This is a genomic window from Bradyrhizobium niftali (genome assembly GCF_004571025.1).
In the GTDB taxonomy this organism is placed as follows: domain Bacteria; phylum Pseudomonadota; class Alphaproteobacteria; order Rhizobiales; family Xanthobacteraceae; genus Bradyrhizobium; species Bradyrhizobium niftali.
In genome coordinates, this window is record NZ_SPQT01000007.1 from 1 (window position 1) to 55,798 (window position 55,798).

Consider the following 55,798-nt stretch of genomic DNA (forward strand, 5'->3'; position numbering starts at 1 on the left):
CGGGACGACAACGGAGCAAGAACCTCGCGCTAACGCCCAACAACAGATCCCCTACCCGAACTTCACACCGATCCGCTTTTCCTTGCGCCAGACCACGGTGCACGCCAGCTGCTTTCCGTCGGCCTGGATCAGCAGGGTGAAGTGTTCGGGAATGCCGACCGGGCTGGTGACGTCGAGGGCTGCGCCGGTGTCCGAGAAATTGCGGACGGTGCAGTCGATCGCGCCGCCGCCGAACTCGATCGTTCCGGCCTTCAGCACGCGATGTCTGGCTTTGTTGCGTCGCTCGTCCATGGGATGAATCTATACCCAAAGTTGAATCAGACGTTAAGCCATCGCTCTGCTCGCGACAATTCCATGGCCTCGCGCGGCCGCTTCATACCGTGGCCCGGCGCTTCACAGCGCCGGCTGGAACGTCTCCGCCCGCGCCATCCGCCAGGCGTCTCGGAAGCGCGGGTCTTCCGTGCCTTCGAGCAATTCGCCCGGACGCAGCGCCGGATAGAGCTGCGCAAATGATTGCACCTGGGTCGTCGACGTCCGTTGGCTGAAATGGATCGGGCGCAGCTGCTGGGGATGTTCGAGACCGGCCGCGGCGATCAGCTCGGTCAGCGAGTGCAGCGTCGCATGGTGGTAATTGTGCACGCGGTCGATCTTGAGCGGCACGTAGAGCGCGCGCGCCCGCGTCGGATCCTGCGTCGCGACGCCGGTCGGGCAACGGTCGGTATGGCAGCTCAGCGACTGGATGCAGCCGAGCGAGAACATGAAGCCGCGCGCCGAATTGCACCAGTCGGCGCCGATCGCCATTGCCCGCGCCATGTCGAAGGCGGTGGCGATCTTGCCGGAAGCGCCGAGCTTGATGCGGTCGCGCGCATTGATGCCAATCAGCGCATTGTGCACGAAGTTGACGCCCTCGCGCATCGGCATGCCCAGATGGTCCATGAACTCCAGCGGCGCGGCGCCGGTGCCGCCCTCGTTGCCGTCGACGACGATGAAATCGGGATAGATGCCGGTCTCCAGCATCGCCTTGCAGATCGCCAGGAATTCCCAGGGATGACCGATGCACAGCTTGAATCCGGCCGGCTTGCCGCCGGAGAGGCGTCGCATCTCCGCGATGAACTGCATCATGCCTGTCGGCGTCGAGAACGCGCGGTGCGAGGCCGGCGAGATGCAGTCCTCGCCCATGGACACGCCGCGGATCTTGGAGATCTCCTCCGAGACCTTCGCCGCCGGCAGCACGCCGCCATGGCCGGGCTTGGCACCCTGGCTGATCTTGAGCTCGACCATCTTGATCTGGTCTTCGCTGGCGACCCGCGCGAACGCCTTGGGATCGAACGTGCCGTCGAGGTGACGGCAGCCGAAATAGCCCGAGCCGATTTCCCAGATGATGTCGCCGCCCATCTCGCGGTGATAGGGGCTGAAGCCGCCCTCGCCGGTGTCATGCGCGAAGCCGCCCTTCTTCGCGCCGGCATTGAGCGCACGCACCGCGTTCGGGCTGAGCGCACCGAAGCTCATCGCCGAGATGTTGAACACCGATGCCGAATATGGCTTTGCGCAATCGGGGCCGCCGATGGTGACGCGAAACTTCTCCTCGGCATGCGTCTTCGGCGACACCGAATGATGCATCCACTCGTAGCCCTCGCGGTAGACGTCCTCCTGGGTTCCGAACGGACGCTTGTCGAGCTGCATCTTGGCGCGCTGATAGACCACCGCGCGGATGTCGCGCGAGAACGGCATGCCGTCCTTCTCGCTCTCGAAGAAATACTGCCGCATCTCGGGGCGGATTTCTTCCAGCAGGAAGCGGATATGCGCCGAGATCGGGTAGTTGCGCAGAACCGCATGGCCCTTCTGCATGAGGTCGCGGACACCGAGCAGCGTCAGGGCGCCGAAGATCAGGATCGGTATCAGCAGGATGTCGAAGATCTTGCGGTCGGCGATGCCGAAGCCGATCAGGAGCGCGGTGACGACCGCGCAGATCGTCAGCACGATAAAGCGCGGCGAGAACGGAATCAGCAGGGTTTCCATGGCCCCCTCTTCCAGGGGCCCACGCTTCGATTTTGGCGCTTTGCTATTTTCGTCGGCCACGATTCCCATCCTCTCGCCAGCTTGAGGCGGTACGATACGTCCGCGCCTGTCATACGGATATGACGCGGCGCTTGTTTCAGGCTAGCGAATTCGGCCGCGGCAAATCAATCCGCCGAGAGGTTAGGCTTTTGCAGTGCAGCAGAAGAGGCGGGGATGGGAGGAGGCCGCAGTGGCCACAAACCGAGCTGTCATCCCGGGCAAGCGTCAGCGCAGACCCGGGATCCATAACCACAGGATTTCGTGACTGAGAAAGCTGTCACCGCGAGTCTTCGCCAAACCACGCCCTGTGGCTATGGATCCCGGATCGGCGCTCCGCTTCGCTGCGCGTGTCCGGGACGACGAGTTGAATGGGAGACGAGATCGCGCCACCCATTCAAGAGGACTCAGCGCTCGACGAACGCCTTCTCGATCACGAAATGGCCGGGCCTGTTGCCGCTGCCTTCGACGAAGTCGCGGCCTTCGAACATCACCTTCAGCTCTTCCAGCATCGCCGGGCTGCCGCACATCATGATGCGGTCGGTCGCGATGTCGAGCGGGCCCTGTCCGATGTCGTTGAAGATCTGCTCGGAGCTGATGAGGTCGGTGATGCGGCCACGATTGCGGAACGGCTCGCGGGTCACGGTCGGGTAGTAGACGAGCTTGTCAGCGAGCAGCTCCCCGAACAGCTCGTCCTCGCGCAGATTGGCGACGAGCTTCTCGCCATAGGCGAGCTCGGAGACCTGGCGGCAGCCATGCACCAGCACGATGCTCTCGAACTGTTCGTAGACGTCGGGGTCCTTGATCAGGCTCGCGAACGGCGCGAGGCCCGTCCCGGTCGAGAGCAGCATCAGCCGCTTGCCCGGGATGAGGTTGTCGGTGATCAGCGTGCCGGTCGCCTTGCGGCCGACCAGGATGGTGTCGCCTTCCTTGATCTTCTGGAGGCGCGAGGTCAGCGGGCCGTCCTGAACCTTGATCGAGAAGAACTCGAGCTCTTCCTCGTGGTTGGCGCTCGCCATGCTGTAGGCGCGCAGCAGCGGACGGCCGTCGACCTCGAGGCCGATCATCGCGAACTGCCCGTTCTGGAAACGGAAGCCGGTATCGCGCGTGGCGCGAAAGCTGAACAGCGTGTCGGTCCAGTGCTGGACGGAAAGAACCTTCTCTCGGTAAAACGCGCTCATGATTTTCGATATTCCGAATAATTGCGGTTTTAGGGCAAAAGCATTGCCCGGCCCTGAAAGCGGGCGGACACCATTGCCATGGCGGAGGATTTCGCGTGTGTGATCTACGCCATTGAGACCAATAATCAACCTCGTTTCGGGTGCAATTGATGCCGATCAAACCGGCATTTGCGAAGGAATTGGCCGCGCCATTAACGAATCTGCTGCGTGGCGCGCGCACAGGGCAATTTCTTTTCCCTTTCGGGCTCGACGGCAGCACTTAATTTCCGTCGCGCTCGCGAGAATTTCATTAAGAATAGCTCTGATTTTCACCCCGGCCTGGCGCCGAACCCCGCATTTTTGCGGCTTTTGGCGACAGGAGTGACTGAGACCCATGGCCAGCAGCGAACGCATCTTCGTCCAGGCGATCCGGCGCTATTGCGCCCGCCATGGCATTGCCGTCGACATCCGCTCCGGCGGCTGGCTGATCGCGATGCGCCGGGGCGAGGCGCGCCACTTCGCCTTCGGCTACGACATCGGCCTCAACAGCGCCATCGCGCATCGCCTCGCCAACGACAAATCGGCGACGGCCGAGGCGCTGACGCTCGAGGGCGTGCCCTGCATTCCTCATCATCTCTTCCTCAACCCGAGGCTGGGCAAGAATGTCGTTGGCGCCACCTGGCGAGAGGCAATGCTCATGCTGCTTCACGACCATCCGCAAGGTGTGGTGGTGAAGCCGAACGAGGGGACATCGGGGCGATCGGTGTTCAAGGTGACGACGGAGGCGGAACTCGACCACGCGGTTGGCGAAGTCTTTTCGATGAGCACGGGGCTCGTGATCTCACCCTATGTCGCGATCGAGCAGGAGATCCGCGTGGTGCTGCTCGATGACGTGCCACTTGTCGTCTACAGCAAGCAGCGTGGATCGGATTGGCGGCACAATCTCGACGCCGGCGCACGGCCGGTGCTGATGGAGGACGGCGAGGTTCGCGCGGCCTGCGTCAAGCTCGCCGCCGACGCCGCCAAGGCTATCGGCATTGCCTTCGCATCGATCGACGTGGTCCGCGTCGACGGCTCCTGGCGCGTGCTCGAGATCAATTCCGGCGTGATGATGGAAGCGCTGGCGAAGCTGCATCCGGAGCTGGTGCAGGCGTCGTATGACGCGGCGCTGGACCGGGTGTTTGGCACAAATTAGCAGCCACCCACTGCACCCTCTCCCCTTGTGGGAGAGGGTGGCTCGCAGCCTTGGCGGCGAGACGAGTGAGGGGTCTCTCTACGCGAGCACACCTCTCGCAGCAGCATTCGAGGATAGAACCAAAGTAAGCGCTAGTTATTCGCGCTCGCCGAATCGTCCATCGCCTTGAAGGCTTCCTCGAGTTGCAGCGAGATCGGCACGTTGAGCCGTTCGCCGGTCGGAAGCCTGGCGGTGAACCATTTGTTGTAGAGCGGGACGAGGTCGCGGTTGGAGCCGAGCTTGCGGAAGGTGCGCTCGACCACGGCCGACAATTGCGGCTCACCCTTCCTGAACATGATGCCGTAGGGGTCATAGGACAGGTAATCGCCGGTAACGCGGAACTTGTCCTGCGCCTTGTGGCGCGCGATCAAGCCGGAGAGCAGGATGTCGTCGGTCGCAAACGCATCGGCCTTGCCGTCGACGAGCATCTGATACGACTGCTCGTGATCCGGCGAGGCGACGATGTTCAACCCGAGCGAGGACTTCTTGTCGGCCGCCTGGATCGCCTGCTCGTTGGTGGTGCCTTTGGTCACCACCACGGTCTTGCCCTTCAGATCGGTCAACGACTGGACCTTTGACGCCTTCGGCACCATCAGCTTGGTGCCGGCGACGAATATCAGCGGGGAGAAGGCGACGCGCTTGCCACGCTCGGCATTGGCGGTGGTCGAGCCGCATTCCAGGTCGATCTTGTTCTGGAGCACGGCGTCGATGCGGTCGTCCGAGGTGACCTTGACGTAGTCGATCCTGAGATTGGGATCGTCGACCTCGACGCCGATCTCCTCGACGATCGCCTCGCAGAGTTCGAGGCTGTAGCCGATCGGGCGGCCCGACTGGTCGAGGAAGGAGAACGGCGGCGAGCTCTCGCGATAGCCGAGCCGCACGACATGCGCTTTCTTGATGGCCGACAGCGTCGGGCTGAGCCCTTCGTTGCTGGTCTGGGCGAATGCTGTGGTCGCGAGCAACGATGCCGCGAGCCACAGACAGCCGCCGATCACTGACCTCGTCAGTGTCTGGCCCATGATGCGCTCCTAACCATGGCCGGCCATGGCGGGCACTTCGCCGGGCACCATGTCGCCGGGCACGGCGTCGCCTGGTCCCATCTCATGCTCGGGCCCAAGCTCGCCTTCCCACTTCGCCACGACCGAGGTCGCGAGCGTATTGCCGATCACGTTGGTGGCGCTGCGGCCCATGTCGAGGAAGGTGTCGATGCCCATGATCATGAGCAGGCCGGCCTCGGGAATGTTGAACTGCGCCAGCGTCGAGGCGATCACGACGAGGGAGGCGCGCGGCACGCCGGCGACGCCCTTGGAGGTGATCATCAGCGTCGCCAGCATCGCGAGCTGCGTGCCGAGCGCCATGTCGATGTGGTAGCTCTGCGCGATGAAGACGGCCGCGAAGGTGCAGTACATCATCGTGCCGTCGAGGTTGAAGGAATAGCCGAGCGGCAGCACGAAGCTCGAGATCCGCGACGAGGCGCCGAAGCGGTTGAGCGCCTCCAGCGTCTTCGGATAGGCCGCCTCCGAGCTCGCGGTGGAGAACGCGATCATCAGCGGCTCGCGGACCAGCTTCAGCAGATGGCTGTAGCGCGGCCCGATCACGATGAAGCCCACGATCACTAGGATCGTCCACAGGATCGCCAGCGAGAGATAGAAGCCGCCCATGAAGACGACAAGCTTCCAGAGCACCAGCAGGCCGTTCTTGGCCACCGTCGCCGTGATGGCGGCCCACACCGCGAGCGGCGCGAACAGCATCACATAGCTCGTCACCTTGAGCATGATGTGGCCGATATCGTCGATCAGCGCCAGGATCGGCTTGGAGCGCTCGGGCATCGCGCCCATCGCCACCGAGAAGAACACGGCGAAGATCACGATCTGGAGGATCTCGTTCTGCGCCATCGCATCCGCGATCGAGGTCGGGATCAGGTGGGTCAGGAACTTCTCGATCGAGAAGGCCGAGACCGGCAGGCCGGTCGATTGGCCTGCCGCAGGCAGCGTGCCGGGGAAGTTGGCGCCGGGCTGGAGCAGGTTGACCATCACGAGGCCGAGCAGCAGCGAGACGAAGGAGGCGCTGATGAACCAGCCCATGGTCTTGGCGAAGATGCGGCCGAGCTTGGAGCCCGAGCCCATATGGGCGATGCCGCCGACCAGGGTCGCGAACACCAGCGGCGCGATGATCATCTTGATCAGGCGCAGGAACATCATGGCGATCAGGTTGATGGACGAGGCCCAGTCGGCGCGCGTATCGGGCAGAAAGTTGTAGATCGCCGAGCCCATGATGATGCCCAGCACCATCGCGCCCAAGATGTATTGCGTAAACCTGTTCGACATTGCTTACCCCCACGTACACCGGCGCTTCATGATGTCGCAGATATGACGGCTACGCAACACGCTTGGCGGGTGGCCGCGTTGGCCGGATGTTCCCGTTGTGAAACTGCCCCCCGCGATCTAGCCTTCATGCAGCGCACAACGAATGCGGCCTGCACGTTTTCTTTGCGGCGGCTGCATCAATAATCGTCAAGCAAACGAAGAGGGAAACGCCATGAGCGGCAACATCAATCGCCAGATTCTTCTGGTGGAAAAGCCGAGCGGCAAGCTCGGCCCCGAACATTTCAAGATGGTCGACGGCGCGATGCCGGAGCCGAAGGACGGCGAGGCTTTGCTGCGCGTGCGTTACATCTCGCTCGACGCCGCCAACCGCGCCTGGATGCATGGCGCGACCTATCGTTCAGCCGTCGAAGCCAACAGCGTGATGGCCGGCGGCGGCATCGCCGAGGTCGTCAGCTCGAAGGCGCCGGGCTTGGCTGCCGGCGACATCGTGTTCGGCGACACCGGCTGGCAGGAGTTTGCCGCGGTACCGGCAAAGCACCTCACCAAGATGCCGAAGCTGGAACCGATGACGCATCTGCTCAGCGTGTTCGGCATCGCCGGCCTCACCGCCTATTTCGGCCTGCTGGAGGTCGGCAAGCCCAAGGAGGGCGAGACCGTCGTGGTCTCCGCCGCGGCCGGCTCGGTCGGCTCGATCGTCGGGCAGATCGCCAAGATCAAGGGATGTCGCGTGATCGGCATCGCCGGCGGCGCCGACAAGTGCAACTGGCTGACCTCCGAGCTCGGCTTTGATGCCGCCGTCGACTACAAGGACGGCGCCGTGTTCAAGGCCCTGCGCGCGGCCGCGCCGAAGGGCATCGACGTCTATTTCGACAATGTCGGCGGCGACATTCTGGAAGCCTGCCTGCCGCAGATGAACAATTACGGCCGCATCGCCTGCTGCGGCGCGATCTCGCAATATGACGGCGCGCCATCGGCGCACGGTCCGCGCGGCGTGCCCGGCCTGATCGTGGTGAAGCGGCTGGTCATGCAGGGCTTCATCGTGATGGACTACATGAAGGACAGCCAGCGCGCGCTCGCCGATCTCCAGGCCTGGGTCAAATCCGGCAAGCTGAAGGTGCAGGAGGACATCATCGACGGATTGGAGAACACGCCGAAAGCGCTGATCGGATTGCTCGCGGGCGAGAACCGCGGCAAGCGCATGGTCAAGCTCTGACGACGTATTGTTTGAGCATGATGTCCGCGCAAACGCGTTCCGCGTTTGTCGCAAGGGAAAACCGCTGCACACTTTGCGCTAACGCGGCCCCTCGGGTCCGGATCATGCTCTAGTTTCGTCGCAATTGCGCCGGCATTATCTACTTGCGGTAGAGGCCAAAGCATCCAAAGATACCGCGCGCGAGGCATCACTCGCGGCGATTGCGCTTGCATTACATTTGAAAACCGTCGGCGTTACCGACAGGGCAGGAAATCACCCAGATGTTCAACACGTTGAAACATGCATCAACGCGCACGGCGCTGCTCGCCGCCGCGCTCTTCGCAACTGCAACAGGCGCCTTCGCGCAAGCACCGACCGACGCGCAAAAGAGCGCCATGCGGTCCGCATGCCGTTCGGACTTCATGGCGCACTGCGCGAGCGTCACGCCCGGCGGCGTGGAAGCGTATCAATGTCTGGCGAAAAACATGTCCAGCCTGTCACCTGGATGCCAGACCGCGGTTCGCGCGGTGGAGCCCGCTGCGGCTCCGAAGACCGAAGCCGCGCCGGCCGCGCCAAAGACCGAAGCTGCGCCCAAGACCGAAGCGGCGCCTGCGGCGCCGAAGGCTGAAGCGGCCCCCGCTGAAAAGCCCGCCGCCGCACCTGCGCCAAAGGCAGCTGCCGCCAAGCAGCCGAGCAGCGCGCAGGTTGCTGCGGTCAAGAGCGCGTGCCGCGCCGACTATCCCAAGGTTTGCGCCGGCGTGCCGCCCGGTGGCGCCCCCGCGCTCGAATGCCTGGAGAAGAACAAGGCCAAGGTTTCGCCCGCCTGCGAGAAAGCCCTGAACGCCGCGGCCGGCGGCGGCGCGGCAACAACGGCAGCGCCCGCGGGCGCGGCTCCTGCACCGGCGGCCGCGCCAGCCGTGATCGTTCTGCGCCCGCTGCGGCCGCGCGAAGAGCTGCTCATCGTCCGATCGGCCTGCGGCGCCGACATCCGCACGCTGTGCGCCGGAGTGGCGCCCGGCGGCGGCCGCATCGTGCAATGCATCTCGAGCAATGCCGCGTCGCTGTCGCCTGCCTGCAAGGAGGTACTCGCCCCGTTCGCAGCGCGATAAGGCAGCGCACGCCGAAGGCGCACGATACTGATCGGCGGCGTGCGCGAATGGATTTTCGCACGCCTGCCGCGACAAGCTTTTGCGGATATCGATTTCGATCACGACAAGACAGGGAGTACAACATGCGTTCATTGCTGCTCGTTGCTTCTGCACTCCTCGCCTTCGCGGCGACCATGACGTTCGAGGTCACCGACGCCAACGCGGTGGTGTGCGCGCGCGGCGTCTATCGCGCCGGTTGCGCCGGGCCGAACGCCGCCGTCGTGGTCCGCAAGCCGGTTCCGGTGGTCCGCTGTACTAGGGTGGTGGTGAACGGGGTCTACGTGAAGCGTTGCGTCTGATCCCCGGGTGGCCAAGCCGACGCGCTTTGGCTATGGTTCGCGCCTGACGGCTTCGGACACGCGCAAGACGGGGTCCGGAAGCGAGCTTTGGCGCGCCGCGCTTGGCCGATAATTCTGCTGGCGCGGGACGCCGGAGCACATTAGTCTACCCCTAGATAGTAAGTATACTGTCAATTAGGGAGGCAGACGTTGCGGATCGCCGTGATTGGCGGGGGGCCCGGCGGGCTCTACTTCGCCCATCTCTGGAAGAAGCGTCACCCTGAGGATCAAGTCGACCTGTTCGAACAGAACCCGGCCGATGCGACCTGGGGCTTTGGCGTCGTGTTCTCCGACCAGGCGCTGGAGTTCCTGCGTACCGACGACCCCGAGACGGTCGACGCGATCGCGCCGCATATGGAGAGCTGGGAGAACATCACGCTGAACGTCCATGGCGACAGCGTCGCCATCGACGGCGTCGGCTTCTCCTCGATTGGCCGGCTCGAGCTCTTGCAGTTCCTGCAGCAGCGCGCGCTCGATGCCGGCGTCACGCCGCGCTTCGACACGCAAATTCTCGGTATCGACCAACTCAACGGCCACGACCTGATCGTCGCCGCCGACGGCTTGAACTCGCTGGTGCGCCGCGCCTTCGAGGGCGATTTCGGCACCTCGCTGTCCTACTCCTCCAACAAGTTCGTCTGGTACGGCACCTCGAAGCGGTTCGACACGCTGTCGCAGACCTTCGTCAAGACCGACCGCGGTGCCTTCAACGCCCATCACTACCGCTATTCGCCGACCATGAGCACCTTCCTGGTCGAGTGCGATCACGCCACCTGGCAGGCTTACGGGTTCGCCTACAAGGACGTCGAGCAGTCCAAGGGCGTCTGCGAGGAGGTGTTTGCGGATACGCTCGGCGGCCACTGCCTCGTCTCCAACAAATCGGTATGGCGCAATTTCCCCTGGGTCTGGAACGAGCACTGGTCGTTCAAGAACATGGTGCTGATCGGCGACGCCCTGCACTCGGCGCATTTCTCGATCGGCTCCGGCACGCGGCTCGCGATCGAGGACGCGATCGCGCTTGTCAAGGCGCTGGAATCCGATGCGCATCTGAACACCGCATTGCTTCGCTACCAGGCCGAGCGAAAACCGGTGGTGCAGAAACTCGTCAACGCTGCGCGCACCTCGGCCTGCTGGTACGAGCACTTTGCCGAACACATGCAGCTCGATTTGATGGACTTTGCCTACAGCTACATCACCCGCTCCGGGCGCATCGACGATTCCCGCCTGCGCACGATGTCGCCGGCCTTCATGGCGCGTTATGAGGCCGCCAAGAACGGCGGGGACGAGGCATGAACAACGAGATTCGCGACCAGGTGCCCGCGGACAGCGCGGGCGCACGCGAGATCGGCTTTGCCGTTCCGCAAATCTACAACGCCAGCCGCGTGCTGTTCGACAATCTCGGCAAGGGATATGGCGACAAGCTCGCGCTGATCGGTGCGGCGGGCACGCGCACATATTCCGAGCTCTGCGCGGAGGCTTGCCGCTGGGGCAACGGCTTCATCTCACTCGGGCTGAAACGCGGCGACCGCGTGCTGTTGTTCCTCGACGATACGCCGGCCTATCCCGCCGCCTTCTTCGGCGCGGTGCGCGCCGGCTTCGTGCCGCTCCTGATCAACACGCTGACGCCGCCCGATCTCCTGCAATTCTATCTCGCCGATTCCGGCGCGACCGTCGCGGTGGCCGAGTCCGAATTCTGCGCACGCTTCAATGCGGAGGCGTGCAAGGACACGAACCTGCGCACGCTGATCGTCGTCAATGGCGAAACGGGCGAGCATGCTGCGCCTGCGGCGGTCGCGGCAGCAGGCTGGCTTGCGCAATTCCCGGCCGAGCTGGCGGAGGCGGACACAAATCGCAACGAGATGGCGTTCTGGATGTACTCCTCCGGCTCGACCGGCCGGCCCAAGGGCATCGTGCATCTCCAGCACGACATGGCCTATAGCGAGATGGCCTTCGCCCAGAACGTGCTGAAGCTGACGCCCGACGACATCTGCTTCTCGGTGCCGAAGATCTTCTTCGCTTACGGCTTCGGCAACTCCGTCACCTTCCCGTTCTCGGTCGGCGCGACGACGCTGCTGCTGCCGGGCCAGCCGAAGCCGGCAACGATCTTCGCGGCGGTCGAGCAGTACAGGCCGACGGTCTTCTTCGGCCTGCCGACGCTCTACACCTCGCTGACCAAGGCCGAGGGCGCGCGACAGACGGACTTCTCGTCGCTGCGCATGGCGCTCTCCGCGGCCGAAGTGCTCTCGGCCGACGTCTTCAACGGCTGGAAGACTCTCACCGGCCTCGAAATCGTCGAAGGCCTCGGCTCGACCGAGGTGCTGCACATCTATCTCTCCAACCGCCCCGAGCAGAAAAAGCTCGGCGCCGCGGGCCTGCGCGTGCCCGGCTACGAGGTCGCACTGCGCGACAAGGACGGAAGCGAGGTCGGCGACGACGAGGAAGGCATCTTGTGGGTCCGCGGCGATTCCAACACGCCGCTGTACTGGAACCGGCCGGACAAGTCCGCCGAGACCATCCGCGAGGGCGGCTGGATCTACACCGGCGACCGCTTCGTGCGCGATGCCGACGGCTTCCACTTCTTCCGCGGCCGCGCCGACGATCTCATCAAGATCTCCGGCCAATGGGTCTATCCGCTCGAGGTCGAGCTGTGCCTCGCCGACCACCCCGACATCCGCGAATGCGCGGTGTTCGCCGCTGAATTGCCCGACCGTCGCATGACGCTGAAGGCGGTGGTGGTGATGAACAGCCGTGCCACCGACCAGAGCGAAGCGACGCGACGGCTACAGGATTACGTCAAGGGCAAGCTCTTGCCGTACAAATATCCGCGCGAGGTGATCTTCATCGACGAACTGCCGAAGACGGGCACGGGGAAGATCGATCGGCAGGCGTTGCTGCGGATGTGAGGCCGACGGCGCTGCCACACATTCGCTGTCGTCCCGGCGCAGGCCGGGACCCATACGCCGCAGCAGTCGTGTGGCGCGAGATGGTCGTTGCCTGTCTTCGCCAAATCCAGTTTTGTGGTTATGGGTCGCGGCCTTCGCCGGGACGAGATTGAGTGTTGGGCCAGCACCACGCCAAACCCTCCCCTCACCCGCCCTTCCCCAGATGCTCCAGCGCGTCCTCGGCCCGCAGCGGCACGCGCGAGACTTCGTTGTTGAGATCGACGAGCTGCACCAGAAGCCCCATCAGCGTCTTGCGCTCAGTGGGCTTCAGCGGCTCCAGCATGCGCGCCTGGGCGCGTTCGACGGCGGGGATGATCTCGCGCAGGATCGCAGCGCCCGGCTTGGTCAGATAGAGCAGCTTGATCCGCTTGTCCTCGGGCGCGGGCTTGCGCTCGATATAGTCCTTGGCCTGGAGCCGCTCGATCACGCTGCCGAGGGTGGAGCGGTCGAACGCGATCACCGCCGACAGCCGCGTCGCATCGATGCCGGGATGGGTGTGGATCGCGATCAGCGCCCCATATTGCACCGGCGTGAGATCGAACGCCTTGCACTCCTCCATGAAGATCGAGACCGCAATCTGCTGCATGCGCCGGAACAGATAGCCCGGCGCGGCATAGACCGCATCCATCGTGATCGGAGGAGGAGGCTTACTCGGCATCGGGCTGCTTCTCCGGTGCCGCATTGGCGAACGCCGGCAACGCCTTGGCGGCGGCTTCTGCCTTGAGAAGGCGCGGATAGGCCGAGACATCGACGCCGAAGCGGCGCGCATTGGCAAGCTGCGGCACGAGACAGAGATCGGCCAGCGTCGGCGCATCGCCGAAGCAGAACGGGCCCGGCTCGTCCCTGATCAGGGTTTCGCAGGCCGACAGGCCCTCGCGGTTGACCCACGCCGCCCATTCCTGGACCTTCTCCTCGGCAAGCCCCAGCTCGCGCAGCCGCGCCAGCACCTTCAGGTTCTGCACCGGATGGGTGTCGCAGGCGATCGCCAAGGCGAGCGCCCTCACCTTGGCGCGGCGCAGCGGATCCTTCGGCAGCAGCGGCGGATTGGGGTGCGTCTCGTCGAGCCATTCGATGATCGCGACCGATTGGGTCAGCACGGCGCCGCCATCGCTTTCCAGCGCCGGCACCAGGCCTTGCGGATTGATGGCGAGATAGGCGGGCGCGCATTGCTCGCCCTTGCGAAGATGATGCGGCAGATGCTCGGCGCCGAGCCCCTTCAGATTCAGCGCGATCCGCACGCGATAGGCGGCACTGGAGCGGAAATAGCCGTGCAGCTTCATCGAAACCCTCCCTCTTGGTTTCTTGCCCGTCCGAGACCTTCCACGTTGACGCTACAAAGATTGTCAGTATGCTGTCAATCTCAACGAGAACCACAGGAGGCGCGCCATGGAAGCCGTGACCAAGACGCCGGAACGCGAGGCGTTCTACAAGAAGATCGACGGCGAAAATCTCACCGCGCTGTGGACGGTGATGAGCGATTTGATCACGCCGGAGCCGAAAAGCGCCTGCCGGCCACACCTCTGGAAGTTCGAAATCATCCGCGACTACATGACGGAAGCCGGCAAGCTGATCACGGCCAAGGAAGCCGAACGGCGCGTGCTGGTGCTGGAGAACCCGGGCCTGCGCGGCCAGTCCAAGATCACGACCTCGCTCTATGCCGGCGTGCAGATGGTGGTGCCCGGCGACGTCGCCCCCGCCCACCGGCACAGCCAGTCGGCGCTGCGCTTCGTGCTCGAAGGCAAGGGCGCCCACACCGCCGTCGACGGGGAGCGCACGGCGATGGAGCCCGGCGATTTCATCATCACGCCGTCGATGACCTGGCACGACCACTCCAACGAGACTGACGAGCCGATGTTCTGGCTCGACGGCCTCGATATCCCGCTGGTGCAGTTCTTCGACTGCTCCTTTGCGGAAGGCTCAACGGAGGACCAGCAGAGGATCACGAAGCCCGCCGGCGACAGCTTTGCGCGCTACGGCCACAATCTGCTGCCGGTTGACGTGAAGCGGAGTTCGAAGACCTCGCCGATCTTCAGCTATCCCTATGCCTACACCCGCGAGGCGCTGGAGAAGGCTCGCGCGAGCCAGGAATGGGACGCCTGCCACGGGCTGAAGCTGAAGTTCAGCAATCCCGAGACCGGCGATTTCGCGATGCCCACCATCGGCACCTTCATCCAGTTGCTGCCGAAGGGTTTCAAGACGGCGCGCTATCGTTCGACGGACGCGACCGTGTTCTGTCCGATCGAAGGCAAGGGCCGCACCCGCATCGGCGATGCCGTATTCGAATGGGGCCCGCGCGACCTGTTCGTGGTGCCGAGCTGGCAATGGGTGACGCACGAGGCCGATGACGATGCCGTGCTGTTCAGCTTCTCGGACCGCCCGGTGCAGCAGAAGCTGGATTTGTTCCGGGAAGATCGCGGGAATGCATGAGGCGGGGCTCTATCCTCCGTCATGGCCGGGCTTGACCCGGCCATCCACGTGCCGCCGCGCCTGAGGAAAGACGTGGATGCCCGGGACAAGCCCGGGCATGACGACCTGGATTGTGGAGCGCACCTACCTCCACATCGTCATTGCGAGCGCAGCGAAGCAATCCAGAGTCTTTCCACGGAGGCAGTCTGGATTGCTTCGCTGCGCTCGCAATGACGGAGTATGCCTACCGCCAGTGCAACAGCCGCGTCTCCAGCAGATTGATCACCTTCCCCACCGCCAATCCAAACACCGACAGGATCACCACGCCCGCGAGCAGCTGGTCCGTCTGCATCAGATTGCCGGCCTGGAGCACGAACGCGCCGATGCCGTATTGCGCGCCGATCATCTCGGCGCTGACGACGAGCAGCAGCGCGACGGAGGCGGTGATGCGGAAGCCGGCGAGGATTGCGGGCAGCGCGCCCGGCCAGATCACCTTGCGCACGATGGTGGCGAAGGGGACGTTGAAGCTCTGCGCCATGCGGATGAGGTTGCGCGGCACCGCGTCGACGCCGCTATAGACCGAGATCGCGGTCGAGAAGAACACGCCGAGCGCAATGGTCGCGATCTTCGGCTCTTCGCCGATGCCGAGCCAGAGGATCAACAGCGGCAGCAGCGCGATCTTCGGAATCGGGAACAGCGCCGAGATGAAGGTGATGCCGACGCTGCGCGCGAGCCGCGACAGGCCGATGGCGAAGCCGACGGCGATACCGGCCGCCGTGCCCAGCAGCCAGCCGACGCCGATGCGCAGCAGCGAGGCCGAGAGGTGCTGCCAGAGCGCGCCTGACATCGCGAGCTCGTAGATCGCACGCACGATCGCCGACGGTGCCGGCAGGAACAGCGGATTGACGAGACCGACGCTGCCGGCAGCCTGCCAGAGCGCGATGACGAGGGCCAGCGCGATCCAGCCGCCGAACCGGCTCGATGCGGGCACGAAGCCGGCGCCGCGGAAGCGAACGCGCCGGGTCGCCTCGCTCTTTACAGGTGTGTCCGTCGAGGGTGCGCGATCAAGCATGCTGGACCTCGCGCTCGGCATCGATCGCCTCGTGGCGGATCAGCGACCAGATCTGGTTCTGGAGCGCCAGCAGCTTTTCACGCGCCGCGGTTTCGCCGCGCTCGGTGCGCGTCATCGGCACGGTGACGACCTCGCGGATGCGCCCGGGCCGGCGCGACAGCACCACGATGCGGTCGGCGAGCCGCGCCGCCTCTTCGAGATTGTGCGTGACGTAGACCGCGCCCATGCCGCCATCGGCGAGCAGGCGGACGAAATCCTCCATCAGCAGTTCGCGCGTCTGCGAATCCAGCGCCGAGAGCGGCTCGTCCATCAGCAGGATGGCGGGCCTGACCGCCAGCGCGCGCGAAATGCCGACGCGCTGGCGCATGCCGCCGGAGAGCTGCTTTGGATAGGTCTGGCGAAAATCGGTCAGGCCGGTGCGGCGCAGCGCATCCTCGACCAGCACGCGGCGCTGCGCCGCCGAGAGCTGGGCGTGCAGCAGCGGGAATTCGACGTTCTCCTCGACCGTCGCCCAGGGCAGCAACGCAAAATCCTGGAATACGAAGGTCAGCGGATTGAGACTGTCCGCCGGCGGCGCCCCGCGCAGCTCGGGCGCGCCCGATGTCGGCTGCAACAGCCCGCCCAGGATCGACAGCAGCGTGCTCTTGCCGCAGCCGGAGGGCCCGACGATCGCCACCACCTCGCCGGCACCGACGGTGAAGGAGACGTCGTCGAGCACGGCGAGATCGCCGAAGCGGTGGGTGATGTGGTTGGCGATCAGGTCCATTCTGTCTCGTCTATCCTCTGCCCCGTCGTTCCGGGATGATCCGAAGGATCAGACCACAGGTGCGCAATTGCGCACCGGGGAACCTCGAGATTCCGGGGTCTCGCTTCGCGAGCCCCGGAATGACGAAAGGTCAGTCCGCCTTCACATAGTCCTTGGCGATGATCGTATTGGCATCAAAGCCCTTGTCGGCAAAGCCCTGCTCCTGGAGCCATTTGATCTGGTTGTCGACGTTCTTGACGTCGAGCTTGCCGTCGGGATCGATGTAAGCACAGTTGCCGACCACCTGCTCGACCGGCAGATTGGTGTACTTCGCGATGATCTCCAGCAGCGGCTTGGTCTGTTCGTTGATGGGCGCCACGCCGTCCTTCATCGCGGCGAGGATGACGTCGTGATACTCGCGGTCGGCCTTTGCCAGGGCGCCGAGCAGCTTGGTCACCAGCACCTTGTTGGTCAGCGTCTTCGGCGCGGCGAACACCGCGCCCAGCTGCCACGGCGTCTCGTCGCCGACCCAGCCCAAGAACTTCGCACCGCCCTCGTCCATCAGCTTGCGCGCGGTGGAGATCGGCAGCAGCGCCGCATCGACGGTCTCGCCCTTGAGCGCCGCCGCCGCGTTCGACAGCGATTGCAGCGGCACGATCTTCACGTCCGCGAGCTTGAAGCCGTATTTGTCGGCGAGCAGGCCGAGCGAATAATGAAAGGACGATCCGACCTGCGTCATTGCCACGCGCTTGCCCGCGAGGTCCTTCGGCGTCTTCAGGCCGGCGGCATAGGCGTTGTTGCTGGCGAAATAGCCGATCAGGGGATAGCCGGCCTTCTCGCGGCTCATGCCGCCGATCACCTTCAGCACGCCCTTGCCGGCGAGATTGTAGAGACCTGCGGTGAAGGCGGTGACGCCGAAATCAACATCTCCCGAGGTGGTGGCGACCGCGATCGGCTGCGCCGCGTCGAAGAACTTCAGCTCGACGTCGAGTCCCGCCTCGCGAAAATAGCCCTTGTCCTGCGCGATGAAGACCGGCGCGGAGGAGGACAGGCGGAGCACGCCGATCCTGGCCTTCAGCGCGTCCTCAGCCTGCGCCGCGCCCATCGCCATGATCGCCAAAAGGTTCGCAAGCGCGAGCCGCGCAATCCCGATCATCCCGTTTCCTCCGTCGTTGTCTTGCAGCCCGTCAAAGCCCTTCGGGTACGGGCTGGTCCCGCCCGATGAAGGCGCCCTGTTGTTTCAACGTTTCCTGCAATTTTTCAATGGGGATGTCACGCGGGATCCGGTTTCCGGAGAGCGCCAGCGCGGCGGCGGAACCGGCAGCCTCCCCCATCACGAAACAGGCACCGGAGACGCGCGCGGCCGACTGGCCCTCATGGGTCATCGAGGCGCAACGGCCGGCGACCAGCAGATTGTCGACGCCTTCGGGCACCAGCATCCGGTAGGGCAGCTCGTTGTAGCCGCGGGATTCCGGGATCGGCGGGAAGGTGAAGACGACGTCGCCGGGAACGTGGGCCTCGATCGGCCAGCCGTTGACGCCGATGGAATCCTCGAACGAGGCACAGCCGAGCACGTCCTCGCCGCTGAGCTGGTAGCCGCCCTTGATCCGGCGGGTCTCGCGGATGCCGAGCTGCGGCGGCAAATCGACGATGTAGGACTTTTCAAAGCCCGGCACGGTGCGCAGGAATTCGAACGCGGCGAGCGCCTGCTTGCGGCCCTCGATCTCACCGCGGGTGAGATCGTCGGGCTCGATGCCGTTGATGGCGTGGCCATCCTCGCGGGCAACTTGCGTGAAATTCACCCGCCATTCGATGCCGGATTTCTGCGGCCGCACGATGGCGCTCTTGCGCGGGAATTTGTGGGTGCCGGCGGCGAGCGCCTTTTCCATCAATTGCGGAATGGTGCGCCAGGCCTCGCCCGCCCTCTCGGGATCGATGCCGTTGAGGCGGAGCATCATCGAGGGATACAGCGGATGGCCGTGTTCATCGCCGATTTCGAACGGCGCGCCGGCCCACACAGCGAGATCGCCGTCGCCGGAGCAGTCGATGAAGATCTCTGAGCGCACCGCCTGCCGGCCACCCTTGGTCTCGACCATCAGCGCGTCGATGCGGCTGTTGTCGCCCATCACCACGCCGGCGCCGAGCGCGTGGAAGAGGATGTGCACCTTGTGGCTGGCAAGGAGTTCGTCGGCCGCGATCTTGTAGGCCGCGGTGTCGTAGGCCTGGGCAAAGACCTTGCCGAGGATCAGATGCGGGGTGTTCAGGCCGTTGAGCAGGTCGATCCGCGCCAGGAGCTCGGACGCCATGCCCTGCACCAGCCGGTGGGCCTTGCCGTAGACGTTGCCATGCAGGCCGCAGAAATTGGTGACGCCGGCCGCCGTGCCCATGCCGCCGAGGAAGCCGTAGCGCTCGATCAGCAGCGTCTTCCGCCCCGCCCGCGCTGCGGACGCCGCTGCGATAATGCCGGCCGGGCCGCCGCCAAGCACGACGACTTCATATTCGCCGTAGAGCGGCACCTGGCGCGCTGGTTCTTCGATCGTCGTGGCCCGCATGGCGCGTCCTATCCCTGAAAATCCTTGCTTGGGACCGACTATGAATTAACGCGAGGCGGGCTACAATCCACCAAATTACGCGATCAGCTTTCTCGAATCGCGAAAGGTTAGAGATGGACATTCTGGTGAACCTTCAGGCGTTCCTCGCCACCGCCGATGCAGCCGGCTTCTCCGCCGCTGCGCGAAAGCTCGATGTCTCGACCTCGGTCGTGGCCAAGCGCGTCACGCAGCTGGAGGCGCGGATCGGCACGCCGCTGTTTCACCGCTCAACCCGGCAATTGCGCCTGACCGACGCCGGCCAGCGCTATGTGCATCGCGCGCGCGGCGTCGTCACTGATGCCACCGACCTGCTCTCGCGCATGGGCGAGAAGGGCCACGATCTGGTCGATCACCTCCGCATCAAGGCCCCGACCTCGCTGACAGTGGCGCGCCTTGCCGACGCCTTCAGCGCCTTCCAGACCCAGAACCCCAGGCTGAAGCTCGAGATCGTGCTGATCGATCGCCCGGTCGATCCTGTCACAGAGGGCTTTGATATCGCCATCGGCGCCTTCCCGCACTCCTTCGGCGGCGTGGTCGACGAGCCGCTGTGCGCGCTGAAGCGGCTGCTCTGCGCTTCGCCCGCCTATTTGAAGAAGCACGGCACGCCAAAGCATCCGCGCGACCTCGTCGAGCATCGCTGCCTCAGCTTTCTGCCGACCGGCCCCGAATGGATCTTTGACGGGCCGCGCGGCCGCATCAGCATCCAGGTCAGCCCGCTGCTCTCCTCCAACGAAGGACATGTGCTGGCGCGCAGCGCGATCGCCGGCAACGGCATCGCGCTGATATCGCAATATCTCGTCGCGGATGCCTTGCGCGAGGGCACGCTCAAGCCGGTGCTGCGCGACTTTCCGATTCCGGAATTGTGGGTCAAAGCCGCGATCCCCGAGCGGCGGCGCAATGCGGCTGCGGTGCAGGCATTGCTGACACTGCTAAAAAAGTCACTCGCGCCGTCGCTGTAGGCCGTGTCGCGCGGCTGTCGCAAGATCGCGGTTGCTCTTGATTGTCTGACCTGAGAGAAGTGCCGCCAAGCGCGCGGCGGCCGTAGCCCGCTTGAGCGAAGCGATATGCGGGTGACGGTGGTCCCGGATATCGCTTCGCTCATCCGGGCTACGCGCCCGCGTCATGTCAACGAATGGATTCGACGCTCTTGAAATTCGCCCTGCCCGCCCTGACCGCTCTCGCGATCTCAACCACCGCCGCCTCGGCCGTGGAGCAGAACTGCCGCTTCATTCAGGCCAAGCCGATCGCGAAGCCTGCTACAAGCGGCAGGAGGAAGAGCTGGCATCCAAGCGCAAGCCCGCCGCTCCGGTTAACGAGAGCAAGCTCGAAACGCTGCGGCAGATGCGGCAGGACGACGACGCGGTCTATCGCAGCATCGACAACATCTGCCGCGGCTGCTGAGCGGAGAACGCTTAGCCTGTCCCGCCACCCCACTTCGCCGCCCGCTTCTCGGCAAACGACGCCAGCCCCTCCGCGGCCTCCGCGCTCTGGCGCTTGACCGAATGCAAGTGCACGAGCCGCGCGTATGCCGCATCGTCCACGCCCATCCCGCCGAACGAGCTCTCCAGCGCGAGACGCTTGGTCTCGGCCATCGCCTCCGGTCCGTTGGCGAGCAATTGCTCGACCACCTTGGCGCCGGCGGCCTCCAGCTCGGCGAGCGGCACCACCTCGTGCACGAGGCCGATACGGCGGGCGTCTTCGGCGCCGAAGCGTTCGCCGGTCAGCGCGTAGCGGCGGACCTGCCGCACGCCGATGGCGTCGCAGAGCTGCGGGATGATGATCGCGGCCGTCAGGCCCCAGCGCACCTCCGTGATCGAGAACAGGGCATTGTCCGCCGCAATCACGACGTCGCAGGCCGCGATCACGCCGGTGCCGCCGCCAAAGCAGCCGCCCTGTACCAGCGCGACCGTCGGGATCGGCAGCGTGTTGAGCCGCTGCACGGCCTCGAACGTCGCCCGGGACGCCGCCTCGTTGGCCTCGGTCGATTGCGGCCGCACGCCGTTGATCCATTTGAGGTCGGCGCCGGCCTGGAAATGCTTGCCGTTGCCCTTGAGGACCACGACCCGCAGATTGGGTTTCTTGCCGAGATCGTCCATGGCCGCGAGCACGCCGGCGATCAGCGCGCCGTCATAGGCGTTGTTGACCTCAGGCCGGTTCAACGTGACGGTCGCAACCCCACGCGCATCAAGGGTCCACAGGACGGGGCTGGCAGTCATCGGCGATCCTCCGGTCGTTTGCTTGGCGCACACTATGGCCGAGGCAGCGCATCCCGATCCATATGTTTCCGGCGTAGGGCGGCCGCGTCCATCGCATGGCGGCTTGTGTCATGCTGTCGCCTGACGGCACCAAGGGATCAGGAACGGGACATCTATGCGCATCTGCATTTTCGGCGCGGGCGCCGTCGGCAGCCACATCGCGGTCAGGCTGGCACGCGCCGGCCATGAGGTGTCATGCGTGATGCGGGGGGCGCATCTGGAGGCGGCGCGCGCGGGCGGCCTGAAGCTGCGCGTCGGTGATTCCGAGGTCACCGCCAAGGTGAACGCATCAGGGGATCCCGCCCAGCTCGGCCCGCAGGACGTGGTGATCAGCACGCTGAAGGCCACCGCGCTTCAGGGACTGGTCTCCAGCATCAAACCGCTGCTGCAAGACGACACCGCGATCGTGTTCGCGCAGAACGGCATTCCCTGGTGGTACGGCATCGGCCTGCCGCCGCGGCATCCCACCCCGCCGGACATCTCCTTCCTCGATCCGGGCGGCCGTCTGCGCGCCTGCATCCCGAAGGAGCGGATCATCGGCGGCGTGGTCTTCTCCTCCAACGAGGTGATCGCGCCCGGCGTGGTGCAGAACCTCACACCGGACCGCAACCGCCTGCTGATCGGCGAATGCGACGACCGCAATTGCGAGCGCATCACGAAACTCCGCGGCGTCCTCAACGATGCGCGACTGGAATCGCCGCCGGTGGCCGAGATCCGCGAGGCGATCTGGTCAAAGCTGCTGACCAACATGTCGTTGTCGGTGCTGTGCCTGCTGACCGGCCAGACCGCGCGCGGCGTGCGCGACGACCCTGCGTTCGCCGAAGTCATCCCGCGCATGCTGAACGAGGCCAACGACATCGCCCAACACTTCATTCCCGAGGTGAAGCGCGTGACGCGCAGCGGCCCCGCCCCCAACCACAAACCGTCGCTGCTCCAGGATTACGAGCTCGGCCGCGCCATGGAGATCGACGTGCTGGTGAAGGCACCCGCCGCCTTCGCGCGCACCGGCGGCCTGTCGACGCCGACGCTCGACCTGATCGCCGCGTTGGCGATCCAGAAGGCGCGCGACAAGGGGCTTTATTCCGCCTGAGCTTCAGGCGACCCCGTCGATCCAGGCTGCGAGCGCGTCGAGCACCTCGGTAAGCGCCTCGTCGTTGGTCCGGCCGGACTTTTTCAGCACCGCGAAGGAGTGATCGCCGCCTTCGACCTCGTGCAGCGTTGCCTTCGGACCGAGCGCATCGATCACGGGCTTGAGGAGGCCGAGATCGGCAAGCCCGTCGCGCGTGCCTTGCAGGAACAGCATGGGGATTGCGATGGCAGCGAGGTGCTCGGCGCGCTCCGTCGACGGCTTTTTGTCGGCGTGCAGGGGAAAGCCGAGGAAGGCGAGCCCTTTGACATCCGGCAATGGAGCCTTGGACTGCGCCTGCGACGTCATCCGCCCGCCGAAGGACTTGCCACCGGCGACGAGCGTCACGCCGGGGCACAGCCGCGCCGCCTCCACGACCGCTGCGCGGATGGCGGCGTGCGCGACCGCCGGCTGGTCGGGACGTCCCAGCTTCTTTTCCATGTAGGGAAAATTGAAGCGGAAGGTCGCGATGCCACGGTTCGCGAGGCCCTCAGCGACCTTCTCCATGAAGGAATGCCGCATGTCGGCACCGGCGCCGTGTGCCAGCACATAACAGGCGCGGGCATTGGCCGGCTGCGTCAGGATCGCCGAGACCGTGCCGATGCGTTCGATGTCGAGCTTGAGCTCTTGAGTTTTGGTCGCCACAATCAGCCATCCCGACAGACGCTACTCCGGCCGCCTTGGTAGCGTCACCGGCGCAGCCTGAAAACACAATAATTGTCGCCGCCGGCCAACCTACCAAGCCGGAATACCGCATCAACCGAGGTAACCATGTCCTACCGCTCCTCCTGGATGACCGAAGAGCTCGACGTCTTTCGCGACCAGTTCCGGAAGTATCTTGCCAAGGACCTGGCGCCGCATGCCGAAAAATGGCGCGAGCAGAAGATGGTCGACCGCTTCGCCTGGCGCGGGCTCGGCGAGATGGGTGCGCTGCTGGCGAGCGTGCCGGAGGAATATGGCGGCCTGGGCGCAACCTTCGCCTATGACGCCGCCGTGCTGGATGATCTCGAGAGCACCGTGCCGGAGTTGACGACCGGCGTCTCCGTGCACAGCGCCATCGTCGCCCACTACATCCTCAACTACGGCTCGGAGGAGCAGAAGAAGCGCTGGCTGCCGAAGATGGCGAGCGGCGAGATGGTCGGCGCCATCGCCATGACCGAGCCCGGCACCGGCTCGGACCTCCAGGCCGTCAAGACCACCGCGAAGAAGCAGGGCAATTCCTACGTCATCAACGGCCAGAAGACTTTCATCACCAACGGCCAGGCCGCCGATCTCGTCATCGTCGTCGCGCGCACCGGCGAACAAGGGGCCAAGGGCATTTCGCTGATCGTGGTCGAGACGTCAGGCGCGGACGGTTACAAGCGCGGGCGCAACCTCGACAAGATCGGCCTGCATGCCTCCGATACGTCAGAGCTATTCTTCGACAATGTGCAGGTAGCCCCAGAAAACCTGCTCGGCAAGGAGGAAGGCCAGGGCTTCGTCCAGCTGATGCAGCAATTGCCGCAGGAGCGTCTCGCGCTCGCGGTCGGCGCCGTCGCCTCGATGGAGCGCGCCGTCAAGCTCACCACCGAGTACACCAAGGAACGGAAGGCCTTCGGCAAGCCGCTGATGGATTTCCAGAACACCGCCTTCACGCTCGCCGAGCGCAAGACCGAGGCGATGATCGCGCGCGTCTTCGTCGACTGGTGCATCGAGCGCCTGGTCGACAAAGACCTCGACACGGTGACGGCCTCGATGGCGAAATATTGGTGCTCGGACAAGCAGGTCCAGACCGCCGACGAATGCCTCCAGCTGTTCGGCGGCTACGGCTACATGCAGGAATACCCGATCTCGCGCATCTTCATCGATGCCCGCATCCAGAAGATCTACGGCGGCACCAACGAGATCATGAAGCTGCTGATCGCAAGGTCGCTGTAGCGCTGCTCAGCCCGCGCGCCAGTCGCGCGGCCGGCAGCCGAAGCGCTGCTTGAAGCGCCGGGTGAAGTGGGAGAGGTCCGAGAAGCCCCAGTCGAACGCAATGGCGCCGATCGCGCGGCCGCAGAGCGCCGGATCCTTCAGGTCGGCCGCCGCGCCGACGAGGCGGCGATCCATCACATAGTCCGAGAACGTCGTGCCGGAGCGCTCGAACAGCTTGTGCACGTAGCGCTCGCTGATGCCGACCGCGCCGGCGACCGCCGCGACCGTCAATCCCGGCTCGCGCAGCCGCTCGTGAATGGCGCGGCGCAGCGCCAGCACGGTGGCGTCCGCAAAACTTGCGGCTTCCGCCGTCTGCGCCCGCGAGCGGCGCGACAGGCTGAGCGCAACGAGATCGAGCAGCACGTCGAACAGCCGAACGCTGTCCTCTTCCGTCATCCGCAATGCGCCGGCGTTCAGGGAGCGCGCGGTCTCGACGATGAGGTGACCGACATGGGGATCGTCGGACACGCGCTCGGCCCTGAAATCGAATGACGGCGGCAGCCGGTCGCGCAAGGCACGCGACGGCACCCAGAACGAAGCGACCTCCAGCGTCGGGCCGCGATCGTGCAACAGCGTCACCTCGCGGTCGCTGTCGACGATGCCGACCTGGCCGCGCGACAAGCTGACCCTGCAGCATGCGGCAACGTCCGGCGAGCTTGAAGTTGAGATAGAAACAGCTGTCGCGCGATGCCGCGATATCGGCACGCGAACGATTCACGGTGTGCTCGGGAAACATCACCCGGTTGATCGCGCCGGCGCCGAGCCCGATCGTCTCCACCTTGGCCGGGAAGCGCGACGTCGTCGCCGATTCCGGCGTCAGGTTCATGAAGGCCTGGCAGATCGCCTCGCGGTAGTAGGAAAACTGCTCGTCCGGCCGGGTCTCCGCGGTGTTCCAGATCGCGTGCCGCGGCCGGCTCATAGAATTGACCTGCTCCATCAGTTCGCTCCGAGACCAATCCGGTTCAGCGCCAGACAAGCGCGCGGCATCCCGGCCGGTTCAATATGGCGGCAACAACGACAAAGACCGGCGTTCAGCCGGCAAGGCCATCGCCCCGCCAATCTAACCAGCCTTCCGAGGGAGCTACAATATGTCGACCTACGTTCTCGTTCACGGCGCCTGGCACACCGGTGCCGAGCTCGAACCGGTCGCAGCGCCGATCCGGGCCGCCGGCCATCAGGTCCACCTCCCGACCATCAAGGGCAACCGCCCGGGCGATGCCAAGACGACGGGGCTGAAGGAGGCGATCCAGTCGATTGCCGACTACCTCGCCGAAAACAACCTGACGGACGTGATCCTGCTCGGCCACTCCTATGGCGGCATGGTCATCACCGGCGTTGCCGACCTCGTGCCGGAGCGCATCCGCCGCCTCGTCTACTGGAACGCCTTCGTGCCCAACAATGGCGAGTCGCTCAACGACATGGTGCCGCCGCACTATATCGGGCTGTTCGACATGATCGCGGCCGAGCGCGGCGACGGCTCGGTGGTGCTCCCGTTCCCGATCTGGCGCGAGGCCTTCATCAACGACGCCGATCTCGAACTGGCGCAGCGCGCCTACGACATTCTCAATCCGCATCCGCTGAAGACCTTCAGCGACAAGATTGCGCTGAAGACCAATCCGGCGGAGATGCCGCTGGCAAAATCCTACATCAACTGCACCGAAGACACCGCGCTGCCGCACGGCTATCCCTGGCATCCACGGCTGTCGGAGAAGCTCGGCCTGTTCCGCCTCGTGCAGGTGCCGGGGAGCCACGAACTGTGCTTCTCCGATCCGGCACGCCTTGCCAGGGCGATCATGGAGGCAGGACGCGACTGACTGGCCGTTCCAGGCGTTTGATCCCGCTGTCGCTGTAGCCGCTCACCTCATCCGCTTGTCGGCGGCGACGAAGTCGATGAAGGTCCTCACCTTCGCGGAGAGGTATTTGCGGCTCGGATAGACCGCGAACAGGCGCCCGTCGAAGATGATGTCGTCGGGCAGGATGTGCACGAGCCGACCGGCGGCGATGTCGTCGGTGACAAGCCATTTCGGCAGGAAGGCGAAGCCCATGCCTTCCAGCGCGGCCACGTGCAGCAGCGTCTCGTTGCCGCTGCGCAGGACCGGGTTGAGCTTGACGGTCTCGACCGTGCCGTTCCTGTTCAGGGAAAAGCTCTCGCCCGGATAGAGCGCGTAGTGCAGCAGCGCCTGGCCGGCAAGATCGGCGAACTTCGCCGGGCGTCCGGCGCGCTTGAGGAACGCAGGGGCTGCAACCAACAAGAACGGGACCTTGGTGATGGGACGCGCGATCAGCGCCTCGTCCGGCGTGCCGGTCGCGCGCAACGCGAGATCGAATCCCTCCTCGACCAGATTGACCAGCCGCCCGCTGAGATCGACGTCGAGGCACACCTCCGGATAGCGGGCCTGGTAATCCGCCAGCACGCCCGCGAAGATCGCATTCGCCATCCACACCGGCGCGGTCAGCCGCAACGTGCCGCGCGGAACGACCGTCGCCTTGCTGACGGCGGCCTCGACCTCGTCGAGCGAATCCAGCATCTGCCGCGCCTGCTCGAAATAGAGCGCGCCGCTCTCGCTCAGGCTGACCCGCCGGCTGGTGCGGTTGAGCAGCCGCGTGCCCAGCCGCTTCTCGAGCTGCATCACGTGCTTGCTCGCCATGGCGGGAGAAATGCGCAGGCGCTGCGCCGCGGTCGCAAAGCTCTTCAGCTCCGCGACCAGGCAGAACACCCTCATACTGACCAGCGAATCCATAAAATCATCAACACCCAGGAAATGAATCAATCCTGGAACGCATAATGATCAAATAATGCGAAACCATCAAATGGTGGCAATCCTCACATCCTGGAGACCCCACCATGTCCGCCACCACCTTCGAGACCCCCACCCCGGGCCGCGCCCTTCGTATCGGCCTCTGGGCCGCACAGGGCCTGATCTTCTTCGTGTTCACCTCGGCCGGGCTGGTCAAGCTGCTCACGCCTATCCCTCAGCTGGCCGCGATGATGCCGTGGGCCGGGCAGTATTCCGAAACCTTCGTCCGAATCATCGGGCTGATCGACCTCGCCGGCGGGATCGGCATCCTGCTTCCGGCCCTGACGCGGATCCTGCCGCGGCTGACGGTGCTGGCCGCGCTGGGCTGCACGGTGTTGCAGGTGTTCGCGCTCGCCTTCCACCTCTCGCGCGGCGAGGCCGATGTCACGCTGCTCAATGTCGTCCTGCTTACGCTCAGCCTGTTCGTGTTGTGGGGACGCGGCCGCAAGGCGCCGATCGCGCCGCGTCAGTTCTGAGCGGCAGGAACACCGCCGCCATGATCTCAGCCAATGGATGGTCCCGGAGGGGCCTGCTCGCAGGCACCGCGATCCTCACCGCGGGCGGCGCCTCCGCCAGGGAGAACCGTCTCGCCGACGGCGTCGTGATCCTGATCGACAGCAACGAGCCCTATGTCATGGGACATGCGATCAGCTACTCGGCGAACCTCGCAAAGCACTTCGCCGACAAGGGCGCGCGATTGCTGATCGAGGTCGTCGCCAACGGCAAGGGCATCGACGTCTTCCGGGCCGACAAGACCCCGCTGGTCGAGCCGCTCGCGACGCTGCGGCAGTCGGTGCCCAATCTCACCTACAGCATGTGCGCGTCGTCAAAGGCGATCGCGGAAGCCAAGGAGCAGGTCTCGATTCCGCTGATCGCGGGCGCGAGTCTTGTCCCGTTCGGTATCGGGCGCGTGGTCGATCTGCAACTGACGGGCTGGGCCTATATCCATGCGTGAGAAGCCCCGCGCGCGAGGCGCGATACTATCGAGGCGCGCGCTGCTGATGGCCGCGCCTGCGATCCTTGCCCCTCCGCGCGCAAGCCGCGCGCAGGGCGGCGATCCCGCCTGGCCGCCGGTGTTCGAGGCCGGCCGCAGCCAGTTTACCGTCGTGCGGCCTCGCGCAACGATGCCACAGCTCAGGCTCCAGGACGTGCAGGGAAAAGACGTTGTGCTGACAGCACGGCCGGGCCGGATCACGCTCGTCAATTTCTGGGCGACGTGGTGCGCGGCCTGCCGGCTCGATCTGCCTGTACTCGCAAGCCTCGCGGGATCGCGGCCGGACCGGCTCGACGTCGTCGCGATCTGCACCGACACGAAGGACCTGCGCAAGATCCGCGCGTTCCTCGGCGGTCTCGCCGTGCAAAACCTCGCCTGCTACGTCGATGCGTATGCCACGGCGGCGGAAGCCTCAGCCTCGGTCTTCCCGCTCGTCGGCATGCCCGTGACCTATCTGGTCGGCGCGAGCAATCACGTCGAGGGTTACATCACCGGCGCACCCGACTGGCTCTCGCCGGCGGGCGCGCGGTTACTGCAATTCTATCGCGAGCAAGCCTGATCCGCTCAATTCGGATGCCACCAGCGGCCGCCGATGACCACGCCTTCGGACGCGATCTTGCTGTTACCGATCAGGTGCTCGCCGACGACGTCCTCATAGTCGAACTGGCCCTGCCTGATCGAGATCAGCGTGGCGTCGCCGACGCAGCCCGGCTTGAGGCTGCCGAGCTCGGGGCGCCGCAGCGCCATCGCCGCGTTCACCGTCGAGGCGGCGACCACATCGGACAGCTCCATGCCCATGCACAAGAACTTCGACATGGTCGTCACCTGGTCGAAGGCCGGGCCATCGATGCAGAGCTGATGGATGTCGGAGGAGATGGTGTCCGGATAGAAGCCGTTGGCGAGCATTGCGCGCGCGGTCTTGAAGGCGAACGAGCCCTTGCCGTGGCCGATATCGAACAGCACGCCGCGCTCGCGTGCATCCAGCACCGCCTTCTTCACCGTGCCTTGCGCCGTCGCCGGCGTGTTGGGGAAGGGACGGAACGCATGGGTCAGCACGTCGCCTGGACGGAGGCGCGCCAGCACCTCCTCATAGCTCGGGGGCGGATGGTCGATATGCGCCATCAGGGGCATGCCGACCTCGTTCGCGACCTCGAGCGCGATGTCGAGCGGCACGACCCCTGAGGTACCCGAGGAATGCAAGCCGACGCGCACCTTGATGCCGACGATGAGGTCGCGGTTGGCATCGGCGACCTTGGCCGCCTCGATCGGATTCATCAGCCGCAACTCCTCACTCTCGCCGACCATGATCCGGTGCGAGAAGCCGAAGATGCCGGCATGCGAGACGTGCAGATAAGCGAGGATGCGGACCTGGCTCGGCTCGATCACATGCTTGCGAAAGCCAGCGAAATTGCCGGGCCCCGCGCTGCCGGTGTCCACCGCCGTGGTGACGCCGGAGAGGCGGCAGAATTCCTCGGCGTCGATGCCGAGCGAGGTGCCGCCCCAATAGACATGGGTGTGCAGATCGATCAGCCCCGGGGTCACGATGAGCTGCGAGACGTCGCGCACCTCCGTAGCAGGATCGGCCTTCAGCCCGCTGCCGATCGCCGCGACCTTGCCGCCGGCAAAGGCGACATCGGTCACGGCGTCGAGCTTCTGGGACGGGTCGACCACACGGCCGCCGCGCAGGATCAAGTCGAAAGGCATCATGGTCTCCGGATAGGGCAGTAAGGCGCGGCCGACATGTCGGCGAGGCCAGGAGGGAAGTCTGTTGCCTGTAGCAAGTTTTGCGCCGAAGAGCCCGCCAAATAGCGGCCATTGCCCATGACAAAATGGCGATCCCGGGAAGACTCGAACTTCCGACCTACGGTTTAGGAAACCGTCGCTCTATCCGGCTGAGCTACGGGACCGCGGAACCCGCAGGTGCGGGTTCGGCCCCCTCATACCAGAGCAGGATACGGTTCGCCAGCCGCAAGGCGGGCCGGATCATCGTCAAGCTGAACAAGGCGGCTGTACAATCGCGCCCAGGTCCCTCTCGGCGGAGCAGCTCACATGATCGAAAGCATCAGCGCCATCACGCTCGGCACGCATGACATGGGGCGCGCCGTGCACTTCTACCGTTCGCTGGGGTTCGAGCTCCTGTATGGCGGCGAAGCCGCTGCATTCACCAGCTTTCGCGCCGGCACCGGCTATCTCAACCTGACGGCGCAGCCGGACGACAAGCGCTGGTCTTGGTGGGGCCGCATCATCTTCTACGTCGACAACGTCGACGGGACCTACGAGCGCGCACGCGCAGCCGGATGCCAGCCTTCGACCGCGCCGCGCGATGCAGAATGGGGTGAGCGCTACTTCCATCTCACCGACCCCGACGGCCATGAGCTCAGTTTCGCGCGGCCGTTGTCCCGACCGAATTAGTCACATCCGCTGACGTTCCCAACGCGCAAGTAGCGCTATCTCAGCCGCCGTGGCAAGCTCAGTGCGGTTGCCTCAAGCGAGAATTGTATCTGGGTTCTAACCAGGGAGGACGACCATGGTAACCTATGTCGTGCTGGGAAGCTTCACTGATCAGGGAGTCCGCAACGTCAAGGACTCGCCGAAGCGGGCCGACGCCTTCAAGGAGATGGCCAAAACGTTCGGCGTGACGGTGAAAGAGATCGTCTGGACGCAGGGACGATATGACGTTGTAACCGTTCTCGAGGCTCCAGATGAGGCTGCCGCGATGTCGCTGAGCCTTAGTCTCAGCGCGCTCGGCAACGTCCGCACCGAAACGCTGCGCGCGTTTTCGGCGGCAGATATGACAAAGATCGTCGGCAAGATGCTCTGACGCTCAAGCCAGCGCGAGCGCAATGGACCCGGGATGCCAATCCCGGGAAGAGATTTCTTAGGCCTTGGCCGCGCGGGGAAACTGTCGCTCTATCCGGCTGAGCTGAAGGACCGCGGAATCCGCGAGGCAGGTTCGATCCCCCCTCGCAACGGAGCGTGATGCGGACCGCCATGCGGCGAAACGAGCCATCCGGTACGTGGCCCGAGGAGATGGCAAACGAAATCAACAGTGATTCCAGTGGCATCCGCTGCCCCTTCTCCGCAGCTCCGGCGGGAGAAGGACGCTTGCCTCGCGCAATGGTCAAGGGCATGCTCGGGCTCCGTCGTGCCGGAGATCGAGACCCCTTGAGGTGAGCTATGAATCTTCCGCGAGAACCAGATCTTCTGATTGAGAAGGATGCGGACGGGGTTATTCGTGAGCTGCGCCATCTGCAAACGCCGGCGGTGGCCGACCCTGACGTGTCAGCGAAGCGAGCAGCGTTCGAGTATCTGAGGCTGGCGTCCCACACCGACCCGCCTTTGCTGCCGCTCAGCGACGACGATTTGGACCACCTTGACCACACGACCGACTCCAACGAACCAGGGCGATCCAGCAAATCAAGATTTCGATGGTCGCAGCCGCGCGAACTGAAGCGCAATGGCGGGATCGAGACGACGGTCGTTTGGTGTCAGCAAACAATTCCGATCAAGGTCGGGGGTACTGACTTCATCCCCGATGTTCGGGGTGGCAGCATACGTCTCGTCGCACACTACGGGCGGCAGACCGGCCGATGGCAAATCACCAGTGCCCGATCAACGTTACTTATGCATGCCAATCTGTCGATCAAACCGGGCTTCGTGGAAAGGGCGTTTCGCCGTTTCGATCCGGAGTGGGCCGACAGCCTTCCCGCGGAACTGATTTCGGACTGGCTCGGCCCTGTTCTGGGCTTTGTGTCGCCGGACGCAATCGCAGATGGACAGCTCGTTGCGTATCATCGAAGCGGGCCCAGCATCGCGTACGAGGATGGCGGGCTTGGCTTGGCGGCTGCCGCCACCGTTTTCATGCCGATGGCGAGCGGCGACTCCATTGCGCACCAGGTCCTCTTTGATCCTCTCGAAGCCAGGCTTATCCGCAAGGCCCCGATCGCGTCGGCTTGCGCTGGATATGCCTTCCTCAGTGACCCTGCCAGCAAGACAGGCGGCTTCAAGCTGCGCCCCGACAGCGTCGCCGACTTGCTCGATCACGAGCGCGATCCAGTCGGATTGCTAGATCTCGATCACGCCGGTGGCGGGCGTCGGAAGCTGTCGGGGCCGCGCGTGAGGGTGCTCACGCCGGCGGCGCTGGGTGCTGACTATGATCCGCCGGTGCAGCGGCCTCCCTTCGCCTTCACGGCTCGAACCAACGAGTTCGCCGCGGTCAGCGCCTACTGTCATTGCGATTCAATGATGCAACTGGTCCAGGGATTCGGGTTTGTTCTGAAGGATTATTTTGGAAAGGTTGCACTACCGTTGACCGTCGAACATCGAGCCAAGATGTTGACGGGCCCGGGAGCCCATGACGGCCGCGGCATCAATGCCTATGTGACCCCGTTCCGCCCCGACCAAACGGCGACAGAGTGGGACGTCAGGATGTTGTTCGGGCTTGCGGATTTCGCGGACACTTGGAAGCACCCTCTTGGGCTTGTCGCCGACGTGCGCTTCGTCTGGCATGAGTTCTGCCACGTCCTGATCCTGGCTGCGACTGGCTCGACCGAATTCGACTTCGCGCACAGCGCCGGTGACGCGCTCGGCGCGATCATGTGTGATCCGGCATCAAAGCTCCCGAAGACGTGGCGAGGCGTGACGTTCCCCTTCATCCAGCTGCCGTTGCGGCGCCACGACCGTGACGTCAAGAAAGGGTGGGGTTGGAACGGCACTCTGTACGAGAAACCCAATCCGACCTACGGGCCGCGCGATCCCGCCGGCTACAACTCCGAGCAGATCCTGTCGACCACCCTGTTCCAGCTCTATCTCGCCGCTGGCGGCGATGCGGTTCGCGCCGACGAGGCGCCGGATGTCGACGCCCGGTCGGCGACTGCATACTACATTGCTTACCTCATCGTACGCGCGATCGCGTCGCTCGGTTCCGTCGCGACGCAGCCGACCCGCGCGGCGAGCCAGTTCGCCACAGCCTTGATGGACGCTGATGTCGGCACACCTTATCTCGACTACGACGGATCGAGGCGGCTGGGCGGAATGCTTCACAAGGTTGTCCGCTGGGCTTTTGAGCAACAAGGTCTTTATCAGACGTCTTCGCCCGGCCAGAACACGCCGGGCAGCGCACCGCCGATTGACATCTACGTCGATGACGGCCGTGGCGGGCAATACAAATACTGCAACCACTGGCACGCACTCCCTGCTGTTTTCTGGGTCCGCAACGCCGCGGACGGCCAGTCGGACGATCAGACGCCGCGCCCGGGCTATGTGAACTATGTCTACGTCAAACTTGGGAATCGCGGCGCCCAGATCGCAACCGCGGCATCGGTGGATGTTTTCACAGCCGTCGGCAACTATGCAGACACTTGGGATGCCCAATCGGGCCAGTGGTCGCCAGTGAACCGAACCAATACGATGGATGTATCACCCGGTGAACCATCCGCGATCTTTGGGCCGTTTGAGTGGACTCCACAGGCAGGAAAGAGAAACGCTTTGCTCGTCCGCGCGATGGTCGAAGGCGACCGCAGCAACATCGATGCGGGGTCCACCCTGCCGTGCGCTACCGGTCCCGTGGTCGTCGCGGACCTTGTCCGCGCCGACAACAATCTCGGTTATCGGGAGTGGACCCTCTCGTAGAGCTTGCGCCGATCTGGACCGGCGTTGCCTCAAGATAGACGGTCATCACCTCTCGCAATGCCACCTAAACCGGAGCGATGGCAGGGGCTATTGCTACTGGTTGGCCCCACTCTTTCTTGGCCTCTTCGAACAGCTCTTTGATCTTGGAGCCGGTAGGCAGGGCCATGATCTTTGCCTTGCACTTTTCGGCAATGAACTTTCCTGCCTCGGTGTCGCTTCGATAGTGCACCCCCGCTCGCTCGCGGTTTAATGCGACTCTTTCAGCAAGCCATTCGAGCTCATACGTGTAGGCAGGCGCTACTTCCTCGAGGAATAGCGACATGAGCCAGCTCTGCAGAGAATGTCCGCTTGGAAACGAGGCGTGCGCCGGCGGGCCGAATTCCGGCAGCAGGCCTGGACACACGAACGATGGCCGCGGTCGCTTGTAGTGGTACTTGTAGAAGGACGCAACGATCTGGCCGATCCGTACCGCAAGATTCATCACCACCAGCGTATGGTGGTGCTCACGATTGTTGACGGCCATTAGACTCACCCAATAGCCGGGCGCGTTGTCATGCTGCGCCAAGATTTCCACCATGTAGCGCTCGCGATCGGTTTGCATAAGCTGCTGGAGCTGGATGATCTCGCCGCTGACAAACTTCTCGAAGTTCGCATAGCTGTTCGGGTCCCAATGGAGCAACTCGGGACGCTGCGCGACAATCTCTGCATCGATCTTGTCCCAATCGGTGCCTCTTATGAACTCCGTGATGTACAGCAGACAGAGGACGTCGGGATCCCACGGTCCGACCCTGTCTTTCCAGCATTCCTTAGGCAGCAATTGGTCCGGGAAACTCGGATCGGCATTCGGCCCAAGGTCGTATTGCAGGGTCAGGGGTCGGAAGCCGAGCTCGGGTGGCGTGGCGCCGAAGGCCATGCCCATGCCCATGCCCATCCCCATACCCATACCCATCCCCATGCCCATGCCCATGCCCATACCCATACCCATACCCATTCCCATGCCCATTCCCATGTGATCCTCCAGAGCTGCCGCTACAGAACCTTTTCGTTGCTGAGAAGCGATCGAGCGCCGTGGCGCAATTCATCACGGACGTTAACGAGGCAGCCCGGCTTCAATTAATCGTTCGCCCAAAAGCGCGAGCCGATCCGGCTGCTTGATCGGGTACCAACTGCAATATTTCTCAACCGAGAACGAGGGATCGATCCTCATATGCGCGGCGCCAACTTCGCGCGCCCGCTCGAGAGAGCCGGCGGCGACGAGGCTCGCGGCAAGAAGCCGCAGATTAGCGGCAAACTGCGGAGCCGCCGCCATGACCTTCGTGCCCCAGTGCACGGCATCGTCGAAGGTCTCATTGGTGTAGTGCGCGTTGGTGAGCGCCGACTGATAGAAATAGGCGTACGGATCGAGCGGCGACAGCGATATGCCGTAAGACGCGCGCGCCACGGCACGTGGTCCGTCGCCGAGATAGCAGTATGTCGATGCGCTCAGGGACCACGCAATAGCGGAATTGGGCGTTCCTCCAATGGCACGGTCGAAAGCATCGATGGCACGGTCATACGCGCCGAACAGAAACGAATTGATGTGCCCGAATATCGCGAGCGCCATTGGGTCCGACGGTTCGAACTCGAGCGCGCGCGACGCAAGCCGAAATGCCTCGCGGGAATCGGCCTTGAAGTCGGTGGAATGACCCTCGCCGATGTGCAGGATGTACCATTTTGCCATCAGGGCATAGGCCGCCGCATATTGCGGATCATGGTCGAGGGCGCGTTCGAACAGGCTGCGCGCCGCAAGCATGTCGTCATGACCGAGGCGATACAGGCGATACATGCCCTGCAGGACCAGGTCGTAAGCGTTCATGCTCTGCGGCGCCTTGCGCTCGGCGTGCTGCAGCTCGGAGATATGGATATGCGGCAGGAGCGCGTATGCGATGCTCGTTGCGATTGTCTCCTGCACGTCGAACAACTGGCTGATCGACGCCTCGTACTGGTTGGTCCACAGCATGGACCGCGTATCGACATCGATCAATTCCACCCGCATCCGTAGCAACTCGCCGTGACGCTTGAGCGTTCCCGTGACGAGATATCGCACGCCAAGGCGATGGCAAACGGCACCAGGGTCGACGGTAGGACCGGTGAACCCAAGTGTGGACGTGCTGGATACGACGAACAATTCGCGAATACCCGCCAGCGAGGCGACGATATCGTGGACGATTCCCTGCGCGAGATAGGCATCCGCCGCCTGAAGGCCGAGCATCTGCAGCGGCAATACTGCCACGGACGGCTTGAGCGAATGGGCCACCGAGATTGTCGGAGCCCGTAGGTCGTGATGCGCTATCTTGAATGCCCGGATGCGCCGCTCGATGTTCTTGAGCGTGAGGAATCCCAGATCGGCGGCTTGGTAGCGCAGATGATCCTTCACCTGATCGTGAATGGCCCCGGAAATCACGACCCCGCCCGGGCCGGCGAATTCCTGAAGCCGGGCTGCTATATTGACTCCGTCCCCGTAGATGTCGTCACGCTCGGCGATGACGTCACCGACATTTGCCGACATCCTCAACTGCAGCGGGTTGCTACCGGCTGATGACGATTCGGCCAGATGCATCTGCATGCCGAGTGCGAACCTGATTGCGTCAACCGGATTCCTGAACTCCAGCAGTAAGCCGTCACCGGTACTTTTGATTACCTCACCGGCATTTGAAGCGACGCGCGGCTCGATAACGTCCGATCGCATCGACATCCATCGTTGATGCGTGCCTTCCTCGTCGCTTCCCATCAGCCGGGAATATCCGACGACATCGATGAAAATCGTAGCTGCGGTACGCCTTCTCGGCCGCCCTTGATCCGAGCCGTTGTCCGGGGACGTGTTGTCGACACTGATCATCATCACAGGCGCAACAACTCTGGGGCGGCCACAACCATTGTGACGCCGAAAGATTGTAGCAGACAAGGACAGTCAGGCAAATGCAAGGCCTGCCTGACAGAGTCCCTCGTTGAGCCAGGCCAATCGCCTGCCCCGTCACAGAGAGCGGGCCGAAAAGCCACTCCCAGCACGACGAAAGAGAACACCCGTTTGCCCCACCGCCAGGGCGGGATCGAAAGGCTTTCGCAACCTTACGTCGCGCCGAAGCCGCCGTCGGCAGGATTGTCGAGGATGTGGAATTCGTCCTTCTGGCCCAACGATGCCTCCCTCCTGATCAGGACTTGCCGTATGAGCCCTGATAGCGGCCCTCGCGGATCGCCTTCATGGTCTCCTCCTCGCGCGCGACCTGGGCGCGCACCGCCTCCAGCAGCGCAGCCGCGCCGGCGGCGGGAAACGACACCACGCCATCCTCATCGCCGACGACGATGTCGCCGGGCGAGATCACGCTGCCGCCGACCGACACAGGCACGTTGATCTCGCCGGGGCCGTTCTTGTAAGGCCCGCGGTGGATCACTGCGCGGGCATAGCAGGGGAAGTCGTCCGCGGCGAAGGCCGCAACGTCGCGGATCGCGCCGTCGATCACGTAGCCTTCGGCTTTGCGCCACTGCGCGATGTTCTTCATGATCTCGCCGACCAGCGCGCGGGTCTCGTCGCCGCCGCCATCGACCACGATGACGTCGCCGGGACCGACCAGCTCGAGCGCGCGGTGAATGGCGAGATTGTCGCCGGGACGGGTCCGCACCGTGAAGGCCGTGCCCACCAGCTTGCCGCCGCGATGATAGGGTTTGAGCCCCACCGCGCCCGGCAGCCTGGCGAGATTGTCCGAGATCACGGACGTAGGCGCACCTCGAAAACCCTCGATGATATCGGCCGGCGGCTGCGGCACGCTGTTGGCTGCGATGGTGATGGTCATGTCAAAGAGTCCTTTCGTGAATTTTCTTGTTCGGCGTGCGCCCGCGCCTTCGCGGCCAGATCCGGAAGCCGCGCCCTTCCTTCATCCACGCCGCGCGCTCGCCGCGCAACAGCGTACGACGAACTTCTCCGGAATCATCGCGCGGCGGGGCCACCAGCGCGGCACGTCGGACAGCGGCAGCAGCATCAGGCGCTTCCACTTCGTCTTCTTGGCGGCGCCTCGGGGTGAGGCGCTCGCGGTGCGAAGTGTAACAGCCGGAGCCGGAGCTTCAAGGCAGCGGCGTCAGCGCTCCGCGCCGCAGCCCGGAATATCGAACAGCGCCGCGAGCCCGCATTTCGAGGTCAGCATCTTGTCGCCGTCATGACCGACGCCGGCGACATCCCAGACCCTGTGATTGGGCGTGCCGTGGTCGCGCTTGGCCATCGCGTCCACGTAAGCGTGGCCGCGGGCGTAACGATAAGGCCCCTGCGCCTCTGCCATGCAGCTCTTGTCCAGCGCGGAATGCTTCGGATTGGTGTCGAGCGTGCCGAGCAGGTAGATCACCTCGCGCTCGACATAGCGCTGTTCCAGTGCCGCCGGCGTCGCGTCGGCGAGATAGGGCGGACGGTCGCCCATGCCGTATTTCCAGTTGTTGTAGCCCGGACAGGATGCAGCAATTGCGGGCACCGGCCGGTCGGCGCTGAAATAGGCATAGGACGAGGGATTGGCGACGACATAGCGGATGTCGATGTGCTGGCGCGACAGCGCCGCCTCGCCCTTGCCGGCGATGGCATAACGCTGCGCGACCTGGCCGCCGCCGGAATGGCCGGCGACCACGACCTGCTTCAGGTTCGGGAAGATGCGCCGGTCGGAGAGTTTTGCGAGGATCGCATCGAGTGCCTCGAACGAGGAGACCGGATTGGGCGCAAGTGCGGCATCGCCGCCCTCCCATCCCTCCAGCGACCAGCGCAACGTGTCCTCCGGCAATTTGTGCGCGTCGATATCGATCTCCGCCAGGAACTGCGGAACGATCATGAGCGCGCTCTTGCCATCGTCGCCCGCTGCGGCCTGCGCGTTGTTGGCCGATATGTAATATTCGTCGGCGTTGCGCAGGCGTCCATGCAGCACGATGATGGCGCGCGAGATCGCCGGCAAGGGCATCGACCAGTCGCGGGAGAGGTAGAGCGGCAGCGTTCCCCGGCCGCCGACCGAGAGCCGCGCATCGCCGATCGCCTTCACCGGCTTGCGGTTGGGCGCATCCTCGTCCGCCGCGAATGCATGGCCGCAAATCAGCACCAGGACGAGTGCGGCAAATCGGGCCAGCGCGCGCATGACGGAGATTCTCCCCCAAATTCAGATCGATAAAACTGTAAGCCCATCCTATGCCGCGCGGCTGTGACTCCCGCGCCACGTCAAGCAAAAAATGTCAGCATTGCAGCCATGAAATTCCCGGGTTCCATGGGTGACAAGCCGGCGATAAAGGGGCAAAAATTGGCCCGACTCAGTTCGGGTTGAGTTTTGCAAGGAATGCACTCGTAGAATGTCGGTCGTGTTTGCATCGCGTCGTGCGGCGCTTCTCGTTGCCGCAGCAGGATTTTTTCTGCTGACGCACACGCATGCCCAGGCGCAATGGTGGAAGCGCGCGCCCGTCGACTTCGAGGAATGCGCTGATGCGGCCGAGAAGGCCGCAACCAAGGCCGAGAAGACATCCGCACTTGCGGACTGCAACGCCAAGTTCGCCGGCCGCCGCAAGGCAGGCGGCGGCTACACCTATTACGACTTCCTCCAGGACCGCACCTTCGACATCGCAGGTCCCAACCCGACGCCGGAAGAGCAGAAGAAGATCGACGAAGCCTATACCGGCTATCTCGCCAATCAGCGCCGCAGCAACGAAGCGGCCCAAGCCACCGCGCGTCAGCAGCGCGAGCAGCAGGAAAAACAGGCGCAGCAGTTCCAACAGGTCGCGCTGCGGACCGACGTCGAGCGCGTGCCCGTCCCGGTCGAGCGGCCGAAGGTGCAGCAGACCGCGGGCCAGAGGCCGAAGGGCGCGCCCTGCACCAAGGGCTCGTTCTCCTGCGAATGGCCGCGGCTGTCGGAAAGCTTGAACGAACTGAAGAAGCTGTTCAATCCGACGCCGAGCAAGCCGGCGGCGAAGAAGGGGTGAGCTGAGGGTTCGTCATCGCGGGTAGTACAGGGCGAACGTCGAATCACGCGATTTGTATTCCGCCGCGGCCACACACTCCGCCGTCGTCCCGGCCTTCGCCGGGACGACGACTGAGGATGTGGCGCCAACCTGTGCACACGTGACCCCGCGCGTCAGTTCGGCTGCTTCTTCTTGCTGCGCTTCGGTTTGACCACCGGCGCATCCGCTGGCGCCGTCGCCGGTGAACTGCCCAACTGCGACCTGCTCTCCTGCAACCGCCTGTCATAGCCGGGAGAGTTCATGACCGTCGGCGGCCGGGCTTCCGCAAGCGTGGACGCGCCGCAGACCACCGCCAGTGCGAATCCGATCATCGAGAAACGCGTCATCGTTGCTCCTCCGGTCGTCGCGGCATGCACCCAGGCGCTACCCGCGAATCTGCTGCGGCGTCAGCCCGGGCGGGCCGTTGCCAGCGACTTCAGCCTCCTTGACCAGCGCAACAATGCGGCGCATCAGCGGCACATCGACATTGTTCTGCTCGGCAAGCGCGATGACCGTGCCCTGGAGATAGTCGATCTCGGTCTTGCGGCCCTGCTTCAGATCCTGCCACATCGAGGAGCGCGCCTCGGGATCGATCTTCATGGTCCGCCCCAGGATCGCGTTGAAGATCATGTCGGGCAATTTCAGCAATGTCGGCGTCAAGTTCAGCGGGATCGGCGTCGCTGAAACCGGATTGAGGCCGGCGGCCTTCATCGCGGCCAGCCCCTCTGCCATCTGGTCGGCGAACAATTTTCGCCAGTCGCGGTTTGCCAGTTGCGCGGCGAGCGGCATGTCCGACAAGGCGCTGAGCGCGTTGTTCAGGTTGATGATCAGCTTGCCCCATTGCACGCCGGTGATGTCGCGGCTCGCGCGCATCGAAAGGCCGGATACCGAGAGCGCGCCGGCCGTGTTCCCGGCGTCCTCTCCGACATGGATGTCGCCGGAGGTCGAGCGGTGGAAGCGGCCCTCGCCCATCGCGATCACGTTGAACGGCACCATGCCGGCCAGCACGCGCCGGCCGCCGAGGCGCTCGCGCAACACCGCGACATTGCCGACGCCGTTTTGCAGGGACACGATGACGGCATCCTGCGGCGCGTGCTGCGCGATCTGCTCCGCGACATCGGCGGTGTCGGCGCTCTTCACCGTCACCAGCACGATGCCGGCGCTGTGGAAGATCGAAGGGTCCTCCGACAGCGCGAGCTGGCCGGCCCCGAGCTTCTTCTCGGAGCCGTCGAAATCGGTCAGCCGCAGACCGAACCGCTCGATCTCGGTCTTCACCCGCGGCCGCACCAGCAGCGCGACGCGGCGGCCGCCCGCCGCCAGCATGCCGCCGACGAAACAGCCGATGGCGCCCGCGCCGGCCACCACGATCGGTCGATCCGTAACCACTGACCTCGCTCCCTGAATGACCGGCCTTCGATAGCAGAGGCAAGGCCAGCTGCCCATCGCGTCGCAGCCGCCTTGTAACCGTCATGCGAGCCCCATATGTTCTCGCCCCGGGGGCAGTCAGCGGCGAGCACTCGCCGAACGAGACGCCAAAGGAGAGCACCATGGGTCTACTCGACGTCCTCAACGGCATGCAGAACGGCCCGCGCGGCCCCAGCACACCCAGCTCCGAGAAATCCTCCGGCGGCATGTCGCCGATGACCATGGCGCTGCTCGGCCTGCTCGCCTGGAAGGCGTTCAAGCATCTGACGGCTGGCCAGCCGGATGCGGCGCCTGCCCCGCAGCAGCGCTCACCGCTGCCGCCTCCGACGCCTGTCAATACCGGCAACGCCACGCTTCCCGGAGGAAGCGGCGGCGGTCTCAGCGATCTGCTCAAAGGCGGCCTCGGCGGCCTGCTCGCAGGCGGCGCGGCCGGCACCGTCCTGAGCGGCGGCCTCGGCGATCTCCTCAATCAGCTCCAGCAGGGCGGCCACGGCGAGGCCGCGAATTCCTGGGTCGGCAAGGGCGAGAACAAGCCGATCGCGCCCGGCGATCTCGCGAGCGCACTCGGCGCGGACCAGATCGAGAGCCTGTCCGCCCAGAGCGGCCTGTCGCGCCAGGAGCTGCTCTCCGGCCTCAGCCAATATCTGCCGCAGGTGATCGACCACCTGACGCCGGACGGACGGCTGCCGACGGAGAACGAACTCTCGGGCAGAATTTAGTCGAAGATTGATCTGCGCGTTCTCGGGAAGGGGAGCATTGTCATGAGCATGGGCGGCCTGTTGTGGATCATCGTCGTCGGCTTCATCGCCGGTCTCATCGCGCGCTGGCTCGCGCCGGGGCCGAACAATCCGAGCGGCTTCATCCTCACCACCATCCTCGGCATCGCCGGTGCGTTTCTGGCGACGTTCATCGGCCAGGCGATCGGCCATTACGGCCCGGACCAGGGCGCCGGCTTCATCATGGCCACGATCGGCGCGGTGGTGGTGCTGTTCATCTGGCACCGGCTAGTGGCGAGCGGCGTGATAAAGGGGTAGGTCCCTCGTCGTCCCGGACAAGCGCGCCCCAAGCGCGCGCAGATCCGGGATCCATAACCACAGGGAGAAGTTTGGCGAAGACTGACAACTCCGAGTCTTCGCCACACTACGCCCTGTGGTTATGGGTCCCGGCCTTCGCCGGGACGACACCTGTATTTGCCGCGCGACTTCACGTAATCAAATGCATCCCCGCATCCATGCGCACGACCTCGCCGGTCATGTTGCTGGAGGCCGGCATCGCCAGGAAGCAGACGAGCTGCGCGATGTCTTCCGCGCTTGAGGCGACCTTCAGCGGCACCTTCGCCACCACGCTGTCGCGCACCTGCTTTGCGCCGGCCTCGCCGCGGCCCTTGGTGAACCAGGGCGTGTCGATATAGCCGGGACACACCGTGTTGACGCGGATCAGCGGCGCCAGCGCGCGCGACAGCGACAACGTCATCGTGTTGAGCGCGCCCTTGCTCGCGGCATAGGCGATCGACGAGCCGACGCCGCTGATGCCCGCCACCGACGACACGTTCACGACCGCCGACGCCCGCCCCGACGCCTTCGCGCCGGCTTCCAGCAGGCTGCGCGCCGCACGCACCATCTGGAACGGGCCGATGGTGTTGACGCCGTAGAGGCGCTGGAAATCTTCCGCCGACAATCCGTCGAGATCGGCATGGGCGACGTGCTTGGTGGTGCCGGCATTGTTGACGAGGACGTCGAGCCGGCCCCAGCCGCTGGCTGCCGCAACGATCTTGCGGCAATCCACATCCTTGGAAACGTCGCCCTGGGCGACCAGGACTTCCGCAGCGCCCGCGTTGCGGCAGAGCTCTGCCGTGGCCTCGGCTTCCTTCTGGCTCGACGAATAGTTGATGACGAGCCGCGCCCCGCTCCGCGCGAGAATTTCCGCGGTCGCAGCCCCAAGTCCGGATGCGGACCCCGTCACGATTGCGCACAAGCTGTCTTTGGCCATCCGGATTTCCTTCCCCTGTATCTGATGCAAGCCTTAAGTCGCTGGCCCTGTTTAGCGAGTTTGCCGCACGCTGCAAATCGAGCAAACTCCGCTAAGCGGAATTAGTCCAGACCGGTTCTCGCGCCCATGCCGGCGCCGCAGATGGGCTTGCGATCAACGCTTGTCAGGGCCATGGCTTTTTCAGATCATCGGGCGCAAGAAGAGACCGCGCGCCGGCTTGACCTGGCGGGACGCGCCAATGGCAAAACACGGGGAACGCTGTGGCGGAGAGTGACAATATCGTCGTCGAGACCGCGGAAAAAATCTTCGCCGATCTCGCCGATCCGCAAACCATCAACAACGACAAGAAGGATTCCTGGCAGGCGCCGCTGTGGCAGGCGCTGAGCGAAGCCGGGCTGCCGCTGTCCTGGGTGCCCGATGATCTCGGCGGCTCCGGCGCGAGCCTTGCCGACGGCTTTGCGCTGCTCAACGCGGCCGGCCGCTTCGCGGTCGCGGTTCCCCTCGCCGAGACCATGCTGGCGGGCTGGCTGCTGGCGCAGGCCAGGATTTCTTCGCCGGAAAGTGAGATGACGGTCGTCCCGGCGTCTCCGAAGGATCGCATCACGCGCGATGCCGACGGCGCGCTGTCCGGCCGCGCTCGCGGCGTACCCTTTGCCAAGACAGCGAAGCATTTTGCCGTGCTGGCGCATGGCAAGGACGGCGCCGTGATCGCGCTGGTCGACGCCAGCAAGGCCCGGATCGAATCCGGGCTCAATGTCGGTTACGACCACAGCGACACCATCACGCTCGACAAGGTCCAGCCAATCACGGTCAAGCCGGCGCCGAAGGGCTTTGACCAGACCACGCTCATGCTGATGGGCGGTGTCGCGCGCAGCCTTCAGATCGCGGGCGCGCTGGAAGCGATGCTCGACATCTCGGTGCGCTACTCCAACGAGCGCGTCGCCTTCGAGAAGAAGATCTCGAAATTCCAGGCGGTGCAGCACAACCTCGCCCGTCTCGCCGGCGAATCCGCCGCCGCGCTTGCGGCCGCGACGTCCGCGGCCGACGCCATCGCGAACGCAAAGTCATTCGACGACGAGGTCTACCTCGAGGCCGCCTCGGCAAAGATCCGCTGCGCGGAAGCCGCCGAAAAAGGCGGCGCCATCGCGCATCAGGTCCATGGCGCGATCGGCTTCACCAGCGAGCACATCCTGCACCGGTATTCGCTACGCGCGTTGGCCTGGCGCGACGATTTCGGTTCGGAAAGCCACTGGGCCGTCGAGCTCGGCAAGCTGGTGGCCCGGCGCGGCGCCGACGAATTGTGGCCGCTCGTAGCTTCGCGTTGATCGGGAGACGAAACACATGACTGCTGCCCTCCGTTTCGATCCGATCCGCCTGCCGGAGAAATGCGAGCAATTGCGCAAGGAAGTCCGCGCCTTCCTCGCCGAGGAAATCGCCGCCGGCACCTTCGATCCGCACAAGCCCAACCGCGAAGACACCGACGCGCCGGAATTTTCCCGCCGGGTCGGTGCCAAGGGCTGGTTGGGCATGACCTGGCCGAAGAAATACGGCGGCCAGGAGCGCTCTTTCCTCGAACGCTACGTGGTGACCGAGGAGATGCGCGTGGCCAATGCGCCGACGCGGCGATTCTTCGTCGCCGACCGCCAGAGCGGACCGGTGCTGCTGAAATATGCGCCCGAGCACATCAAGATGGAGATCCTGCCGCGCATCTGCCGCGGCGAGATCTGCTTCGCGATCGGCATGAGCGAGCCGAACTCCGGCTCGGACCTGTTCGCGGCGAAGACGCGCGCGACCAAGGCCGACGGCGGCTATCTCATCAACGGCACCAAGATCTGGACCTCGTCGGCGCACATCGCCGACTACATGATCGCGATCTTCCGGACGTCGCCGCCGACCAAGGAGAACCGCCGTCACGGCCTGACGCAGTTCTTGGTCAAGATGAAGCAGCCGGGCATCAAGGTGAACCCGATCGGCCAGATCACGGGCCAGTACGAGTTCAACGAGGTCGTCTTCACCGACTTCTTCGTACCCGACGATCACGTGCTCGGCGAAGTCGACGGTGCGTGGAAGCAAGCCACATCGGAGCTCGCCTATGAGCGTTCGGGCCCCGAGCGCTTCCTGGAAACCTACTACGTTCTGACCGAGCTCGTCCGCGCGGTCGGCCCCAATCCGGACACGCGCAGCGCCGAAGGCATCGGCCGGCTGGTGGCGCAGCTCCACACCATGCGGCGCATGTCGGTCTCCGTTGCCGGCATGCTGCAAGCCGGCAAGGAGCCCGTGGTGGAAGCGTCCATCGTCAAGGACATCGGCACGGTCTGGGAGCAGCAGCTTCCGCATCGCGTGCGCGACCTCGCCGCATTCGTCGAGGAGACCGCGACCAACCGCGAGACGCTGGAGCGGCAGCTCGATTTCGCCATCAAGACCGCACCGAAACTCACCATCCAGGGCGGCACCACCGAGGTGCTCCGCGGCATCATCGCCCGCGGGCTTGGTTTGCGCTAGTCGCGCGGACTTGGCTTGCGCTAATTCAATCGAGGATCATCATGAGCACCTATACAGATATCGGCGTCGAAAAGGTCGGGCACGTCGGCACCATCGAGATCCGCCGTCCGCCGCTCAACTTCTTCGACATCTCGCTGATCAACCAGATCGCGGATGCGCTCGACGAGTTCGACCGCGACATCGAGATCCGCGCCTCGGTGCTCTCGGCGCAGGGCAAGGCGTTCTGCGCCGGCGCCAATTTTGGCGACCCGGCGCGACAAGCCCAGGAAGCGCGCGAGGCTAACAAGAAGGGCGATCCGGCGGACAATCTTGGCCCGATCAGCCATCTCTACATCCAGGCCGTGCGTATCTTCCGCGCCAAGAAGCCGATCGTCGCGGCCGTGCAGGGCGCAGCCATCGGCGGCGGCCTGGGTCTCGCGGTGTCCGCGGATTTCCGCGTCACCTGCCCCGAAGCACGGTTCTCCGCGAACTTTACAAAACTCGGCTTCCATCCCGGCTTCGGTTTGACCGTGACGCTGCCGGAGCTGATCGGCAAGAACAACGCCGAGCTGATGTTCTACACCAGCCGCCGCGTCACCGGCGAAGAAGCGGTCAAATGGGGCCTCGCCAACGAGCTGGTGCAGCAGGACCAGGTGAAGTCGGCCGCGATGAAGCTCGCCGGCGAGATCGCCGAGTGCTCTCCGCTCGGCCTGCTCTCGACCCGCGCGACGATGCGCGCCAGCCTCGCCGACCGCGTCATGGCCGCGACCAACCACGAGCTCGCCGAGCAGACCCGCCTGCGCGCAACGGAAGACTTCAAGGAAGGCGTCAAGGCCACGGAAGAACGGCGCGCGGCGAATTTCAGGGGGCGGTAGTCAACTATCGCGCCGGTGCTTCGACAACCTCTCCCGTCGTCCCCGCGAAGGCGGGGACCCATAACCACAGGGAGAAGTCGTAGCGCAAGCTGGTAACTCCGAGTCTTCGTCAAACCACACCCTGTGGTTATGGGTCCCGGATCTGCGCTTCGCTTGTCCGGGACGACGGCGGTAGGTGTGGCTGCTATTTCCTTCCCACCACCAGCGCATCCACGATCGTCACGCCCTGCCCTTCGGCGTGCACCAGCACCGGGTTGAGCTCGATCTCCGCAATCTGCCTCGCGTGGCGCGCGGCGAGCACGGAGATGTCGGCGATCAATTGCGATAGCGCCGCAACGTCCGCCTTCACAGCTCCGCGAAAACCGTTCAAGAGCGGCGCCGCCTTCAATCCGGCCAGCATTGCGCTCGCTTCTTCTGCGCCGACCGGCGCCGGGCGATAGGCGACGTCACGGAATAGTTCCGTGGTGATCCCGCCGAGACCCACCATCACCATCGGACCAAAGGTCTCGTCGGTCATCGTTCCGACGATGATCTCGACGCCCCGCCTTGCCATCGGGCCGACCAGCACGCCCTGGATCACGGCCTCCGGCCGGTGCTTGCGCGCATTGGCGAGCAAGGCCTCGAACGCCAGAAACACCTCGCCCTTGGTGGCGATGTTGACGCGCACGCCGCCGACCTCGCCTTTGTGCGAGATATCGGGCGACTGGATCTTCATCACCAGCGGGAGGCCGATTCGGGCGACCGCTTCATCGAGCCCGGCCTTGTCCTTCACCAGCACCTCGTCCGGCAACGCAATACCGGCGGCGCGCAGCAACGCCTTGCTGTCGGCCTCTGACAGAACCGGCGAGGTCAGATGCACGGAGAGATCGCGTGACGGCGGCCGCGCCTCGTCCGCAGGCTTCGGCAGCTCGAATCGGGCGTAGTCGACGAGCTGCCGCATCGCGACGCCGGCATGGGTCAGACCCGAGAGCACGACGACGCCGGATTTGCCAAGCTCGCGCCGCGCGAAGTCGGACGGCACCGTGTAGGAATAGAACACCACCGGCTTGTGCTGCGCCGCCAGCACCGGCGTCAGCTCCTCCTCCCTGAAGGGCTTGCGCACCTCGCTCGAGAGCGACAGCACGACCAGGATCGCTTCGACCTCGTCCGAGGCGGTGAGCAGATCGACGCTCTTCTGGAGACCGCCCGAGGTCACGCCTTGCGCGGTGACGTCGATCGGATTGCGCGCGGTGCCGTAAGACGGCATCAGCGTCTTGATCTCCGCCTGGATCCGCTCGGACAATTCCGGCACCTGCAACCCCCGTAGCGCCACCGCATCCGCGCCCCAGATGCCGGCGCCGCCCGAGACGGTGACGACGGCGACGCGATCGCCCTTCGGCAACGGGTTGCTCGCCAGCACTGCGGCGATCGTCAGCGCTTCGTCGAGATCGTTGGAGACGATGAAGCCGTATTTCGCGAACACCGCGTCATAGGCTGCCGACCAGCCGGCCATGCTCGCGGTATGCGAGGCCGCGGCACGCTGACCTGCCCCGGAGCGGCCGACTTTCGTCACGATGACGGGCTTCTTCATTTCAGCCGCCCGCCCCGCAGCCGCGAGAAACTTGTCGACGTCGCGGATGCCCTCGATGAACAGCAGGATCACGTCGGTCGAGGCGTCCTGCACCAGGTAATCCAGGAACTCGCCGGCGCCGAGATCGGATTCGTTGCCGGCGCTGACGACGTAGCTCACGGCGACACCGAGCGCACGGGCGCGGTGATAATAGGCAAAGCCGATGCCGCCGCTCTGCGCGACGATGCCGATCCGTCTTTGCGTGGCGATAAGCGGCACCACACCGGGCTTGACGTCCACGGCCGGACTGAACGTCGCCGCCACGCACTGCACCTGACTGAAGAAGCCCTCGGCATTCGGGCCCGAGATCCGCATGCCGGTGCGCTTGGCCAGCGCCGCGATCGCATCCTGCATCGCTGCACTGTCGCCGCCCTCCTCCGCGAACCCGGAAGAGATGATGACCGCGTTCTTGACGCCGGCGGCGGCGCATTGCTCGAGTGCAGGCAGCACGGCACGGGCGGGAATGATGACGACGGCGAGATCGATCGGCGCACCGATCTCCGCGATCGATTTGTAGCAGACGAGCCCGTCGATCTCGGCGTAGTTCGGGTTCACCGGGTAGATCTTTCCGGGATACTCGTTCTTGCGCAGCATCGACAAGAGCCGCCCCGGGATCTTCTCGTGATCGCGGGAGGCGCCGATCAGCGCGATGCTCGCGGGCGAAAAGAAGCTGTCGAGCGGATGCGGCATGTTGAACCCTTGCTCTTGTCTCTATCCGTCATCCTGAGGCGCGAGCCGCGCGGTGCGCAGCACCGCGCGGGGAGCCTCGAAGGATGAACGGCCCCGCCGTGGCCGTCGCCCTTCGAGGCTCGCCGAAGAGGCGAGTACCTCAGGGTGACGGATAACGGTTGAGGGATCAACTCACCCGGAAGGTTACGCCGCCCAGCAAGAACTCATTGCCAGCCACCGCGTGGCCCTTCGCCCTCGCCGCATGCAGCACCTGCGCGACATCCGCGACCCGAAACTCCAGCGCGCTCATGATCTCGCTGGCGCCCTTCACAAAGCGGAAACTGGCGTTGGGCAGTTTCAGCTCGGCAACGCCGTTGCTGGCGGCGTTGGGCGCAACCCCGATGATCCTGCCCCAATGCTCCGCGAGTCCCTGCGGCTCCGGGCTCTGCATCTCGACGCCGGTCAGCGCCTGCGTCACATCCTTGCGGATGAATTTTTGCCAGTCCGGTCCGGCCGGCGGATACGCGCCCAGAATGTCGTCGCTGCCTTCGGTGTGGTTGAACTCGATGAAGGCCGCGCGGCAGTCGCGCGGATGGAGTTGCACGCCGTGATAAGGCGCATGGTCGATCACGTTCGCCGTGCGCACGCCAAGCGCGTTGGCGCTGCGACCGCGCTCGTCCGGATCGTCGCAGCAGAAGATCGCCATATAGCCGCCGCGGCCGCCGGTCTTCTCGATGAAGCGGCCGGCGGTGGTGCCGACCTTGAACGGTGCCACCACTTCCAGCAGGATCGTGTCGACCGGGAGCAGCGCGTTCTCCAGGCCGTATTTCGCGACATTGCCGTCACGATAGCAGACGGCGAGGCCCATGATCTCCGCGATGTCGGAGATGACGGGCGCGAGCTGCGGCGCGACCAGGCAGATCTGCCGCAAGCGCATATACGAAGACATCGTCATTCGCCTCTGAAGGCGGGCTTGCGCTTCTCGACGAAGGCCGTTGCGGCCTCCTTGTGATCGGCGGTGTCGCCGCAGCGGGTGTGATGGATCGCCTCGCCGTCAAAGCAATCCTCCAGCGCCAGGTGCTCGGCATTGTTGATGTTGCGCTTGATGAAGCCGAGTGCGATCGAGGGGCCCTGCGCCAGCGACAGCGCGAGCTCGTGGGCAGCAGCGTCGATCTCCGCGTCGGGCACGACCTTGGTCACCATGCCGATCGCATGCGCCTCCTTCGCCGTCAGCACCGGCGACATCAGGTAGAGCTCGCGCGCCCGCGCGCTGCCGAGCAGCTGGGTCAGGAAATAGGTGCCGCCGTAATCGCCGGAGAAGCCGACCTTGGCGAAGGCGGTCGTGATCTTGCAGGATTCGCTGGCGATGCGCAGATCGCAGGACAGCGCCATCGACAGGCCCGCGCCGGCCGCGGCGCCGTCGAGCTGCGCCACCACCGGTTTCGGCATCTGGTGCAGGATGCGCGAGACCTCCATGCCGCGGCGCAAATTCGCAAGCTTCTGCTCGAACGGCAGCGGCGCGCGGCCCTCCGCCATCGACTTGACGTCGCCGCCGACGCAGAACGAGCCACCGGCGCCCTTGAACAGCACCGCGCGCACCTCCGGATCGTCAGCCGCGCGCCGCGCCGCCTCGACCAGCCCGCGCACCATGTCCGGGTTGAGCGCGTTCTTCCGTTCGGGGCGATTCATCGTGATGGTGAGCAGCCCGCCTTCGAGCTTTTGCAGGACCATGTCGTTGCTCATGGGACGTCTCCCTCTTGTTGTTTGTTTTGGTCGTCGTTCCGGGGCGATGCAAATCATCGAACTATGGTGCGCAATTGCGCACCTGGGAACCTCGAGATCCCGGGTTCTCGCTACGCGAGCCCCGGGATGACGCTTCGCGTCACTTCTTCACCAGCGGGCAGCGCGACTGCTCCAGCGACTGGAACGCTTCGCTGCCGGGCACGGTGGCGAGCAGCTTGTAGTCGTCCCAGCGGCCCTTGGACTCCGATGGCTTCTTCACCTCGAACAGGTACATGTCGTGAATCATGCGGCCGTCCTCGCGGATCTTGCCACCCTTGGCGAAGAAATCGTTGATCGGCGTCTCCTTCATCACCTTGATGACCGCAGCCGCATCCGTCGTACCCGCCGCCTTCACGGCTTTCAGGTAATGCGTCACGGACGAATAGACGCCGGCCTGCGCCGAGGTCGGCGGCCGCTTCATGCGCTCGGTGAAGCGCTTCGAGAACGCGCGCGTGTCGTCGTTGAGGTCCCAGTAGAAGGCTTCCGCCAGCAGCAGGCCTTGCGCCGTCTCCAGTCCGATCGAATCGATATCGGTCACGAAGGCCAGCAGCGGCGAGACCTTCTGGCCGCCCTTGGTGATGCCGAACTCGGCCGCCTGCTTGATGGCATTGACGGTGTCGCCGCCGGCGTTGGCAAGGCCGATCACCTTGGCCTTGGAAGCCTGGGCCTGAAGCAGGAAGGACGAGAAATCCGACGTGTTGAGCGGATGGCGCACGCCGCCGAGCACCTTGCCGCCGGTCTTGGTGACGACGGCGCTGGTGTCCTTCTCCAGATCCTGGCCGAAGGCATAGTCGGCCGTGAGGAAGAACCAGGTATCGAGGCCCGATTTCACCGCCGCAAGGCCGGTCACGTTGGCCTGGCCGTAGGTATCGAACACGTAGTGCACGGTGTAGGGACCGCAGGCCTCGTTGGTGAGACGGATCGAGCCCGGGCCGTTGAACATGATGATCTTGTTGCGCGCCTTCGCGATCTCGCCGGCAGCAAGCGCGGTTGCGGAGGCGGCGACGTCGTAGATCATCTCGACGCCCTGGTTGTCGAGCATGTCGCGGGCGATGTTGGCGGAGAGATCCGCCTTGTTGAGATGGTCGGCCGCCAGCACCTGGATCTTGCGTCCCAGCACCTCGCCGCCGAAGTCTTCGACGGCCATCTTGGCTGCAGTCTCGCTGCCGGGACCGGTGATGTCGGCATAGAGGCTCGACATGTCGAGAATGCCGCCGATCTTCAGTGGCGGCTTGTCCTCGGCCTGCACGGCGCTCGCACTCAGCGCAAACGCAGCGGCAAAAATGCCCGGCAAAATTCTCTTCATCGAAAAGACCTCCCTTATCGCGCCGTGCTCTGATGGCGGCTTGGTTATTGCTTTTGGCTATCGCTATTGGCTATCGCTATTGCCGCAATCATGCCGCATGCGCGACAGGGCAGCAAGCGCGAGGGGCGTGCAGGTCGCGCGATCGTCACGCGTTTTCCGCAAAGCGGAATGGTGGGATGACGCAAGATGTTTCCGCATCGTCATTGCGAGCGCTTCGCTGCGCTCGCAATGACGGAGTGTGAGGAAGCCTCTTCGCGACCCGCTACGCATGGGTTAAAGCTGGAGCGCAACGCAACCTCTCCGGGCAACGTGACACGATCACTCATCCTCATCGCCGCAGCGCTGCTCGTCCTCGCATCTCGTGATGCGTTGGCGGCGCCGTGCCAATTCGAGTCCCAGGGCGAAGGCCGCGTCACCGCGATCATCGATGGCCGCAGCGTGCGCCTCGATGACGGCCGCGAGGTGCGCCTCTCCGGAATCGAACCGACCGCGACGACGAAGCAGGCGCTGGCCTCGCTGCTGGTCGGCCGCGACGTGACGCTGCGGAGCGCTGACGACACGCCCGATCGCTATGGGCGCCAGGGCGGGCTGGTCTTCATCGGCGAAAGCGACACCCCGGTGCAGGCGAAGCTGCTGGCCCAGGGCGAGGCCATCGTCTCCGCCGAGATCGCCGACAAGGACTGTGCGGCCGCCCTGATGTCGTCGGAGGCCGAGGCGCGGCGCCAAAAAAAGGGCAACTGGGCTGACCTGTCGGCCATAAAAAACGCGGAAAGTCCGGACGATATTTTGGCCGGGATCGGGCGCTTTGTGGTGGTCGAGGGCAAAGTCCTGTCGGTCCGGCAAGCTGGGGCAATGACCTACCTCAACTTCGGACGGAACTGGACACGCGGCTTTGCCGTGACTATTTCAAGGCGCGCGTTACCGGCGTTCGAAAACGCCGGGGTTGCCATTAAGTCCTTGGAAAATCGACGTATTCGAGTCCGAGGCTGGGTTGAGGGGAATACGGGGCCGCGTATCGATGTGCTCCGGGCGGGACAGGTCGAGTTGCTGAGTGCAAACGAGCCGACAGGGGTAAGGCCTTAAGCGGGCCGGGCACGGGTTAACGACGTGAATGGGGTGCTAGAACAGCACAAAACGAGTGAAGGCCGCCGCCTTCGGGCTGCGCCGGCTGCGCTATGCCTTGTGCTGGGCACGGCGCTCGCCGGCTGCGGCGATATGGGCCGGTTCCAGACCGCGGCGGCCCCGCCGGCGGTCGCGATGCCCAAGCCGAAGCCCGCAGTCGCGCAGACCCCCGCCACCGAAAAGGAGCACGAGCGCATCCTGGCGAGCTATGGCGGCGCCTATGACGACCCCCGGCTCGAATCGCTGGTCACCAAGACCGTCGACCGGCTCGTCGCCGCCTCGGACCGCCCCGACCAAGGCTACCGGGTCACCATTCTCAATTCCGGCGCAGTGAACGCCTTCGCGCTGCCTAACGGCCAGCTCTACGTCACGCGCGGTCTGCTTGCGCTTGCGAGCGATACGTCGGAATTGTCCTCCGTGCTCAGCCACGAGATGGCGCATGTGCTGTCCAAGCACGCCGCGATGCGCGAGGACCAGGCGCGCCAGGCCGCGATCGTCACCCGTGTCGTCACCGACATGAGCAACGATCCCGATCTCACCGCGCTCGCGCTGGCCAAGACCAAGCTCACCATGGCGAGCTTTTCGCGCAACCAGGAGTTCGAGGCGGACGGCATCGGCGTCGGCATCTCCGCCAAGGCACATTTCGACCCTTATGGCGCCGCACGCTTTCTTTCGGCGATGGAGCGCAATGCCGAGCTGAAGGCCGGCAAGGCCTCCTCGCTCGATCCGCGCGCGCAGGACTTCACCTCGTCGCATCCGGCAACCCCGGAGCGTGTGCAGAACGCGCAGACCATCGCGCGGCAGTACGTCGCTCCAGAGGGCGGCGAGCGCGACCGCGAGAGCTATCTCGCCGCGATCGACAACCTCGTCTATGGCGAAGACCCGAGCGAAGGTTTTGTCCGCGGCCGCCGCTTCCTGCATCCGAAGCTCGGCTTCACCTTCCAGGCGCCGGACAATTTCACGCTCGACAACACCGCGCAGGCGGTGATCGGCGTGCGTGACGGCGGCTCGCAGGCGATGCGCTTCGACGTGGTGCGGGTGCCGGCCGAGCAGTCGCTCGGCGATTACCTCAATTCAGGCTGGATGGAAGGCGTCGAGAAGGCGTCCACGGAAGACATCACCATCAACGGCTTCCCGGCCGCGTCCGCCACCGCCAAGGGCGACCAGTGGCAGTTCAAGGTCTATGCGCTGCGCTTCGGCAGCGACGTCTACCGCTTCATCTTCGCGGCACGGCAGAAGTCGACCGAGAGCGAGCGCAACGCGCGCGAGACCGTCAACTCGTTCCGCCGCCTGACCCTCGACGAGATCCAGGCCGCGCGCCCGCTGCGCATCAAGGTCATCACCGTGCAGCCCGGCGACACCGTGGAATCGCTCTCCCACCGCATGGCCGGCGTCGATCACCCCGCCGAGCGCTTCCGCGTGCTCAACGGCCTCGATCGCACCGCGCAGGTGAAGGTGAGGGATCGCGTGAAGATCGTCGCGGACTGAGGCTGCAGTCGTTCGGCAAACTCCGCCGTCGTCCCGGCGCAGGCCGGGACCCATAGCCACAGGATTGAGTTCGGCGAAGACTCGGAGTTGACAGCCCGCTCCACAACCCCTCCCTGGGCTTATGGGTCCCGGCCTTCGCCGGGACGACACTGATTTTGCGGCGGACTGCTCGAGCCCGACTAGCCGCCCGCGTCCATATCGCCCGCCTCGCGCTGGCCGCTGAGCCAGAGCGCGAGCAGCGTCCAGAACGCGCCGGAGAGCAAATACGCACCCGAGGCGATGACGCCGAGATTGGTCGCCAGCAACAGAGCGACGAGCGGGGCGAAGCCGGCGCCGAACAGCCAGGCCATGTCCGAGGTCAGCGCCGAGGCCGTGTAGCGATACGCCTGCTTGAAGTTCGAGGCGATCGCGCCCGAGGACTGACCGAAGGACAGGCCGAGCAGGATGAAGCCGATCACCATGTAGATGGTCTCACCGAACGCGCCGGCATCGAGCAGCTGCGGGGCGAAGCCGCTGTAGATCGCGATTGCGATCGCCGATCCCATCAGCAGCGACTTGCGGCCGACGCGGTCGGCGATGATGCCCGAGAGCACGATCGCGCCGACACCGAACACGGCGGCGACGATCTCGATGATCAGGAAGCGCACCGGGCTTTCGCGGGTGAACAGGAACACCCAGGACAGCGGAAACACGGTGACCATGTGGAACAGCGCGAAGCTTGCGAGCGGCGCGAACGCGCCGAGCATGATGTTCTGGCCTTCGCGCGCGACGGTGTCGGAGATGCGCGCGGGCTGCAATTCGCGGGTCTCGAACAGGGAGGCATATTCCTCGGTCGTCACCATGCGCAGGCGGGCGAACAGCGCCACGACATTGATGGCGAAGGCGACGAAGAACGGATAGCGCCAGCCCCAGTCGAAGAAATCGTCGGCCGAGAGATTGCCGGCGAAATAGGCGAACAGCGCGCTCGCCACGATCAGCCCGAGCGGGGCCCCGAGCTGCGGCACCATCGCGTACCAGCCGCGCTTGGAGGGCGGCGCATTCAGCGCCAGCAGCGAAGCCATACCGTCCCAGGCGCCGCCCCAGGCCAGACCCTG

The 55,798-nt window shown here is 64.8% G+C and carries 53 protein-coding genes, 1 tRNA gene and 1 pseudogene (1 of these 55 cut by a window edge); 26 read left to right on the forward strand and 29 right to left on the reverse strand.

Annotation, left to right across the window (positions count from 1 at the left end; all coding sequences use genetic code 11):
- Positions 1-51 precede the first annotated feature (51 nt).
- The 3 genes from E4K65_RS14940 to E4K65_RS14950 form a co-directional block, all read right to left on the reverse strand.
- Positions 52-291: a PilZ domain-containing protein gene (locus tag E4K65_RS14940; RefSeq protein ID WP_135174823.1), complete on the reverse strand. Its 240-nt coding sequence runs from the start codon at positions 289-291 to the stop codon at positions 52-54.
- A gap of 102 nt (positions 292-393) precedes the next feature.
- Positions 394-2,019: an FMN-binding glutamate synthase family protein gene (locus E4K65_RS14945; RefSeq protein WP_135174824.1), complete on the reverse strand. Its 1,626-nt coding sequence runs from the start codon at positions 2,017-2,019 to the stop codon at positions 394-396.
- A gap of 443 nt (positions 2,020-2,462) precedes the next feature.
- Positions 2,463-3,236, reverse strand: coding sequence for a ferredoxin--NADP reductase (locus E4K65_RS14950; protein ID WP_135174825.1), 774 nt, complete (start codon positions 3,234-3,236; stop codon positions 2,463-2,465).
- 373 nt (positions 3,237-3,609) lie between these two features.
- Here E4K65_RS14950 and E4K65_RS14955 point away from each other — a divergent pair, with 373 nt between their 5' ends.
- Positions 3,610-4,410, forward strand: a complete 801-nt coding sequence (locus E4K65_RS14955) for an ATP-grasp domain-containing protein (protein WP_135174826.1) — start codon at positions 3,610-3,612, stop codon at positions 4,408-4,410.
- Between the two features lie 131 nt (positions 4,411-4,541).
- On the opposite strand, the gene E4K65_RS14960 is transcribed toward E4K65_RS14955, so the two are convergent.
- Both E4K65_RS14960 and E4K65_RS14965 read right to left on the reverse strand, forming a co-directional pair.
- Positions 4,542-5,468: an amino acid ABC transporter substrate-binding protein gene (locus E4K65_RS14960; RefSeq protein ID WP_135174827.1), complete on the reverse strand. Its 927-nt coding sequence runs from the start codon at positions 5,466-5,468 to the stop codon at positions 4,542-4,544.
- Between the two features lie 9 nt (positions 5,469-5,477).
- A complete protein-coding gene (locus tag E4K65_RS14965; protein ID WP_027545162.1) occupies positions 5,478-6,776 on the reverse strand; it encodes a dicarboxylate/amino acid:cation symporter in 1,299 nt (432 codons plus the stop codon).
- A gap of 211 nt (positions 6,777-6,987) precedes the next feature.
- Between E4K65_RS14965 and E4K65_RS14970 the strand changes: the two genes are divergently transcribed.
- The 5 genes from E4K65_RS14970 to E4K65_RS14990 all read left to right on the forward strand — a co-directional run bounded on the left by E4K65_RS14970 (position 6,988) and on the right by E4K65_RS14990 (position 12,354).
- On the forward strand, positions 6,988-7,989 hold the full coding sequence (locus E4K65_RS14970) for an NADP-dependent oxidoreductase (protein ID WP_135174828.1): 1,002 nt from the start codon (positions 6,988-6,990) through the stop codon (positions 7,987-7,989).
- A 260-nt stretch (positions 7,990-8,249) separates the two neighbouring features.
- On the forward strand, positions 8,250-9,077 hold the full coding sequence (locus E4K65_RS14975; RefSeq protein WP_135174829.1) for a hypothetical protein: 828 nt from the start codon (positions 8,250-8,252) through the stop codon (positions 9,075-9,077).
- A 122-nt stretch (positions 9,078-9,199) separates the two neighbouring features.
- Positions 9,200-9,415, forward strand: a complete 216-nt coding sequence (locus E4K65_RS14980) for a hypothetical protein (RefSeq protein WP_135174830.1) — start codon at positions 9,200-9,202, stop codon at positions 9,413-9,415.
- 189 nt (positions 9,416-9,604) lie between these two features.
- Positions 9,605-10,744 (forward strand): FAD-dependent monooxygenase, encoded by a 1,140-nt coding sequence (locus tag E4K65_RS14985; protein WP_167770825.1) that lies wholly within the window; start codon positions 9,605-9,607, stop codon positions 10,742-10,744.
- Positions 10,741-12,354: a benzoate-CoA ligase family protein gene (locus tag E4K65_RS14990; protein WP_135174831.1), complete on the forward strand. Its 1,614-nt coding sequence runs from the start codon at positions 10,741-10,743 to the stop codon at positions 12,352-12,354. The genes E4K65_RS14985 and E4K65_RS14990 overlap by 4 nt, the downstream gene beginning before the upstream one ends.
- Positions 12,355-12,538: 184 nt before the next feature.
- Here the strand turns inward: E4K65_RS14990 and E4K65_RS14995 are convergent, their stop codons facing one another.
- Together E4K65_RS14995 and maiA are read right to left on the reverse strand one after the other, a co-directional pair.
- Positions 12,539-13,051: a MarR family winged helix-turn-helix transcriptional regulator gene (locus tag E4K65_RS14995; RefSeq protein WP_167770826.1), complete on the reverse strand. Its 513-nt coding sequence runs from the start codon at positions 13,049-13,051 to the stop codon at positions 12,539-12,541.
- Positions 13,041-13,673 (reverse strand): maleylacetoacetate isomerase, encoded by a 633-nt coding sequence (maiA, locus tag E4K65_RS15000; protein ID WP_135174833.1) that lies wholly within the window; start codon positions 13,671-13,673, stop codon positions 13,041-13,043. The genes E4K65_RS14995 and maiA overlap by 11 nt, the downstream gene beginning before the upstream one ends.
- A 106-nt stretch (positions 13,674-13,779) precedes the next feature.
- On the opposite strand from maiA, the gene gtdA reads away from it, so the two are divergent.
- Positions 13,780-14,820, forward strand: a complete 1,041-nt coding sequence (gtdA, locus tag E4K65_RS15005; protein WP_135174834.1) for a gentisate 1,2-dioxygenase — start codon at positions 13,780-13,782, stop codon at positions 14,818-14,820.
- A 223-nt stretch (positions 14,821-15,043) separates the two neighbouring features.
- Here the strand turns inward: gtdA and E4K65_RS15010 are convergent, their stop codons facing one another.
- The 4 genes from E4K65_RS15010 to E4K65_RS15025 form a co-directional block, all read right to left on the reverse strand.
- Positions 15,044-15,871 carry an ABC transporter permease gene (locus E4K65_RS15010; protein WP_167770827.1) on the reverse strand — a complete coding sequence of 276 codons (828 nt, stop codon included), beginning with the start codon at positions 15,869-15,871 and terminating at the stop codon, positions 15,044-15,046.
- The gene (locus E4K65_RS15015; protein WP_135174836.1) at positions 15,864-16,637 is read right to left on the reverse strand and encodes an ABC transporter ATP-binding protein; all 774 of its coding nucleotides are present in this window, start codon (positions 16,635-16,637) and stop codon (positions 15,864-15,866) included. The genes E4K65_RS15010 and E4K65_RS15015 overlap by 8 nt, the downstream gene beginning before the upstream one ends.
- Positions 16,638-16,767: 130 nt before the next feature.
- Entirely contained in the window at positions 16,768-17,772 is a 1,005-nt protein-coding gene (locus E4K65_RS15020; protein ID WP_135174837.1) for an ABC transporter substrate-binding protein, read from the reverse strand.
- A 31-nt stretch (positions 17,773-17,803) separates the two neighbouring features.
- Positions 17,804-19,168 (reverse strand): FAD-dependent oxidoreductase, encoded by a 1,365-nt coding sequence (locus tag E4K65_RS15025; RefSeq protein WP_135174838.1) that lies wholly within the window; start codon positions 19,166-19,168, stop codon positions 17,804-17,806.
- A 113-nt stretch (positions 19,169-19,281) separates the two neighbouring features.
- On the opposite strand from E4K65_RS15025, the gene E4K65_RS15030 reads away from it, so the two are divergent.
- Positions 19,282-20,166, forward strand: coding sequence for a LysR family transcriptional regulator (locus E4K65_RS15030; protein ID WP_135174839.1), 885 nt, complete (start codon positions 19,282-19,284; stop codon positions 20,164-20,166).
- A 163-nt stretch (positions 20,167-20,329) separates the two neighbouring features.
- Positions 20,330-20,608: a hypothetical protein gene (locus E4K65_RS15035; RefSeq protein ID WP_235885644.1), complete on the forward strand. Its 279-nt coding sequence runs from the start codon at positions 20,330-20,332 to the stop codon at positions 20,606-20,608.
- Between the two features lie 11 nt (positions 20,609-20,619).
- Here E4K65_RS15035 and E4K65_RS15040 read toward each other — a convergent pair whose 3' ends face one another.
- On the reverse strand, positions 20,620-21,423 hold the full coding sequence (locus E4K65_RS15040) for an enoyl-CoA hydratase-related protein (protein ID WP_135174840.1): 804 nt from the start codon (positions 21,421-21,423) through the stop codon (positions 20,620-20,622).
- 154 nt (positions 21,424-21,577) lie between these two features.
- Between E4K65_RS15040 and E4K65_RS15045 the strand changes: the two genes are divergently transcribed.
- Entirely contained in the window at positions 21,578-22,552 is a 975-nt protein-coding gene (locus E4K65_RS15045) for a ketopantoate reductase family protein (protein WP_135174841.1), read from the forward strand.
- A gap of 3 nt (positions 22,553-22,555) precedes the next feature.
- Here the strand turns inward: E4K65_RS15045 and E4K65_RS15050 are convergent, their stop codons facing one another.
- Complete coding sequence (locus tag E4K65_RS15050) at positions 22,556-23,233, reverse strand: alpha/beta hydrolase family protein (RefSeq protein WP_135174842.1); 678 nt, start codon at positions 23,231-23,233, stop codon at positions 22,556-22,558.
- Positions 23,234-23,359: 126 nt separating this feature from the next.
- Here E4K65_RS15050 and E4K65_RS15055 point away from each other — a divergent pair, with 126 nt between their 5' ends.
- On the forward strand, positions 23,360-24,505 hold the full coding sequence (locus tag E4K65_RS15055) for an acyl-CoA dehydrogenase family protein (protein ID WP_135174843.1): 1,146 nt from the start codon (positions 23,360-23,362) through the stop codon (positions 24,503-24,505).
- A 6-nt stretch (positions 24,506-24,511) separates the two neighbouring features.
- On the opposite strand, the pseudogene E4K65_RS15060 reads toward E4K65_RS15055, so the two are convergent.
- Positions 24,512-25,481: pseudogene (locus tag E4K65_RS15060) on the reverse strand (helix-turn-helix domain-containing protein).
- A gap of 151 nt (positions 25,482-25,632) precedes the next feature.
- On the opposite strand from E4K65_RS15060, the gene E4K65_RS15065 reads away from it, so the two are divergent.
- Positions 25,633-26,358: an alpha/beta hydrolase gene (locus tag E4K65_RS15065; protein ID WP_027545183.1), complete on the forward strand. Its 726-nt coding sequence runs from the start codon at positions 25,633-25,635 to the stop codon at positions 26,356-26,358.
- Between the two features lie 42 nt (positions 26,359-26,400).
- Here E4K65_RS15065 and E4K65_RS15070 read toward each other — a convergent pair whose 3' ends face one another.
- Positions 26,401-27,285: a LysR family transcriptional regulator gene (locus tag E4K65_RS15070; RefSeq protein ID WP_135174844.1), complete on the reverse strand. Its 885-nt coding sequence runs from the start codon at positions 27,283-27,285 to the stop codon at positions 26,401-26,403.
- 104 nt (positions 27,286-27,389) lie between these two features.
- Between E4K65_RS15070 and E4K65_RS15075 the strand changes: the two genes are divergently transcribed.
- From E4K65_RS15075 to E4K65_RS15085, 3 genes are read left to right on the forward strand one after another with little or no spacing between them, the layout of a single operon-like run.
- Positions 27,390-27,818 carry a DoxX family protein gene (locus E4K65_RS15075; RefSeq protein ID WP_135174845.1) on the forward strand — a complete coding sequence of 143 codons (429 nt, stop codon included), beginning with the start codon at positions 27,390-27,392 and terminating at the stop codon, positions 27,816-27,818.
- Between the two features lie 20 nt (positions 27,819-27,838).
- Complete coding sequence (locus E4K65_RS15080; RefSeq protein WP_167770828.1) at positions 27,839-28,297, forward strand: DsrE family protein; 459 nt, start codon at positions 27,839-27,841, stop codon at positions 28,295-28,297.
- Positions 28,290-28,895 (forward strand): TlpA family protein disulfide reductase, encoded by a 606-nt coding sequence (locus tag E4K65_RS15085; protein ID WP_135174847.1) that lies wholly within the window; start codon positions 28,290-28,292, stop codon positions 28,893-28,895. Before E4K65_RS15080 ends, E4K65_RS15085 begins: the two co-directional genes overlap by 8 nt.
- A 5-nt stretch (positions 28,896-28,900) precedes the next feature.
- Here E4K65_RS15085 and E4K65_RS15090 read toward each other — a convergent pair whose 3' ends face one another.
- Complete coding sequence (locus E4K65_RS15090) at positions 28,901-30,040, reverse strand: amidohydrolase/deacetylase family metallohydrolase (RefSeq protein ID WP_135174848.1); 1,140 nt, start codon at positions 30,038-30,040, stop codon at positions 28,901-28,903.
- Positions 30,041-30,166: 126 nt separating this feature from the next.
- Positions 30,167-30,243 (reverse strand) — tRNA-Arg (locus E4K65_RS15095).
- Positions 30,244-30,385: 142 nt separating this feature from the next.
- Here E4K65_RS15095 and E4K65_RS15100 point away from each other — a divergent pair.
- The 3 genes from E4K65_RS15100 (at position 30,386) to E4K65_RS15110 (ending at position 33,967) form a co-directional block, all read left to right on the forward strand.
- Positions 30,386-30,748 (forward strand): VOC family protein, encoded by a 363-nt coding sequence (locus tag E4K65_RS15100; protein WP_135174849.1) that lies wholly within the window; start codon positions 30,386-30,388, stop codon positions 30,746-30,748.
- A 115-nt stretch (positions 30,749-30,863) separates the two neighbouring features.
- Entirely contained in the window at positions 30,864-31,157 is a 294-nt protein-coding gene (locus E4K65_RS15105) for a GYD domain-containing protein (RefSeq protein ID WP_063980665.1), read from the forward strand.
- A 356-nt stretch (positions 31,158-31,513) separates the two neighbouring features.
- The gene (locus tag E4K65_RS15110; RefSeq protein ID WP_135174850.1) at positions 31,514-33,967 is read left to right on the forward strand and encodes a hypothetical protein; all 2,454 of its coding nucleotides are present in this window, start codon (positions 31,514-31,516) and stop codon (positions 33,965-33,967) included.
- 64 nt (positions 33,968-34,031) lie between these two features.
- On the opposite strand, the gene E4K65_RS48200 is transcribed toward E4K65_RS15110, so the two are convergent.
- From E4K65_RS48200 to E4K65_RS15135, 4 genes are all read right to left on the reverse strand, one after another.
- Positions 34,032-34,976: a phosphatase PAP2 family protein gene (locus E4K65_RS48200; protein ID WP_209312065.1), complete on the reverse strand. Its 945-nt coding sequence runs from the start codon at positions 34,974-34,976 to the stop codon at positions 34,032-34,034.
- An 81-nt stretch (positions 34,977-35,057) separates the two neighbouring features.
- Positions 35,058-36,848, reverse strand: a complete 1,791-nt coding sequence (locus tag E4K65_RS15120; protein WP_135174851.1) for an adenylate/guanylate cyclase domain-containing protein — start codon at positions 36,846-36,848, stop codon at positions 35,058-35,060.
- Positions 36,849-37,158: 310 nt separating this feature from the next.
- Positions 37,159-37,797, reverse strand: a complete 639-nt coding sequence (locus E4K65_RS15125) for an RraA family protein (protein ID WP_135174852.1) — start codon at positions 37,795-37,797, stop codon at positions 37,159-37,161.
- A 282-nt stretch (positions 37,798-38,079) separates the two neighbouring features.
- The gene (locus tag E4K65_RS15135) at positions 38,080-39,108 is read right to left on the reverse strand and encodes an alpha/beta hydrolase (RefSeq protein ID WP_167770830.1); all 1,029 of its coding nucleotides are present in this window, start codon (positions 39,106-39,108) and stop codon (positions 38,080-38,082) included.
- Positions 39,109-39,316: 208 nt separating this feature from the next.
- Here E4K65_RS15135 and E4K65_RS47215 point away from each other — a divergent pair, with 208 nt between their 5' ends.
- Complete coding sequence (locus E4K65_RS47215; protein ID WP_027545196.1) at positions 39,317-39,940, forward strand: hypothetical protein; 624 nt, start codon at positions 39,317-39,319, stop codon at positions 39,938-39,940.
- 152 nt (positions 39,941-40,092) lie between these two features.
- Here E4K65_RS47215 and E4K65_RS15145 read toward each other — a convergent pair whose 3' ends face one another.
- Both E4K65_RS15145 and E4K65_RS15150 read right to left on the reverse strand, forming a co-directional pair.
- Entirely contained in the window at positions 40,093-40,305 is a 213-nt protein-coding gene (locus tag E4K65_RS15145) for a hypothetical protein (protein WP_135174855.1), read from the reverse strand.
- A 37-nt stretch (positions 40,306-40,342) separates the two neighbouring features.
- Complete coding sequence (locus E4K65_RS15150; protein ID WP_135174856.1) at positions 40,343-41,344, reverse strand: 2-dehydropantoate 2-reductase; 1,002 nt, start codon at positions 41,342-41,344, stop codon at positions 40,343-40,345.
- A 161-nt stretch (positions 41,345-41,505) separates the two neighbouring features.
- Here E4K65_RS15150 and E4K65_RS15155 point away from each other — a divergent pair, with 161 nt between their 5' ends.
- Positions 41,506-42,102, forward strand: coding sequence for a YidB family protein (locus E4K65_RS15155; protein ID WP_135174857.1), 597 nt, complete (start codon positions 41,506-41,508; stop codon positions 42,100-42,102).
- A 42-nt stretch (positions 42,103-42,144) separates the two neighbouring features.
- The gene (locus tag E4K65_RS15160) at positions 42,145-42,417 is read left to right on the forward strand and encodes a GlsB/YeaQ/YmgE family stress response membrane protein (RefSeq protein ID WP_083926312.1); all 273 of its coding nucleotides are present in this window, start codon (positions 42,145-42,147) and stop codon (positions 42,415-42,417) included.
- Positions 42,418-42,586: 169 nt separating this feature from the next.
- Here E4K65_RS15160 and E4K65_RS15165 read toward each other — a convergent pair whose 3' ends face one another.
- Positions 42,587-43,372 (reverse strand): SDR family NAD(P)-dependent oxidoreductase, encoded by a 786-nt coding sequence (locus tag E4K65_RS15165; RefSeq protein ID WP_135174858.1) that lies wholly within the window; start codon positions 43,370-43,372, stop codon positions 42,587-42,589.
- 260 nt (positions 43,373-43,632) lie between these two features.
- Between E4K65_RS15165 and E4K65_RS15170 the strand changes: the two genes are divergently transcribed.
- Genes E4K65_RS15170 through E4K65_RS15180 form a run of 3 tightly spaced genes read left to right on the forward strand, consistent with a single transcriptional unit; the run spans position 43,633 to position 46,728 of the window.
- A complete protein-coding gene (locus tag E4K65_RS15170; RefSeq protein ID WP_135174859.1) occupies positions 43,633-44,697 on the forward strand; it encodes an acyl-CoA dehydrogenase family protein in 1,065 nt (354 codons plus the stop codon).
- 16 nt (positions 44,698-44,713) lie between these two features.
- Entirely contained in the window at positions 44,714-45,874 is a 1,161-nt protein-coding gene (locus tag E4K65_RS15175) for an acyl-CoA dehydrogenase family protein (protein WP_135174860.1), read from the forward strand.
- A gap of 41 nt (positions 45,875-45,915) precedes the next feature.
- The gene (locus E4K65_RS15180) at positions 45,916-46,728 is read left to right on the forward strand and encodes an enoyl-CoA hydratase/isomerase family protein (protein WP_135174861.1); all 813 of its coding nucleotides are present in this window, start codon (positions 45,916-45,918) and stop codon (positions 46,726-46,728) included.
- A gap of 184 nt (positions 46,729-46,912) precedes the next feature.
- Here the strand turns inward: E4K65_RS15180 and E4K65_RS15185 are convergent, their stop codons facing one another.
- From E4K65_RS15185 to E4K65_RS15200, 4 genes are all read right to left on the reverse strand, one after another.
- The gene (locus tag E4K65_RS15185; RefSeq protein ID WP_135174862.1) at positions 46,913-49,027 is read right to left on the reverse strand and encodes an acetate--CoA ligase family protein; all 2,115 of its coding nucleotides are present in this window, start codon (positions 49,025-49,027) and stop codon (positions 46,913-46,915) included.
- 166 nt (positions 49,028-49,193) lie between these two features.
- A complete protein-coding gene (locus E4K65_RS15190) occupies positions 49,194-49,955 on the reverse strand; it encodes a VOC family protein (protein WP_167770831.1) in 762 nt (253 codons plus the stop codon).
- Between the two features lie 2 nt (positions 49,956-49,957).
- Positions 49,958-50,749: an enoyl-CoA hydratase gene (locus E4K65_RS15195; protein ID WP_135174864.1), complete on the reverse strand. Its 792-nt coding sequence runs from the start codon at positions 50,747-50,749 to the stop codon at positions 49,958-49,960.
- Between the two features lie 139 nt (positions 50,750-50,888).
- The gene (locus E4K65_RS15200; RefSeq protein ID WP_135174865.1) at positions 50,889-52,094 is read right to left on the reverse strand and encodes an ABC transporter substrate-binding protein; all 1,206 of its coding nucleotides are present in this window, start codon (positions 52,092-52,094) and stop codon (positions 50,889-50,891) included.
- Between the two features lie 228 nt (positions 52,095-52,322).
- Here E4K65_RS15200 and E4K65_RS15205 point away from each other — a divergent pair, with 228 nt between their 5' ends.
- Together E4K65_RS15205 and E4K65_RS15210 are read left to right on the forward strand one after the other, a co-directional pair.
- Positions 52,323-53,177 (forward strand): thermonuclease family protein, encoded by an 855-nt coding sequence (locus tag E4K65_RS15205; RefSeq protein ID WP_135175009.1) that lies wholly within the window; start codon positions 52,323-52,325, stop codon positions 53,175-53,177.
- 132 nt (positions 53,178-53,309) lie between these two features.
- Positions 53,310-54,704, forward strand: coding sequence for a M48 family metalloprotease (locus E4K65_RS15210; RefSeq protein ID WP_235885650.1), 1,395 nt, complete (start codon positions 53,310-53,312; stop codon positions 54,702-54,704).
- Positions 54,705-54,883: 179 nt separating this feature from the next.
- Here the strand turns inward: E4K65_RS15210 and E4K65_RS15215 are convergent, their stop codons facing one another.
- Positions 54,884-55,798: the 3' portion of an MFS transporter gene (locus E4K65_RS15215; RefSeq protein ID WP_135174867.1), read on the reverse strand. It continues 414 nt past the right edge of the window; only the last 915 of its 1,329 coding nucleotides appear in the window; the start codon falls outside the window, past its right edge; it ends in the stop codon at positions 54,884-54,886.

Bases quoted from the DNA above. Each gene is read 5' to 3' on its own strand.
- E4K65_RS14940 (WP_135174823.1), bottom strand. From the start codon at position 291: ATGGACGAGCGACGCAACAAAGCCAGACATCGCGTGCTGAAGGCCGGA.
- E4K65_RS14945 (WP_135174824.1), bottom strand. From the start codon at position 2,019: ATGGAAACCCTGCTGATTCCGTTCTCGCCGCGCTTTATCGTGCTGACG.
- E4K65_RS14950 (WP_135174825.1), bottom strand. From the start codon at position 3,236: ATGAGCGCGTTTTACCGAGAGAAGGTTCTTTCCGTCCAGCACTGGACC.
- E4K65_RS14955 (WP_135174826.1), top strand. From the start codon at position 3,610: ATGGCCAGCAGCGAACGCATCTTCGTCCAGGCGATCCGGCGCTATTGC.
- E4K65_RS14960 (WP_135174827.1), bottom strand. From the start codon at position 5,468: ATGGGCCAGACACTGACGAGGTCAGTGATCGGCGGCTGTCTGTGGCTC.
- E4K65_RS14965 (WP_027545162.1), bottom strand. From the start codon at position 6,776: ATGTCGAACAGGTTTACGCAATACATCTTGGGCGCGATGGTGCTGGGC.
- E4K65_RS14970 (WP_135174828.1), top strand. From the start codon at position 6,988: ATGAGCGGCAACATCAATCGCCAGATTCTTCTGGTGGAAAAGCCGAGC.
- E4K65_RS14975 (WP_135174829.1), top strand. From the start codon at position 8,250: ATGTTCAACACGTTGAAACATGCATCAACGCGCACGGCGCTGCTCGCC.
- E4K65_RS14980 (WP_135174830.1), top strand. From the start codon at position 9,200: ATGCGTTCATTGCTGCTCGTTGCTTCTGCACTCCTCGCCTTCGCGGCG.
- E4K65_RS14990 (WP_135174831.1), top strand. From the start codon at position 10,741: ATGAACAACGAGATTCGCGACCAGGTGCCCGCGGACAGCGCGGGCGCA.
- E4K65_RS14995 (WP_167770826.1), bottom strand. From the start codon at position 13,051: ATGCCGAGTAAGCCTCCTCCTCCGATCACGATGGATGCGGTCTATGCC.
- maiA (WP_135174833.1), bottom strand. From the start codon at position 13,673: ATGAAGCTGCACGGCTATTTCCGCTCCAGTGCCGCCTATCGCGTGCGG.
- gtdA (WP_135174834.1), top strand. From the start codon at position 13,780: ATGGAAGCCGTGACCAAGACGCCGGAACGCGAGGCGTTCTACAAGAAG.
- E4K65_RS15010 (WP_167770827.1), bottom strand. From the start codon at position 15,871: ATGCTTGATCGCGCACCCTCGACGGACACACCTGTAAAGAGCGAGGCG.
- E4K65_RS15015 (WP_135174836.1), bottom strand. From the start codon at position 16,637: ATGGACCTGATCGCCAACCACATCACCCACCGCTTCGGCGATCTCGCC.
- E4K65_RS15020 (WP_135174837.1), bottom strand. From the start codon at position 17,772: ATGATCGGGATTGCGCGGCTCGCGCTTGCGAACCTTTTGGCGATCATG.
- E4K65_RS15025 (WP_135174838.1), bottom strand. From the start codon at position 19,168: ATGCGGGCCACGACGATCGAAGAACCAGCGCGCCAGGTGCCGCTCTAC.
- E4K65_RS15030 (WP_135174839.1), top strand. From the start codon at position 19,282: ATGGACATTCTGGTGAACCTTCAGGCGTTCCTCGCCACCGCCGATGCA.
- E4K65_RS15035 (WP_235885644.1), top strand. From the start codon at position 20,330: ATGTCAACGAATGGATTCGACGCTCTTGAAATTCGCCCTGCCCGCCCT.
- E4K65_RS15040 (WP_135174840.1), bottom strand. From the start codon at position 21,423: ATGACTGCCAGCCCCGTCCTGTGGACCCTTGATGCGCGTGGGGTTGCG.
- E4K65_RS15045 (WP_135174841.1), top strand. From the start codon at position 21,578: ATGCGCATCTGCATTTTCGGCGCGGGCGCCGTCGGCAGCCACATCGCG.
- E4K65_RS15055 (WP_135174843.1), top strand. From the start codon at position 23,360: ATGTCCTACCGCTCCTCCTGGATGACCGAAGAGCTCGACGTCTTTCGC.
- E4K65_RS15065 (WP_027545183.1), top strand. From the start codon at position 25,633: ATGTCGACCTACGTTCTCGTTCACGGCGCCTGGCACACCGGTGCCGAG.
- E4K65_RS15070 (WP_135174844.1), bottom strand. From the start codon at position 27,285: ATGGATTCGCTGGTCAGTATGAGGGTGTTCTGCCTGGTCGCGGAGCTG.
- E4K65_RS15075 (WP_135174845.1), top strand. From the start codon at position 27,390: ATGTCCGCCACCACCTTCGAGACCCCCACCCCGGGCCGCGCCCTTCGT.
- E4K65_RS15080 (WP_167770828.1), top strand. From the start codon at position 27,839: ATGATCTCAGCCAATGGATGGTCCCGGAGGGGCCTGCTCGCAGGCACC.
- E4K65_RS15085 (WP_135174847.1), top strand. From the start codon at position 28,290: ATGCGTGAGAAGCCCCGCGCGCGAGGCGCGATACTATCGAGGCGCGCG.
- E4K65_RS15090 (WP_135174848.1), bottom strand. From the start codon at position 30,040: ATGCCTTTCGACTTGATCCTGCGCGGCGGCCGTGTGGTCGACCCGTCC.
- E4K65_RS15100 (WP_135174849.1), top strand. From the start codon at position 30,386: ATGATCGAAAGCATCAGCGCCATCACGCTCGGCACGCATGACATGGGG.
- E4K65_RS15105 (WP_063980665.1), top strand. From the start codon at position 30,864: ATGGTAACCTATGTCGTGCTGGGAAGCTTCACTGATCAGGGAGTCCGC.
- E4K65_RS15110 (WP_135174850.1), top strand. From the start codon at position 31,514: ATGAATCTTCCGCGAGAACCAGATCTTCTGATTGAGAAGGATGCGGAC.
- E4K65_RS48200 (WP_209312065.1), bottom strand. From the start codon at position 34,976: ATGGGAATGGGCATGGGAATGGGTATGGGTATGGGTATGGGCATGGGC.
- E4K65_RS15120 (WP_135174851.1), bottom strand. From the start codon at position 36,848: ATGATGATCAGTGTCGACAACACGTCCCCGGACAACGGCTCGGATCAA.
- E4K65_RS15125 (WP_135174852.1), bottom strand. From the start codon at position 37,797: ATGACCATCACCATCGCAGCCAACAGCGTGCCGCAGCCGCCGGCCGAT.
- E4K65_RS15135 (WP_167770830.1), bottom strand. From the start codon at position 39,108: ATGCGCGCGCTGGCCCGATTTGCCGCACTCGTCCTGGTGCTGATTTGC.
- E4K65_RS47215 (WP_027545196.1), top strand. From the start codon at position 39,317: ATGTCGGTCGTGTTTGCATCGCGTCGTGCGGCGCTTCTCGTTGCCGCA.
- E4K65_RS15145 (WP_135174855.1), bottom strand. From the start codon at position 40,305: ATGACGCGTTTCTCGATGATCGGATTCGCACTGGCGGTGGTCTGCGGC.
- E4K65_RS15155 (WP_135174857.1), top strand. From the start codon at position 41,506: ATGGGTCTACTCGACGTCCTCAACGGCATGCAGAACGGCCCGCGCGGC.
- E4K65_RS15160 (WP_083926312.1), top strand. From the start codon at position 42,145: ATGAGCATGGGCGGCCTGTTGTGGATCATCGTCGTCGGCTTCATCGCC.
- E4K65_RS15165 (WP_135174858.1), bottom strand. From the start codon at position 43,372: ATGGCCAAAGACAGCTTGTGCGCAATCGTGACGGGGTCCGCATCCGGA.
- E4K65_RS15175 (WP_135174860.1), top strand. From the start codon at position 44,714: ATGACTGCTGCCCTCCGTTTCGATCCGATCCGCCTGCCGGAGAAATGC.
- E4K65_RS15180 (WP_135174861.1), top strand. From the start codon at position 45,916: ATGAGCACCTATACAGATATCGGCGTCGAAAAGGTCGGGCACGTCGGC.
- E4K65_RS15185 (WP_135174862.1), bottom strand. From the start codon at position 49,027: ATGCCGCATCCGCTCGACAGCTTCTTTTCGCCCGCGAGCATCGCGCTG.
- E4K65_RS15190 (WP_167770831.1), bottom strand. From the start codon at position 49,955: ATGTCTTCGTATATGCGCTTGCGGCAGATCTGCCTGGTCGCGCCGCAG.
- E4K65_RS15195 (WP_135174864.1), bottom strand. From the start codon at position 50,749: ATGAGCAACGACATGGTCCTGCAAAAGCTCGAAGGCGGGCTGCTCACC.
- E4K65_RS15200 (WP_135174865.1), bottom strand. From the start codon at position 52,094: ATGAAGAGAATTTTGCCGGGCATTTTTGCCGCTGCGTTTGCGCTGAGT.
- E4K65_RS15205 (WP_135175009.1), top strand. From the start codon at position 52,323: ATGACGGAGTGTGAGGAAGCCTCTTCGCGACCCGCTACGCATGGGTTA.
- E4K65_RS15210 (WP_235885650.1), top strand. From the start codon at position 53,310: ATGGGCCGGTTCCAGACCGCGGCGGCCCCGCCGGCGGTCGCGATGCCC.